The organism is Flavobacterium hauense (genome assembly GCF_054457175.1).
Map to the genome: position 1 here is coordinate 1 of NZ_JBTKVX010000003.1, position 57,671 is coordinate 57,671.

General features: G+C 38.9%; 43 protein-coding genes and 1 pseudogene (1 of these 44 running past the window's edge). 8 read left to right on the forward strand and 36 right to left on the reverse strand.

Features of this window, described 5'->3' with window-relative positions; genetic code table 11:
* The 9 genes and pseudogenes from ACX0HA_RS02280 to ACX0HA_RS02320 form a co-directional block, all read right to left on the reverse strand.
* A pseudogene (locus tag ACX0HA_RS02280) lies at window positions 1-2,219 on the reverse strand (hypothetical protein); the annotation flags it as partial.
* Between the two features lie 745 nt (window positions 2,220-2,964).
* Complete coding sequence (locus ACX0HA_RS02285; protein WP_458843653.1) at window positions 2,965-4,131, reverse strand: tetratricopeptide repeat protein; 1,167 nt, start codon at window positions 4,129-4,131, stop codon at window positions 2,965-2,967.
* 1 nt (window position 4,132) lies between these two features.
* Window positions 4,133-5,713, reverse strand: a complete 1,581-nt coding sequence (locus ACX0HA_RS02290; RefSeq protein ID WP_458843654.1) for a helix-turn-helix domain-containing protein — start codon at window positions 5,711-5,713, stop codon at window positions 4,133-4,135.
* Between the two features lie 238 nt (window positions 5,714-5,951).
* Entirely contained in the window at window positions 5,952-7,967 is a 2,016-nt protein-coding gene (locus ACX0HA_RS02295; RefSeq protein WP_458843655.1) for a glycoside hydrolase family 97 protein, read from the reverse strand.
* A 22-nt stretch (window positions 7,968-7,989) separates the two neighbouring features.
* Window positions 7,990-9,228 carry a glycoside hydrolase family 71/99-like protein gene (locus ACX0HA_RS02300; protein WP_458843656.1) on the reverse strand — a complete coding sequence of 413 codons (1,239 nt, stop codon included), beginning with the start codon at window positions 9,226-9,228 and terminating at the stop codon, window positions 7,990-7,992.
* Between the two features lie 106 nt (window positions 9,229-9,334).
* A complete protein-coding gene (locus ACX0HA_RS02305) occupies window positions 9,335-10,843 on the reverse strand; it encodes a RagB/SusD family nutrient uptake outer membrane protein (protein WP_458843657.1) in 1,509 nt (502 codons plus the stop codon).
* Window positions 10,844-10,871: 28 nt separating this feature from the next.
* Window positions 10,872-13,802 carry a SusC/RagA family TonB-linked outer membrane protein gene (locus tag ACX0HA_RS02310; protein WP_458843658.1) on the reverse strand — a complete coding sequence of 977 codons (2,931 nt, stop codon included), beginning with the start codon at window positions 13,800-13,802 and terminating at the stop codon, window positions 10,872-10,874.
* 25 nt (window positions 13,803-13,827) lie between these two features.
* Window positions 13,828-14,904 carry a hypothetical protein gene (locus ACX0HA_RS02315; protein ID WP_458843659.1) on the reverse strand — a complete coding sequence of 359 codons (1,077 nt, stop codon included), beginning with the start codon at window positions 14,902-14,904 and terminating at the stop codon, window positions 13,828-13,830.
* A gap of 9 nt (window positions 14,905-14,913) precedes the next feature.
* Window positions 14,914-15,432: a DUF5004 domain-containing protein gene (locus tag ACX0HA_RS02320; protein ID WP_458843660.1), complete on the reverse strand. Its 519-nt coding sequence runs from the start codon at window positions 15,430-15,432 to the stop codon at window positions 14,914-14,916.
* Between the two features lie 459 nt (window positions 15,433-15,891).
* On the opposite strand from ACX0HA_RS02320, the gene ACX0HA_RS02325 reads away from it, so the two are divergent.
* Window positions 15,892-17,493, forward strand: a complete 1,602-nt coding sequence (locus ACX0HA_RS02325) for a DUF6377 domain-containing protein (protein ID WP_458843661.1) — start codon at window positions 15,892-15,894, stop codon at window positions 17,491-17,493.
* Here ACX0HA_RS02325 and ACX0HA_RS02330 read toward each other — a convergent pair.
* From ACX0HA_RS02330 to ACX0HA_RS02410, 17 genes are read right to left on the reverse strand one after another with little or no spacing between them, the layout of a single operon-like run.
* On the reverse strand, window positions 17,490-18,797 hold the full coding sequence (locus ACX0HA_RS02330; RefSeq protein WP_458843662.1) for an ATP-binding protein: 1,308 nt from the start codon (window positions 18,795-18,797) through the stop codon (window positions 17,490-17,492). The genes ACX0HA_RS02325 and ACX0HA_RS02330 overlap by 4 nt on opposite strands.
* A gap of 14 nt (window positions 18,798-18,811) precedes the next feature.
* The gene (locus ACX0HA_RS02335; protein ID WP_458843663.1) at window positions 18,812-20,032 is read right to left on the reverse strand and encodes an eCIS core domain-containing protein; all 1,221 of its coding nucleotides are present in this window, start codon (window positions 20,030-20,032) and stop codon (window positions 18,812-18,814) included.
* 18 nt (window positions 20,033-20,050) lie between these two features.
* On the reverse strand, window positions 20,051-21,340 hold the full coding sequence (locus ACX0HA_RS02340) for an eCIS core domain-containing protein (protein ID WP_458843664.1): 1,290 nt from the start codon (window positions 21,338-21,340) through the stop codon (window positions 20,051-20,053).
* 10 nt (window positions 21,341-21,350) lie between these two features.
* The gene (locus ACX0HA_RS02345; RefSeq protein WP_458843665.1) at window positions 21,351-24,272 is read right to left on the reverse strand and encodes a contractile injection system tape measure protein; all 2,922 of its coding nucleotides are present in this window, start codon (window positions 24,270-24,272) and stop codon (window positions 21,351-21,353) included.
* Complete coding sequence (locus ACX0HA_RS02350; RefSeq protein ID WP_458843666.1) at window positions 24,272-26,179, reverse strand: hypothetical protein; 1,908 nt, start codon at window positions 26,177-26,179, stop codon at window positions 24,272-24,274. Before ACX0HA_RS02350 ends, ACX0HA_RS02345 begins: the two co-directional genes overlap by 1 nt.
* A gap of 12 nt (window positions 26,180-26,191) precedes the next feature.
* The gene (locus tag ACX0HA_RS02355) at window positions 26,192-26,908 is read right to left on the reverse strand and encodes a hypothetical protein (protein WP_458843667.1); all 717 of its coding nucleotides are present in this window, start codon (window positions 26,906-26,908) and stop codon (window positions 26,192-26,194) included.
* A gap of 7 nt (window positions 26,909-26,915) precedes the next feature.
* Complete coding sequence (locus ACX0HA_RS02360) at window positions 26,916-30,014, reverse strand: baseplate J/gp47 family protein (protein WP_458843668.1); 3,099 nt, start codon at window positions 30,012-30,014, stop codon at window positions 26,916-26,918.
* Window positions 30,015-30,026: 12 nt separating this feature from the next.
* A complete protein-coding gene (locus tag ACX0HA_RS02365) occupies window positions 30,027-30,458 on the reverse strand; it encodes a GPW/gp25 family protein (protein ID WP_458843669.1) in 432 nt (143 codons plus the stop codon).
* 3 nt (window positions 30,459-30,461) lie between these two features.
* The gene (locus tag ACX0HA_RS02370) at window positions 30,462-30,761 is read right to left on the reverse strand and encodes a PAAR domain-containing protein (RefSeq protein WP_458843670.1); all 300 of its coding nucleotides are present in this window, start codon (window positions 30,759-30,761) and stop codon (window positions 30,462-30,464) included.
* A 17-nt stretch (window positions 30,762-30,778) separates the two neighbouring features.
* Window positions 30,779-32,566, reverse strand: a complete 1,788-nt coding sequence (gene vgrG, locus ACX0HA_RS02375; RefSeq protein ID WP_458843671.1) for a type VI secretion system tip protein VgrG — start codon at window positions 32,564-32,566, stop codon at window positions 30,779-30,781.
* Window positions 32,563-33,216: a CIS tube protein gene (locus ACX0HA_RS02380; protein WP_458843672.1), complete on the reverse strand. Its 654-nt coding sequence runs from the start codon at window positions 33,214-33,216 to the stop codon at window positions 32,563-32,565. The genes vgrG and ACX0HA_RS02380 overlap by 4 nt, the downstream gene beginning before the upstream one ends.
* The gene (locus ACX0HA_RS02385) at window positions 33,216-33,377 is read right to left on the reverse strand and encodes a DUF5908 family protein (protein ID WP_458843673.1); all 162 of its coding nucleotides are present in this window, start codon (window positions 33,375-33,377) and stop codon (window positions 33,216-33,218) included. Before ACX0HA_RS02385 ends, ACX0HA_RS02380 begins: the two co-directional genes overlap by 1 nt.
* 10 nt (window positions 33,378-33,387) lie before the next feature.
* Window positions 33,388-33,831 (reverse strand): phage tail protein, encoded by a 444-nt coding sequence (locus ACX0HA_RS02390; RefSeq protein WP_458843674.1) that lies wholly within the window; start codon window positions 33,829-33,831, stop codon window positions 33,388-33,390.
* Between the two features lie 11 nt (window positions 33,832-33,842).
* Complete coding sequence (locus ACX0HA_RS02395) at window positions 33,843-34,292, reverse strand: phage tail protein (RefSeq protein ID WP_458843675.1); 450 nt, start codon at window positions 34,290-34,292, stop codon at window positions 33,843-33,845.
* A gap of 38 nt (window positions 34,293-34,330) precedes the next feature.
* Complete coding sequence (locus ACX0HA_RS02400; protein ID WP_458843676.1) at window positions 34,331-36,211, reverse strand: phage tail sheath family protein; 1,881 nt, start codon at window positions 36,209-36,211, stop codon at window positions 34,331-34,333.
* An 18-nt stretch (window positions 36,212-36,229) separates the two neighbouring features.
* Window positions 36,230-36,949 carry a hypothetical protein gene (locus tag ACX0HA_RS02405; protein WP_458843677.1) on the reverse strand — a complete coding sequence of 240 codons (720 nt, stop codon included), beginning with the start codon at window positions 36,947-36,949 and terminating at the stop codon, window positions 36,230-36,232.
* 1 nt (window position 36,950) lies between these two features.
* Window positions 36,951-37,514 carry a DUF4255 domain-containing protein gene (locus ACX0HA_RS02410; RefSeq protein ID WP_458843678.1) on the reverse strand — a complete coding sequence of 188 codons (564 nt, stop codon included), beginning with the start codon at window positions 37,512-37,514 and terminating at the stop codon, window positions 36,951-36,953.
* Window positions 37,515-37,994: 480 nt separating this feature from the next.
* Between ACX0HA_RS02410 and ACX0HA_RS02415 the strand changes: the two genes are divergently transcribed.
* Window positions 37,995-38,525 (forward strand): YceI family protein, encoded by a 531-nt coding sequence (locus tag ACX0HA_RS02415; protein WP_458843679.1) that lies wholly within the window; start codon window positions 37,995-37,997, stop codon window positions 38,523-38,525.
* 198 nt (window positions 38,526-38,723) lie between these two features.
* Here the strand turns inward: ACX0HA_RS02415 and ACX0HA_RS02420 are convergent, their stop codons facing one another.
* Both ACX0HA_RS02420 and ACX0HA_RS02425 read right to left on the reverse strand, forming a co-directional pair.
* Window positions 38,724-40,190 (reverse strand): magnesium chelatase, encoded by a 1,467-nt coding sequence (locus ACX0HA_RS02420; RefSeq protein ID WP_458843830.1) that lies wholly within the window; start codon window positions 40,188-40,190, stop codon window positions 38,724-38,726.
* Between the two features lie 19 nt (window positions 40,191-40,209).
* Complete coding sequence (locus ACX0HA_RS02425; RefSeq protein ID WP_458843680.1) at window positions 40,210-41,328, reverse strand: vWA domain-containing protein; 1,119 nt, start codon at window positions 41,326-41,328, stop codon at window positions 40,210-40,212.
* 157 nt (window positions 41,329-41,485) lie between these two features.
* On the opposite strand from ACX0HA_RS02425, the gene ACX0HA_RS02430 reads away from it, so the two are divergent.
* Window positions 41,486-41,917, forward strand: a complete 432-nt coding sequence (locus ACX0HA_RS02430; protein ID WP_458843681.1) for a DoxX family membrane protein — start codon at window positions 41,486-41,488, stop codon at window positions 41,915-41,917.
* Between the two features lie 3 nt (window positions 41,918-41,920).
* Here ACX0HA_RS02430 and ACX0HA_RS02435 read toward each other — a convergent pair whose 3' ends face one another.
* From ACX0HA_RS02435 to ACX0HA_RS02445, 3 genes are read right to left on the reverse strand one after another with little or no spacing between them, the layout of a single operon-like run.
* The gene (locus ACX0HA_RS02435; protein ID WP_458843682.1) at window positions 41,921-43,522 is read right to left on the reverse strand and encodes a Na+/H+ antiporter; all 1,602 of its coding nucleotides are present in this window, start codon (window positions 43,520-43,522) and stop codon (window positions 41,921-41,923) included.
* Window positions 43,523-43,556: 34 nt separating this feature from the next.
* The gene (locus ACX0HA_RS02440) at window positions 43,557-44,453 is read right to left on the reverse strand and encodes an aldo/keto reductase (RefSeq protein WP_458843683.1); all 897 of its coding nucleotides are present in this window, start codon (window positions 44,451-44,453) and stop codon (window positions 43,557-43,559) included.
* A 10-nt stretch (window positions 44,454-44,463) separates the two neighbouring features.
* Window positions 44,464-45,648 carry a glycoside hydrolase family 88 protein gene (locus tag ACX0HA_RS02445; RefSeq protein ID WP_458843684.1) on the reverse strand — a complete coding sequence of 395 codons (1,185 nt, stop codon included), beginning with the start codon at window positions 45,646-45,648 and terminating at the stop codon, window positions 44,464-44,466.
* A gap of 149 nt (window positions 45,649-45,797) precedes the next feature.
* Here ACX0HA_RS02445 and trhA point away from each other — a divergent pair, with 149 nt between their 5' ends.
* Both trhA and ACX0HA_RS02455 read left to right on the forward strand, forming a co-directional pair.
* Complete coding sequence (gene trhA / locus ACX0HA_RS02450; RefSeq protein ID WP_458843685.1) at window positions 45,798-46,433, forward strand: PAQR family membrane homeostasis protein TrhA; 636 nt, start codon at window positions 45,798-45,800, stop codon at window positions 46,431-46,433.
* Between the two features lie 31 nt (window positions 46,434-46,464).
* Window positions 46,465-50,127, forward strand: coding sequence for a PAS domain S-box protein (locus tag ACX0HA_RS02455; RefSeq protein WP_458843686.1), 3,663 nt, complete (start codon window positions 46,465-46,467; stop codon window positions 50,125-50,127).
* Here the strand turns inward: ACX0HA_RS02455 and ACX0HA_RS02460 are convergent.
* The 3 genes from ACX0HA_RS02460 to ACX0HA_RS02470 all read right to left on the reverse strand — a co-directional run bounded on the left by ACX0HA_RS02460 (window position 50,124) and on the right by ACX0HA_RS02470 (window position 53,060).
* Window positions 50,124-50,789, reverse strand: a complete 666-nt coding sequence (locus ACX0HA_RS02460; RefSeq protein ID WP_458843687.1) for a response regulator transcription factor — start codon at window positions 50,787-50,789, stop codon at window positions 50,124-50,126. The genes ACX0HA_RS02455 and ACX0HA_RS02460 overlap by 4 nt on opposite strands.
* A 5-nt stretch (window positions 50,790-50,794) precedes the next feature.
* Window positions 50,795-51,565 carry a sensor histidine kinase gene (locus ACX0HA_RS02465; protein ID WP_458843688.1) on the reverse strand — a complete coding sequence of 257 codons (771 nt, stop codon included), beginning with the start codon at window positions 51,563-51,565 and terminating at the stop codon, window positions 50,795-50,797.
* Between the two features lie 706 nt (window positions 51,566-52,271).
* Window positions 52,272-53,060: a hypothetical protein gene (locus tag ACX0HA_RS02470; RefSeq protein ID WP_458843689.1), complete on the reverse strand. Its 789-nt coding sequence runs from the start codon at window positions 53,058-53,060 to the stop codon at window positions 52,272-52,274.
* Between the two features lie 285 nt (window positions 53,061-53,345).
* On the opposite strand from ACX0HA_RS02470, the gene ACX0HA_RS02475 reads away from it, so the two are divergent.
* Window positions 53,346-54,221 carry a carbon-nitrogen hydrolase gene (locus tag ACX0HA_RS02475; protein ID WP_458843690.1) on the forward strand — a complete coding sequence of 292 codons (876 nt, stop codon included), beginning with the start codon at window positions 53,346-53,348 and terminating at the stop codon, window positions 54,219-54,221.
* A gap of 55 nt (window positions 54,222-54,276) precedes the next feature.
* Window positions 54,277-55,341: an agmatine deiminase family protein gene (locus tag ACX0HA_RS02480; RefSeq protein ID WP_458843691.1), complete on the forward strand. Its 1,065-nt coding sequence runs from the start codon at window positions 54,277-54,279 to the stop codon at window positions 55,339-55,341.
* A 79-nt stretch (window positions 55,342-55,420) separates the two neighbouring features.
* Here ACX0HA_RS02480 and trxA read toward each other — a convergent pair whose 3' ends face one another.
* Both trxA and ACX0HA_RS02490 read right to left on the reverse strand, forming a co-directional pair.
* Complete coding sequence (gene trxA / locus ACX0HA_RS02485) at window positions 55,421-55,720, reverse strand: thioredoxin (RefSeq protein WP_458843692.1); 300 nt, start codon at window positions 55,718-55,720, stop codon at window positions 55,421-55,423.
* An 86-nt stretch (window positions 55,721-55,806) separates the two neighbouring features.
* Window positions 55,807-57,219, reverse strand: coding sequence for an MBL fold metallo-hydrolase (locus ACX0HA_RS02490; protein WP_458843693.1), 1,413 nt, complete (start codon window positions 57,217-57,219; stop codon window positions 55,807-55,809).
* A gap of 191 nt (window positions 57,220-57,410) precedes the next feature.
* Here ACX0HA_RS02490 and ACX0HA_RS02495 point away from each other — a divergent pair, with 191 nt between their 5' ends.
* A protein-coding gene (locus tag ACX0HA_RS02495; protein ID WP_458843694.1) for a L,D-transpeptidase family protein crosses the window boundary here: on the forward strand, window positions 57,411-57,671 show its start. 1,317 nt of this gene lie beyond the right edge of the window; the window shows 261 of its 1,578 coding nt (coding positions 1-261); it begins with the start codon at window positions 57,411-57,413; the stop codon falls past the right edge of the window.

Sequence of the window (57,671 nt, forward strand, 5' to 3'; positions counted from 1 at the left end):
ATAAGGGTAAAGGGCGCTACGCTGCGGCAGCCAAAACCTGTCGCTATCCTTACCCAAACCTGCTGCGTATTGGCAGTAGCATTAGGGTAGGCTGTGGCATTGGTGATCGGGCTGGTACCCCCCAATGCGTCAGGCTGGTTCGTATAATAAGTTACCGTAAGGCTCGTATCGCCTCCGGTAGCCTCAAGGTCTTTTGTCGTAAGGTCAAAGATCTGGATACCGTCGGTATTGTCATCACATAAGGTATAAGGGGTCATTACAGGTACCGCAGGCCTTGGGTGAACGATTAGCTGGATCGGCTCCACAGCGCGGCAGTTGGTTGTCGTACCTGTCTGTACAACACTCGCATAAACTGTGCCTACAAGGGTGTAGTAGTTCGTTGGCGTTGTGATGGCGTTGGCTCCAATTGCTGCAGCGGCAGCTGTGTTGTGGTAGGTCACCGTTAAGCCAGCCTGGCCGTTAACTATCTCCGCTCCTGCTATCGTAAGGTCAAAATAAGCGCGGCCGTCAAAGTTGTCCGCGCAAGCTTCCAAAGGGGTAGCTGGGTTGACTACCGGGGCTTGAATAGTTATAAGGTCAAGAATAGTGTAGTTTGCACATGCAGCATTAAAAGAAGATTCAACTCTTACATACACCGTTTGATTACTTGCTATACTTTGGTAAGGAGATGTAAGGTGAGCAACATCATTTTGTGCATCCAGCGCATTTAAATGATAAGTCACCACATAATTTGCATTTCCTCCTGATATTGTGGCATTGTTACTATCCAGATTAAATATGCCAAATCCCGGTGCACATTGCTCCATTGGTTGTGGTGCAATTACTTGTGGTGCGGGGTTAACAATAATGGTATCCTGATAATTTACAGTAACAGTACAAAATGGAGCTACTGCATCAGTTACACTTATAATTGTAAAATCTGTATCCGTGGTAAGTGCCGGCAAAGTTATGATAGCTTGTCCGCTTGCATCAAGAACAATAGTCTGAACAGCAGTATTTCCTTCGATAGTATAATCAACAGATGCATTAGCCGGACCGTTTAAGTCAATAGCACCATTTTCGCCTGCACAAACAGGAGAATTTGTTGCAGCTGTAACGCTACCAGGATTACTCACAGTTACAGTAACTGAGTCACTAATAGTCTGAGTACATACCACGACACCGCTTGAGTTTATTATACTTGCTGAAAGTAATGCAAAAGTAGTATCGGCTGATAAAACCGGATTAATTAAAAATGTTCCTGTACCGTCTAAAAGCCCTGTCTGAGGGCTTCCTCCATTAACAGTATAATCAAAGCTGGCATTTGGCGTACCTGTAAACGTTATACTAACATTTTGTCCAGGACATATCAGGGATTGTGAAGCCGTTACATCTACATCAGGAACAGGATAAACCCTCAAAGTAAAATCGGTGATCGTAAAACAACCTGTCAAATTATCAACTACTCTTGCAAAAATCTGCTGAGGGTTTGACATATTGGAAATAATATTCCCTAATGGGTTCACACCATCGACAGCATTTGCTAACGTTGCATAAAAATTAATTGTATTATTTACCTGATCAGCATTAATTTGGGGTTTGAGAGCGCCCAAATCAAAAACACCAACATTCGGTGTTGTACTGCATGTTTTTACTTCACCAAGACTATTGGCTGTTGGCGGATTCGGAAAAGCGCCACTTCCTGCCATTGCAGTTCCTGTCCAGTTTATCTGGAAGCCACCGTCTCCGGAAGGCCTGTCAATTGCTATATAATAGCTTTGACCGGGAGTTACTGTAAGCCAGCGTACATAACCATTACCATTAGCTCCGGGCCCGGATTGTGTAACAAGCATTGAACCATTCATACCTGTGTGATTACTTGTAAGGCCAGCAGCATTTGGATTTGTTGTACAGCAACGTACAGGACTTCCTAATGAACCACATACAGCATTAGCCGGAAACACCCAAAAATCATAATCTGCCGTAAGAGCAGTGTCATTAGGTATCAGGTCAAAACCTAACGTTCCTCCCTGAACAATATTAACTTTTAACCAAATTGAATTATGTTCAGAACCACCACAAGAATTAACTTCCTGAGTTGTTCCAACACCTGTAGCATTGGATGAAAAACTTCCATTTCCACAAATTGTGATTGCATCGACACAATCATTTGGTTCGTTTTGTCCCATCGCATTAAAGCAGCACATTAAAAACAAACCGAAAGCAAAAATCTTATTCATTAGCATTTTAATTAAAGCAGCAAAAATAGGTTGTCTACTCAGACTACCTATTCTTTCTGCACTTTATTTTAAGTATTAACAATTGCCTGCCCGTTAAACAGGCAGGCGAATTGAGTTATCAAGCTACCTAATTTTACTTGTTTATGTATACCCCTAACTATTACCGTTAGCGAAATTATCAATTGCATTAAGTATTGCCCATGTTGCCGGGATACCACCGCCAAAATTCCAGCTAGACAACTACGCAAATCCTGCCGTAGAGATCAAGCTTAAAGTGCTATCAGGTATAGCTTCCCAATAATGTTTTCCGGCTCAAAAAACGACAAGAACTGAGTAGTGATCAGGAGATATTTTGGATAGTTTTTGATTCATAGTTTAAAAAAGTTTTTGTTAGTTTAGCTTGTTCCAGCTTAAGCAAAGCTTAACATAAAACTCCTGTTATCCTAATAGTACCCTTTAATAATTCGGTAATTTAAAAACACAAAAATCAATAAAAACAAACTGATTATAAGCAATTTAAAATTCAATTAAATTTCAAATTAAGAAAGCATCTACAGAAGAGTAATTAATTTAAAATTAACACTGAAACAGTATTTAAAATCTTAATAAAAGAACTTAGAAGGCAAAAATTAGAAATCCCTAAATTGACTTTTAAAAAACCATCAGTTGTTTTCTTTTAGAAACAAAAAAAGCAGCCGAAGCTACTTTTTTTATACATTCTTTTATAGTAATTGGTAGGAAAATCTTACTCATGAATTTCTTTTTTAAACCCGTCTTTTATTCTTTTAATTTCAAAGTTTAAGCCCACAATAGATTTATGGCTTCGTTTCTGATATGATACAAGCATGTAGATAAAGATGGCAGAAAGCAATATTTCCAATGCTATTACAACATAATATCCGATTTGCATTTTACTCAGCTTTTCATCGTTTATGACCGTTAACTCATCTATTGAATCACCTATGGATTGTCTTTCAGATTCTTTTATTATAGTCTGGTTCTTTAAAAACAGCTGGTTGTATTTTTGATATTCAGCCCAATTATCTATCGCCTTGTAATTACCTGCCAAATTAATATAAAGTCCACGATTAAGCACCAGATCACCTACATTCTTCGATATTTTTAAAGCCTCATGCAAAACTTCAATAGCTTTCTGATAATTGCCCTGTGCATTATACACTTCGGAAAGTCCTTTTAATGCGAATGCTTTAAGGCTGTTGGCATCTACTACATCAGCACTTATTATTGCCTGATTAAAACTTTTTTCTGCTTTTTCATAATCAGAAATCAAGACATAACAATTACCCATATTGTAATAAACAATACTCTCATTAGTGTTTATTACAGACGATGCTATTGTTTTATAAATCTGAATACCTTTATTAAAATAATTAATTGCAATATCACAGTTAAGCTGGTCTTTATAAATTAGCCCACGTACAACGTAATTATTCCCTTTGGTATACCGATAATCCTTTTTACTTTCATTTATAGCGATAAGCTTATCACACTCGTCAAGATACTGTATGGCTTTATCATATACCTTCATCTGCTGGTATCGTACTGCGGTGCGGCTCAACACAAGTATTTGAAGATCAGGATTATTTTCCTTTTTGGTAAGCTCGTTAGCAATATGAAAATATTTAAGTGATTTTTTATAATCCCTTTTAGATGAATATGCATCTGAAATCAGCATAAGGGCATCTACTTTGGTTTCTGGCGAGCTTTTGGGGCTGTTATATAGGGAATCTCCAAGTTTAATAACACTTTCTGGCTTTTCATAAATGTCAAACTTTGCCTGTTTTAACAAAGCATCAATTTTAGGGTCTCTTTGTGCAAATGAAGAAAAAGCATTTGTAAAAACAAATACCGCCATTGCTATCTTTACTATGTGACCTATTGATTTTAACATGCTATGCTTTTTTCAAAGTTACTTCCTTACCTATCAGATCTATGAAAATAGTAGGTGCAATTCCCGTAATCGATTTAAATACAGTGGCAAAACTGCTGTGAGAAGAAAAACCGCATTCTTCTGCAAGATAGCTTATCTTGTAATTAAGATATTCCGGTTCGTTTTTAAGTTTCTCAATAATGTAATTTATCCTTAGTTTATTGATATACGTATTGAAATTATCATGATAGTGCTTGTTGATTATTTCAGATAAGTATTTGGTATTCACATCAAGTTGTGCCGCCAAAGTTGCCAAAGACATGTCGTTACTAGTATATTTTGTAGAAGCTTCAAATTTCTTGAGCTTCGCAAGTATGACATGTTCCGTTTCTGTAGAGATCGTGATTTTTTTGTTCGGTTCCTTTTTATCAGAGTCGGACTTTACCAATAGCTTATTGGTCACTTCAAGATAACCGATAATTTCTTTAAGCTGCCTTCTTTTGGCTTTATTTATTCTGTATAATAGTAAACCTGAAGCTACTATCAGTACCATACAAGCCAGAATTATGTAGGCAAAAAACAAAAGTGTTGACTTATCCTGAGCATAATTTAATTCCTGCTCTTCACTAATCAGGTTATACATAGAGTTTACCGTTTCGGTCTCCATGTTGAGATTGTCATCATTCAACTTTAAAAAAACACTGAAATATTTCTGATGTTCAGCTTTGTTACCCTTTGCAAAATAATTTTCTGAAAGCTGGTAATTTATAGCTTCTTTAAGTGGTGAATTATTAAGCTTTTCAGCCTTTTGTAATGATAATAAAAGCGTACTTATGGCTTTATCATAATTCTTTTCATCATAATATAACTGCCCCAATCCTAATAATACCTTAGCTTCCAACAAAGTACTGGGGATATTTTGTTTTTCATAATCTGCAAAAACACTGTTAAAGCTTTCCCGGCTCAGAGCTGTTTTATGCAATCCTTTATATACTACTGCTTTTAGATATTCTATATCAAGCCTGTTATTATAAGGCCCTGAAAGAGTTTTATCATTCCTCTCAACTATGTTAAGTGCTTTAAGAGCCTTTTCATATTGCTTACGTTCAACATCGGCATAAATTCTTTCAATATCAATCTTATTTCCAACAGCAAGGGCATAATTATGCTCTAACTCTGAAATTGACAATTTCACTTCGTTAAGGTAAGCTTCCATTTGTGAATACAAATGAAGTTTTCGTGACAGGTCAGCCTTTATAAATGCTATTTCAACAGCCAGGGAATCACTGATTTCTCCTGACTTAGATGATGCGTCAAATATATAAGAGACAGCCTTTTGGTAATCGCCCTTCACTTTATAACTGTTTGAAAGCAATATATCGATCTCTACAGCATTCTTTTCTGATGTATCTTTTCTCTGTAAATGGTTAGCTATCTTAATTGTTTCATCCGGATTGGAATAAACAAGCTCGCCGGCCTTTAAAAGCAACAGTTTTTCTTCGGCGTTTTCCTGAGAAAACACAGAAGTACCTACGAATAGTGCTGCAAAAATGTAGCAGGCAACAGTTCGTTTAAAAAAAGGTTGCAAAGTAAGTTTCATCATACAAATATTAGGCGGCAATAAAAACACAGAAGCATAAAAACTTACATATTTCATAAAAACAAAGATAACTACAAATCAATCTCAATGGTCAAAAATAAACTAACATTCTAATAATAACTTTGTGACAAGTGGGGCCTAAAGCTTACTGATTTGCAAAGCTTATAACTATATAACAAATAACGGGGCAAAAAGCCCCGTTAACATCAAACAATTTTAAAAGAAAGTCAGTACCCAAATTTTACTTTGCCACAGGAGTGAATTTTATTGCAGTTCCTCCTCCAGATGCCAAATTAAGCTCTAATGTATTTTTACTATTTACTTCTTTAGCGGTTATAACCACCGGATAAGGATTTGATTTATAATCTGCTCCTACTCCATCTGCATATATCTCAGCTTTGTAAGTTTTACCGGTTTCCAGAAAATCCAGTTTAAGATTTATTTTGCGTGCTTCTTTATTGGTAATAGCTCCCACATACCAATCACTGCTTTTCCAGTCCTTACGGGCTATTACAACGTGTTCGCCAATTTTAGCATCCGGAACTTTAGTTTCAGACCATATGCACGGAACCTCTTTAACAAATTCAAACTCCGGCTTGCCTTCATAATTTTCAGGCAGGTCAGATGCCATTTGTAACGGGCTGAACATAATTACATACAAAGCAAGTTGTTTTGCCAGGGTAGTTTGCACCTTGGCACCCTGTGGGGTTTTATAACTAAAGTCAAAAGTACCCGGTGTAAAATCAAACGGACCTGCCAGCATTCTGGTAAAAGGCATTATTGTTGTATGTTCGGGTGTGTTCCCACCATCAGCCGACCATGCATCATATTCTTGCCCCCTTCCTCCTTCCTGAGCCATCAGGTTAGGATAGGTACGCTGAAGCCCCGTTCCTTTTACAGGCTCATGATTGTCAATCATGATATTATATTTAGCGGCAGTTTCAATAACTTTTCTATAATGGCGAACACCATACTGGCTATCATGCCATTCTTTTTTGTCAAGGTATTTATTTACATATCCTGTTTTTACGGTGTTCACACCAAGGCTGTTATACAACTTAAAAGCTTCATCAAGCTGGCTTTCATAGTTCTTAGTTGCTCCCGCAGTCTCATGGTGCCCTATAAGGCGGACATTTTTTGACTTTGCATATTTAGTAATTTCAACAATATCAAAATCCGGATATGGCTTTACAAAACTAAATGCCGATCCATCGGCTGTCCAGTCGCCATCCCAGCCTATATTCCATCCCTCTACAAGTACACCATTAAGATGATTCTTTGCTGCAAAATCAATATAATCTTTAGTGATCTTTGTCGTGGCACCATGCTTAGGCCCCTGCCCCCAAGTATACTTTTCAAGGTGCATGCCCCACCATATACCTATGTATTTAGAGGGTTCAATCCATGAAATATCTTTGATTTTAGAAGGCTCATTGAGGTTTAGCGTAAGTGTAGATGTCACCAGGTCACCAGGTTTAGTAGCCACTATAACAGTTCTCCATGGCGTATTGAATGGAGTTTCGGCATATACTTTTACACCATCAGCCCATGGCACCAAATCGCTCTTGTATTGATTGCCTTTTGTTTTTAACAAAGTCATAGAAGCAAAATCAGTAAGGCTAGCCTCATGCACCGCTACATACAGTTTGTTTTTCATTTCGAAAGTAGCAGGTGTATTTATAGTATCGGTCTGGCTCATTGCCGTTTTCCTGTAAAAACTCTCATAATAACTGTTTTCACGGTGTACAGGTGTCCACCAAACATCATTATCATCGGCAAAAGTGAACTGAGTAACCTCATTAGATATTTTCACTTTTCCAAGATTAGACTGTTTAGGAAAGTAATACCTGAAACCAAGTCCATCGTCAAAAACCCTGAAAATAATATCCACAAGCCTCTGTTCCCCTTTTTCTTCTTTAAGATGTATGATCAGTTCGTTATGATTATCTTTTACTTTTTTGAATTCTCCCCATGGCTGCTCCCAGGTATCATTTGCAGTATGTTGCTCTGTAGAAACAACTTTGAATCCGTCTGTCATTTTTTTCAAATCAACAAATTCAAAACCCATCAGCGAAGGTTCAATTACCGACTTCCCATTAGATGAAAAACGGTATTGAGGCTGTCCGGTCTTAGTCAGGTCAAAAACAAGTTCATTGTTTTTTCCCGGAGATTTTATTTTATATGCTTTTTGGGCATTACACGACAACGAGACGAACACTAATGCCGCCAGGCAATGCTTATAAATGGTATTTTTCATTCTTTATTTTCGTTAATTACAACTAGTTTATTTCGTTTAATAATTGTACCGCTTTTTCCGGCTGCATCGAAACAAAATAATCAAAGGCCTTATTAAGTTTGGCCTGTATTCCCGAGTTGCCTTTATATTGTTTTCTTAAATTATAGAGTTTGCTTATTTCACTAAACCATACACCGGTATTTTGTACTCCGGAAAAGGCTTTTACCTTTTCTACATAAGTATAGCCAAATTCAGCAGTTGGCTCGATCATGGTGCCTTCACCAAAATCGTTCCATGTGATTAGCTGCAGGTATTTCAAATTAGCGTTTTTAGCCATTGTCAATGTCTCATCTAATGTTGCACCGTTATTATGTTCAATGGTCCAGCCTATAGCAGCTCCTCCGCCTCCCTGCTGGTAATAATCTTTAAATCCGGGATAGGCACTGCCTATAGCAACATCAAGGCCAGAAAGCTTATTAGCATAAAAATTACTGATATGGCTATTGTCCTGATATACCCAAGAGTACTCTCCTGAAGCATTTACCCCTGCATCTGCCGATTCATACCATAGTGTCAAAAATGTAGGCTTTGGATTCAGACCGCTGAATGCGCTTGTCCAGTCCGATGGCTGTGTTAGGGTAATAGGGCCAAAATTCAACAACAAAGGTTTATCATTGACTTTTATATAATTGGCATCGTTAAAATAGTTGTTCTGCAAATAGCTGAAATCTGTTTTAGCGGCACTGATTATAGTGGGCGCGAGCCCTGCATCAACAATATTTGTTAAAAAACGGTCTTCGTATACAATGGCATATTCTAACCCAACCTCGTCAAGCATTTCGATAAGCTGCTCTGCGTTTTCTTTGTTTATTCTGTAATCGTTAAGATTGTAGGTTCCATACCAATCAATCAATACGCCATCTATACCGGCATATTTCATCATGAGTAAATGATTTTCAATAACTTCCTTATCACCCGAATGGTAAGGCCCGATCAAAGGATAATAATGAGATGCTATTTCTCTCTTTCCATTAGCATCGGTGATGTCCGGGTTTTTGTTACCCATTTTCCAGTGATAACCCCATTGACCGTCAGGACTGCTTTCTTTAGTTTCAAACCAGGGCATATAATGCATATAGATCTTGGTGCTGTTCGTTTTTGTAACAGCAACCGGATCTAAAACCTCTGGCTGAGTTGTTTCTCCCGGCTTATCATCTTTACTGCAGCTTGTGGCAGCAAAGCTCATAAAACCAACAAGAAAAAGTGTTGCGAATTTCTTCATTAATAGATGTTTTTTTAATATTATAAAATGCCGGCACTTCTACGACTAACCCAAAAAACATAGAAGACCGGCATTTAGAACAACATAGTAACCGGATTAATTCAGGTTACATTGGGTAACCCGGATTTTGATTCAGTTTAGAATTTGTGTCCAATACTGTTTTAGGTATAGGGAATAAGGCCCTGTAAGCAGGGGTTGCCCCTTTTTCCCACCATGGCTGGAAGAAAGTTCCAAACCTGATGTTATCTGTTCTTCTTCTTCCTTCAAAAACAAATTCGCGAAGAAGCTCTTTGTCAATAAAGTCAAGATCAATTATTGCAGGCATTTCGGTATCTGCACGATCAGTGATCTGCTGAATTAATGGCGCTGCAAGACCGCTTTGTCCAAGGCGTACATAACATTCTGCCTGCATCATAAGGATTTCAGCATAGCGAATTACAACCAGATCGTGATCACGTTCCCACTGTTCACCAGCTTTCATTTCATATTTAGCTAATCTTACACCTTCATTTTGTTTTGCATTGGTAAAATTCCCAATTGCTTCGGTATAGATAAGAGGCTCACCACTATCCATTATGATAACAGATCCTGTTGCCATATTAATCTGTTCACCTTCAAGCATTGCTTTTTTCCTTTTATCAACATCCTCAAACGTTGAATATAAGCCCGGCTGTCCGCACATACCATTACCGCTCCAAGGATAATCTCCTGTTGGAGATATGGTAAACCTATGCAGGTAATGACAGCTCATTGAATTCATGTAGTTACCTACCGTTCCGGCTTTTTGGTCATAAGGAATTGCAAATATGATCTCAGGCGATGTTTGGTTATTCGTTAAAAAGTTTGCGAAATAATCAGGAGCAAGTGTGTAACCTGAAACATTCTGGCACATATCTAAACAATCCTGCCAACGTGGAGTACCCACAAAAGCTTCTGAGTTAAGATATAACCTTGCCAGTAAAGAATAAGCAACGTTTTTAGTGAACTTAGAGTACACTACATTCGGGTTTAGATACGGAAGGGCATCTTTTAATTCTGTTTCCACAAAATTGTATACCTCTAATCGGGTTGAATTTGATGGCAGCCCTGTATCTTCAAAGTTCGTTACGATTGGCACATTACCAAACATATCTAACAGCATGTAATAGTAGTATGCCCTGATCGATTTCAATTCAGCATAGATCGGCTTCTTAGCCTCATCAGATAATCCTGCTTTATCAACCTGATATATAATGGCATTTACTTTGGCAATACCCGAATAGCAATACCTCCATGCCGATAATATTGTACCATTTTCATAATTCCATTCATGCCTCTGTAAATCCTGGTAACGTCCTCCGTCATACCAGTCCGTACCCCTTGTGGGTATTGTAGCTTCGTCAGAAGCTACTTCGTTCAAGAAAAACACATATTCACTTCCTGGAAATGAATTTGAAATTGCATCGCTAAACCCTCTCAAAGAAGAATAAGCTCCACCCACAAGGGCTTCAATTTCAGTTGGTGTCTGCCCAAATTCATCGTCGGGTACTTTGTCATACAACTCTTCATCAAGATTGGTACATGATAAAGTAAAAAGCGTGCTAAAAAATACCGCAGCTATTATTTTGACTTTCATTTGATATATTTTATAGTTATCTATTCGCTTAGTTTGCCAGTGTGAAATTCATTCCGAAAGAAACTGTTCTTGGCCTTGGGTAATTATTAAACCTGTCAATTCCCGGATTGTCCAGTCCACTAAAGTTAACTTCAGGATCTACACCTTTATAATCAGTAAATACCGCAAGGTTTTGACCTATTACATATAACCTTAGTTTAGATGCCGACTTCATTGGTATTGTATATCCTAAAGTAACCGTTTGCAGTCTTAGGAATGATCCGTCTTCTATCCAGTAGCTCGAATATTGAGGTGACGATTTTATTCCGCTTGTAAGGAAGTCATCGGTTACGTTATAAGACGGAAGCCTGTTAGGATCATTCAACATCATATCAGTTGCATTAAGTACATCCTGACCAAACATTCCATAGGCAGTAAAGCCAAAATCAAGGTTTTTATAGGTAAAGTTCATACCAAAACCAAGGCTGAAATCAGGCTGTGCAGTACCAATCTCTTCATCTTCTGTACCAACGATTATATTACCATCGGCATCAAGGCCCTGGCTTTTAGGACCCCAAAAAGTTCCTACAGGATATCCTTCTTTTATAACCTGAGAGAACTGGTTAGACATCCCCGCAAGTCCGTGTAGTGAACCGCTGTAAATAACATCCGTTTTGTAAGTCTGATTCGAAAGGCTTTCTATCTTCTGCTTGTTTTTAGCAAAAGTAAAATTAGCATCCCATGTGAATTTATCATTCTGAATTATGTTAGCATTCAGGGTAAGCTCTATACCTTTATTAGACAGATCCCCAACGTTTGCAAGCATTGTACCTACTAAATAAGGAGGCTGTGGCACCTGGTATGTATACAACAAATCTTCTGTCTGTTTGTTATACCATTCAAATGAACCTGTAATCCTGTTAAATAAAGTAAAATCAACACCTATATTCGTTTGTTTTGTAGACTCCCATTTAAGATCAGGGTTAGGGTTCTGAACAGGAGAATATGCCAGGCTCCATGTACCTGTAGCCGGGTTATAATAACTGTCGCGACCTACACCAAGGATAGATAATGATTTATATTCACCAATACCATCCTGGTTACCGGTTACACCATAACCTCCCCTAATTTTTAAGTTAGAAAGCCAGTTAGATGTTGACTGCATAAATTCTTCTCCCGTAATTCTCCATGCTGCAGAAACCGACGGGAAAGTACCCCACTTGTTATTTGCACCAAAACGGCTTGAACCATCTCTTCTTACAGTACCTGTAATCATGTACTTACTATCAAAAGAGTAGTTAGCCCTTCCGTAGAAAGAAACAAGGTCTGATTTACCTTTGTATGAGTATACATCACCTAAACGGTAATTGTAACCTGCGCCTAAGTTGTTATAGCTGAAAAGGTCTGTTACAAATCCGCTGCGCTGAGCACCGAAACCTTTATAAACATTGTCATAATAAGAATAACCACCTGTTGCAGTAACACTGTGTTTACCAAAAACTTTAGCATATGTCAAATAAGCTTCTAATTGTGCATTAGTATATTCTTCATACGTTTTTTGTGCATAACCACGCTCAGTTCTTCCTTCCATAACAGCATAAGTAGGCTTGTAGGTGTTACCCTGCATCGCATTGTGCTCTAACGAAAGGTTTAATGTAGCCGTAAAGTCATTAAGGAATTTAGCTTCAGTCTTAAAGTAGCCTAAAACCCTGTGTCTTTCATTGTCAGTTGTCCTGTTATCCTGTATCTCTACAGGGTTTTCATTAAGTGTACCACCTACTTCGGTATAATTGCCTTCGGCATCTCTTACAGGAATAGTTGGATTAAGATTGAATGATCTTTCAAATATCCTGTAATCAAGCGGGTGCCATTTGTCAATGTTAGCAAAGACACCTGTATCAAATTTAAGGGCTTTATTAGCCGAATACTGATAGCCTGAAACGTTTGCACTTAAACGTTCAAGTCCGGTAGTCTTAATTACACCTTCATTATTCAGGTATAATAACGATGAACGTAAACCACTCATTTCACTACCTGATGATATGCTGATATTATGTGACTGCGTAAAGGCCGTTTGTTGCAATTCTTTTTGCCAGTTAGTATTTCCACCATAGTCAACAGCATCTGTAAGATTGTTTTCTCTCACGTAAGCTCTCCACTGATCTGCAGATAAAAGATCCAGATTGTTAGATGCTTCACTAATACCCGTAAACCCATTATAAACAAAGCTGGTAGCGCCTGTTGTACCTCTCTTAGTTGTAATAATTATTACACCATTTGCACCTCTGGAACCATAGATAGCAGTCGCTGAGGCATCTTTAAGTACATCTACCGACTTAATATCTGCCGGCTGAACTATATTAATGTCAACTCCGGCAATACCATCTACAACTATAAGCGGATTATTACTCGCCGTTAATGATGTACCCCCTCTTAATCTCATTGTTGCACCACTGCTTGGGTCACCTGTACTCTGAGATACGGTAAGACCGGCAACTTTTCCTTGTAATGCCTGTTCTGTCGAAGTAATTACCCCTTTTACAAGATCATCTCCTTTTACAGTTGATATTGCACCTGTTAGGTCAGATTTTCTCATGGTACCATAACCCACGGCTACAAGTTCAACCCCCTGTAGCATGATCGAATCTTCTGCCAGATGAATGTCAAGGTTTGAAGTTGAAGCATCAACAACAACATTTTGCGTTGCAAATCCTACAGAGGAAATCACTATCGTCCCTCCTGTACTTACTTCTATTACAAATTTACCGGCTGCATCAGTAGCTACTGCATTTGTAGTACCGGCTTCGAGAACATTAACTCCCGGTAGTGCAACATTTGTATTATCATAAACGATACCCGTTACAAGCTTTTTTCCTTGTGCAAACGCACCGGCTGAAAGAAAAAGCATAAAGATCAGAAGTACCAATGATTTATTAGCCCAGCGTTGATGCTGGACAGTTTTTGTATTTGTACTATTCATTAGAATTGGTTTTTTGTTTAGCTTATTAGTCCAGCGTTTTAAGAGTTATGTCTGAATCAGAAATCACCTTGCCCTTGTTGTCTTTAACAAGAACATGTATCACAGAAACATTTACATTCTGAAGTTCTGACACCAGATTTACAAAACCTTTAATTTCGCTTACACCACCTGAAAACTCTCCCGTAATTACATGATCTCCGGCAGTAATGGTATAAATAAGCTTGTTAACATCGGTTTCATTATTAGTTCTAATCATACCTAAAAAGTCTCTCTTACTTATCTGAGTAGGGAAAAACATAAATTTTGGTGGCGGCGGCGGTATGTATTCTGCAGCATTTATCACTTGGTCAGGAGTATTTCCTGCCCATCCATCTTTTACAAATAAGAAATTCATGTTTTGCATGATATATCCTTCGGGAGCATTAAAATATACTGATGGAATAAGATCCATTTTATATATACCTCCTCCAAGATTCTTCAATTTTGTTTTTTCAGCAACTTCAGGATTTTCGGCCTGATATTGTTGCTGTAGATCCCAGTTGTTAAGACCACTGTGCATGTGCACACTTGTAGCATCTTCAAAGCCGGGCTGAAGGTTTGCATTAAAAAGTATGCTCAATCCTCCTGTCAATGTTGGAGCCGGAGGATATGCCCTAAATAATTCATTTGCAGTTGCAAAATCAGCAAAAGGAGTATAAGGCACATTGGCAACATCAGATTGTATGTTTCCTGTTTTACTTTTTAGCCTAAACCAGAATCCTGCACTTGCAGCAATTTCATCAGGTGTTTTTGTAAAATAAACTGTTGGAGTCAGTTTAAAGCTCCATACTTTGTTACCAACATAGGTTAGCTTGGCAAAATCAGAAGAATTTTCCCAGTTTCCTGCATCGGGTTCTGATGGCGACCATATCCAAAGATAAATGTCTTCCGTTTCTGCAAATGTTGTAGACGATAGATCAAAATACCAGGTAACTTCTTCATCATAATTATATATGACAGGATACGACCATATCTTAGTTGGTGCACCTGCATTTTCCTGCCCTTGCATAAGGTTTGGTAACATTATAAAGGCAAGCAATAGTATATGTATAAGTTTTTTCATGTGTCCTTATTAATTAATTGCGTTTAATTTGAATTTATAGGATACAAATGGCAAGCCTCCTGAAGTCCTTACCAGATTTATCTCCATTTGTTCATTACTGCCTGGAACAGAAGTAAGCCTTAATTCATCCGTCTTTAAGGTTTTTTGTGCATCGCTGTACAAATAAATCCTTACAGCCTCGCCATTGGTTTGCTGAAAATCAGAACTAAGAGCCCAGTAACCGTTTAATGCAAATAAAGGTGGAACATCGCCTGTCACTTCATAAGTTGTAGGCATGTTCTTTTCATCTACATTAAATGTAATCCTGAAATTGTCGTAATTAAATAAAGTACTGATGTCCTGTTCAGATGGTTCAGCTTTTGCTGCTTTTGCAATTTCATCGACCATCTTAAGGTTCATTAAACCCCACTCTCCCTTAATCTTTTCATTAAGGGTAATAGGATCCACATGGTGGCCATCATCAGCTTCGTTGCAGCCAACGGCCAGCAAACTGATCAGGGCAAACAAATAGATAATTTTACATCTCATAAATTTTGTTGTTTTTTGTTAGTTAAATTTGTCCTTTAAAAGAATTAAACGAAGCTACTCGTTAAATACTTCCTAAAAAAAACATTCAGGTAAAATCAAGATACTATATCGTTATAATTAAGTATATTTAACTAATAATCAAACATTTAAAAATCAACTTGTTTTAAAAAAATCAAGATATAATTTAGATTAAAAAAGCAATTTTAAAGATTAAATAACTGATGATATGTAAAATTTATCGCGTTATTTTTTTACAATCTATACATATATTACTATTTTTTTAAAGAATTGCAATATTTTGAAGTATATTTAACAGCTTTTATTTTTCTGTTAAAAAAAAGACCTTGATTTAGGGTAATTGGATGATAATTAAGAATGTTTTAAATTTGAACCCTCCTAAATAAGTTGATATTCTGCCTTCTTAAATACACTTTCATCCCATAAAACAACCATTCATAAATGCATAAAAGGTTTTATATTTTATTCTTCTTTTTTTTAATTCTTTCTGCCAACGCAAAAAGTATTGACCCCATACTTGATAGCCTTGACCATACATTGCTAAAAAAAGACATTTACATCAAACAGAAATATTCCAGAATAAGACAATTAAAAAGAGATATACATAAAAATACCCTCAGTAAAGATGATAAGAATCTTTACTATGATTATATGAAATTGTTTGAGGAATATAAATCATTTAAATATGATTCAGCCTATTATTACCTTGAATCAGCAAAATCAAGAGCACATGTACTTAAGGATAGAAACCTTCTTTCCAAAACCAAGATAAAAGAGGGTTTTGTACTCCTTTCATCCGGACTTTTCAAAGAAGCCATCGATACTCTAAACAGTGTTGAGCTATCTGTTCTGGATATTAAAACCCAGTATGATTATTATTCTGTAAAAGCCCGTGCTTACTACGATCTTGCCGATTATACCAAAGATCAGCGCTACAACATTAATTATATTCAAAAAGGTAACCTGTTGCTTGAGGAGGCAATTTCTCTTGTAAAACCAAACACAAATGAATATTGGGCTGCCGAAAGCCTTAAAAGATTAAAACAGCTGGATTGGGCTGGTGCAGAGAAAGCCTTCAGCTATTGGGTGAACAACTATAAATTACCTACTGAGTACTATGGTATCGCTACATCTAGCCTTGGTTATATTTACTCAGAGAAAGGCGATACTGACAGAGCCATCCACTATCTGGCCTTAGCTGCAATTGCAGATGTTAAGAATGCTACTAAAGAAACCGTTGCGCTTCGTAACCTTGCAAATGAACTTTTTAAAAAGGGGTATCTTGAAAAGGCAAATCATTACATCAATCTCGCAATGGATGATGCTACTTTTTATGATGCCAGGCACAGGAAAATCGAGATTTCGACTATACTTCCTATCATTGAGAAAGCACAGCTCAACAAAGTAAATGACAAAAATGACCTTTTAGAGAAGATTGTCATACTATTGACAGTGCTTGCATTAATAATTATTCTTTTCCTTATCATCATATTCAAGCAACTCAAGGAGCGCAATGCATCCAGAAAAGCTATGGCTGAGTCGTTTGAAAAACTACAGAAAATGAATAAAAGCCTGAGCGAAGCCAATACTATTAAAGAAGAGTATATCGCCTATTTCATAAAAGCAACATCTGAGTTTATTAATAAGATAGACCACATGCAAAAAAGTACCATTCAAAAAATAATCTCTAAAAAAACAGATGAAGTGCTTACCAGCCTAAAAGGCTATAATATTAAAAAAGAGAGAGAAAATCTATTCCATCAATTCGATGAGATCTTTCTTAGGCTATTCCCTTCTTTTATCAGTGATTTTAATGCCTTGTTTCCTCCTGACCACAGGACAATAGTAAAAAAAGGCGAATTATTAAATACAGAGTTGCGCATCTATGCACTCTACCGCCTGGGGATTCAGGATAGCAATCAGGTTGCCGAATTCCTTGAGCTTTCGGTATCTACCATTTACACCTATAAAACAAGGATAAAAAGTAAGTCGGACCATAAGGAAGTGTTCGAAGAAAAAATAATGGCCATAGAAACAATTTAATGCTTTACGATCCTGCCTTCTTTAGTTAATTCTCTGTGTATGGCCTGTCTCAAAATATCATGGGTCAATACCGGCTTTTTCATACTGTGAAGCAACAGTGAGCAGCGCTGTATCACGTTGACCATACTACCTCCTGAGAGTTTTGCTACAGATGCCTCATATAGGAAGTCCGATTTCATTTCAATGAGCCATTCTTCCGGTATCATTTTTTCCCATAGTCGCTGGCGTAATTGCTGATCGGGCATTGGGAAATTCAATATCGACTGGAATCTCCTGAAAAATGCTTCGTCAAGGTTATCCTTAAGATTGGTTGCAAGTATGATCATCCCCGGAAAATCTTCAATTCGCTGTAATAAATAAGCAACTTCCTGATTGGCATGGCGGTCGTTAGAACTATTAGAATCTGTACGTTTACCAAAAAGGGCATCTGCTTCATCAAAGAACAATATCCAGTTCTGATGCTGGGCACGGTCAAAAATCTTAGCAAGATTTTTTTCGGTCTCCCCTATATATTTTGATACGATCATTGAAAGATCTATACGATAGACATCTTTACCATGTTTTTTACCAAGCAGGCAGGCGGCCATTGTTTTACCAGTACCCGGAGGTCCATAAAGCAAACATCTGTATCCGGGCTTAATAAGCCTGTTCAGGTTCCATCGTTCACGAATATCATCTTCATGCTCCAGCCATTTAGAAATATCGTTAAGATCTTCCCATAGGTGATAAGGTACAACAAGATCATCCCAGTCGAGAGGTGTCTGCATACGTTTTGCCGGAAAGTCGCTACTGTAATCCGGACGATATGTACCTTTATGATTAATTTTTGCCAGAAACTCTTCGGATATGCAGAGCTTTCCACTCAAAAAAGGTTCCCCCTGTCCCACTCCTTCCAATCGCAATATATTACTTTTATGAAACCAGTGTTCCTGCGAAAATATCCTTATTGCGTCTTGTCTTTTATTCTCATGGCCTATAGACAATAAAAAAGCTGCAGTTTCACCGGTTGGTAAAAAACCATTATGTAAAGCACCCTTCCACCCTCCAAACTCCGTATAAGGCCTGTCAAGATTCTTATTTTGAATAAAGAACAAGTCCAAAGATTCAGGGCTTATATGCGGCATCAGTCCTAATAACAATACAATCCTTTCTTCCCACGAAAGTTCCTGCCCTGCCAAAGGTGTCAATTCATCATCTGCCGGCAACGGGATTTCATTTAATGAAGCATATTGATTTTCCTGCTTGAAATAGAGGCTGAAGGCCGTTTGAAGCAGTGTTTGGAAATAGTGTACTGATTGGCTCATCTGGCAAATATAAATTAATTATTTCCATCATTATCTTCCTCCATATGATCCTCTGAATCATAACTATCAGAATGATAACTTTCACTTTCTTCATCTTCTTCCGGTACAAAGTCTTTATTATCTTCCTTATAGGTTAATGAAGGTGCAAAGCGCTCTTTAACATTACTCCATTTGTCTTTTCCATCAATAATGTCCTGCAAGTATCTGCGTAAATCTCCAAAAACGGAAAAACTATATCCCCTACCTACTTCAGCAATACATACTATTACTGCCAGTTTTTCAAGCTCACCATCCAAACTGTCTAAATCAATTTCATCATTAAGGAATTGCAAAAATATTTTAGCATGATTCTTATCTAGTTTTTTTACAAGATTAACATAAGACCCACCTCCTCTGATAAATGGATCGTACTTTTGAAACACTGTCCCCATCTTAAAACCTGTTTCTTTTTCAACCTGTGCAAAAATGAGCTGCTTTTCTTGAGGATTACTATCCTTATCCATCCACACTTTTGCAAACCATTTAAAACCTATTTGCGCAAGGCCACTTGCTTTAATAAGCTGGACAGTTGGCTCACTTACTGATTTCATTTGTGTTATCGATCCCTTCTCAGTTGTATTCAGGGCCTTCGCACCCATTGTATCCGCTTCATTTTCCAATCCTGCATCATCATTTACGTTTACTTTGCCTTTCATCTGCATCGTAGGCTTAACCCTGCCCTGTTTTTGTTGCACTACATGCCACGCCTCATGAGGTAAATGCTGTTCCTGTCCCGGAGCAACATGAATATCAGTTCCCTGGGCGTAAGCATGCGCCTGAAGTTCGGCTGGTTGTGACGAATTATAATGCACATTAACATCATCCATGGAGTAGCCTGAAAGGTTCTCAACCCCCGACTTTAAATTGTCGGGCAATCCGGTATTGTTTTCCTTTTTTTGCAAAGGCTCTTCATCCTCCACATTTTTTAACTGTGCTGTGTCAAACTTACCCTGAAGCAATTCTTCATCATTGCCTTTCAGTTGAGTGGTATCAAACTTTCCCTGAAGCAGTTCACCTTCTTCATTGCCTTTCAATTGGGCTGTATCAAACTTTCCCTGTAACAGTTCATCTTCTTCTGCAGCTTTTAGCTGAATACTGCTTTTATAGTCATTTATTATAGCATTGGCAGCTGCCTGCTTAGCCGCTTTTGGCTGTACAGTCTCAGCCTTTTTCGAAGGTTGTTTATAATTTTTCATAAACTAAACATATTAGGGTTAATGTCGTACTGTCGAATCTACGTGAACATTCACATCCAGATTGTCCCATGTTGATTTAAAATCTGCCTGTCTTCCACGGTTAGGGTCAGGATTAACTGCTCTTGTAGATTTATCTTCTATAAAATTTGCTCCTCCAGGAACATGGATATCAGTAATAGAAAGATCATCTGCCGCACCAACTAAAGAATCTATAGTTTTATTCACTGCCCGCCACGCTGTAACGGCTACTCCAATATTACCATCGGTATGAGCAATCGGAAGAGTTACATTTTTAGGCGATGTGGAGTTAACAACAGACCATGTGCAATCCCATATGTCTTTAACCAGACCTGCCGTAAAAATTGCATCTCCTGCTGTTTTTGCATTTACAAATTTAGCCACCCGAGCATCTCTTACTTCTCTTTCTGCTCTTGGTGTAATAATTGTGTCATAGACTGTTTTTATTGAATTTGGCCAATTAGTAGTTGCCTCATGAGTCGCTATTATTTCATCCTTATCGGTATCAGTAAATTTGTCAAAACTAGCTTTATAGGGTGATGTTTTAATTTTTTTATTAACCTCTTTATAAGGATCAGCTTCTATTACTTTAGGAACAGACCCATCATTCATGTAGACATTTTTCCACCAAACAGCGAAATCCATTTCTAAAGCTGCTCTAACAGCCGTCTCATCAGTGTCTTCTAAAAACCAATTTATAACCTCTTCTGTTTTACCTTTAGCCCAACCTTTTACCTCTTTTAAAAGTTTGCCTTTTATAGCTACAAGCTGATAGGTATTAACTGAACTTGTTCCTATCGACGAGGGCATTTCAGATTCATTTTTATGCGTCTTCTGCAAAGACTTAGCTCCCATTACATCTGCCTCAGTTTCTAAGCCTGCATCGTCATTTACATTTACTTTGCCTTTCATTTGCATAGTAGGCTTTACCCTGCCCTGCTTTTGCTGTACAACATGCCAGGCTTCATGAGGCAGGTGCTGTTCCTGTCCGGGCGCAATATGAATATCACTTCCCTGAGCATAGGCGTGGGCCTGCATTTCTGCCGGTTGTGACGAATTATAGTGCACATTAACATCATCCATGGAGTAGCCTGAAAGGTTCTCAACCCCTGATTTTAAATTGTCGGGCAATCCGGTATTGTTTTCTTTCTTTTGCAAAGGTTCTTCTTCCGCCGTTTTTCGCTGTAGCGGACTATTATAACCTGCCAAAATAGTTTCTACCGAAGCCTGCTTTTCTGCTTTTGGCTGAACCGTTTCCGCTGCTTTAGGCTGTTGAACTTGTGTTTTCATAATTTCAGAATTATCTCCATTTCACGTTGATACCCTTCTCCATCCAGCTAAATTTTACCGTACTTATGCTCCATGGTAATGAGCCCAAGAGTATATCATAAGCCCTTTCTTCAACTATTAGCTGGTAAAAATCCTCGTGTTCCTCCAGTTTTCCATTACGAATCAGGAAATTGCCACGTAGTCCGTCTATTGATGTATTACTCAGTTTGCTCCAGTTCTGTATCACAGCATTAAGCAAACCATTTATAATATCTTTTTCATTATCGGTAAGCTCTATCGATAACGGTATGGCTGTATCAGCTTCAAGACTTGTAAGCAACTTATTCAGTTCAAGCTCATGCTCGGCAAATTCAGTCATTCCAAATACAGCATATTGCATCACAAAAATTGCTCTTATGCGTGCCTCATTGTCTATAAACTTATTATCAGCGGTAAGCGACAACATATCAAAAAGCCTTGGCAAGTAAGGCCACAGCAGTACCAACCCGGCATTAGAGACAAAAGTCGACAACTTCTCTTCTTTGGGTAGCTCTTCTTTCTTTGATTTTAATTCCTCTTTGTCCATAGTACTCTCATTTTTATTTATGCCGTCATTTATAATTTCAGAAAATTCAGCAATAGTGCTAAGTGTTTCCTTTATCAGCTTATTCGTTTTGGCAATCTCCTGCACCCTACTTTCAAAAAGCGGACGTTTACCATTTTTACTTATTAATGCAAACCAATACACCATTACCTGTTCCATGATGGTTATACGGTTTACAGCAAGATACTCTCCCGAAAACCTCATCAGTAACTGAAGCAGCCGCTTGTTATCTGGTTCAATACCTAATTCAGCCGCAACCTGACGCCTTAAAATCATTTCAGCTTTCAGTATCTCTTCAATAAATGCTACATATTCATGCTCTTTAGCCAGAGCTTTGATAAAAAAGAAGAGTGCCGAGTCAGTTCCAAAATAATACAACAATCGTTTCTTAGCTATTTCTTCCGGTAAGGATTGTGTCTTAGTTTTTACAGCCGATATTCCTTGCTGTATTGTTTTTTTTAACTGTTCATCATAAAGTTCCTTTAATACCTTTATAAGTTCAAAAGGAAAAATATTTCCCGGTTTTATAACTTCTTTGTAAAAGAACACGATCAGTTCTTCCACTTTCAGGTTGTAGTGCGCAGCTATCCTTAAAAGGACACGGTTTACAAAGTATTTTTTATTAAATACCTGTTGTTGCGGCTCAAAAAGTACAGCATGGATAAATTTCCATTTCAACTGCATGAATTTTCCGCCCGTTCTGCCCTCTAAAGCTTTTTTCTTTTGGTATATATCCAGACTTTTAGAATAGGAAACGATTACATTGCTATGCTGAGGGAAAAGCATAATTATAAAATTATTGTGCTCTGCTTCAGATGTAAGCTCACTAAGAATCTTCTCCCTGAATTCTGTATTCCTTAGCAATACCTTCCATTGAGCTAATTCATTTTCAGAAAGTTCTTTCTTAGTACGGATGTATTGTACTATCCCTTTAGGATCATTTGTGAAACCTTCATTTTTCTCCTGAAATGATTTCAATTGTAATTCAGAGAACAATTCTCCAAACAACAGAATTAGGTTCGCATCAAGAGTAAGCCTTTCTTTTTCTGTCGAAAGGAAATAAGCTAGGATCTCATGAATTTCAAGATTATAATGGGAAGCTACTTTTTTCAACGTTCTCAAAACAAAATATTTGCGGTTAAACCCTGAGCTGCTTTCCAATAGTATAGGAAATATAATCTGCCATTTGAGCAACCTGAACTCTCCGCCTGCTTTTCCCTGCAATACACCCTTCTCCTTTTGCCTGTCTAACGACTTGGCGTATGTGGTAATAAAAACATAATCGTTAGGGACAACAATCTTTACCAATTGGATAATTTCGTTTTCATCCAGGTATTGCAAAAACCTTCGGCAGCTGTCTTCTTTTTTCAAGATGCCAACAAGTACATCCTTATTGTCTTTCCATTGCTTTTGGTTGCGCTGCTGTGTCACTGCCAAAACACGGTATAACTTCGCAATATCACTCACAGTGCCTTCCAGTATCTGTTTTGGTATTTCCCGCTTTAGCTGATTTAAGATAGAATATAGTTCAGAGGTTACCTTAACGTTACTATACCTGTTTTCCAGTTCTGTAGCTATAATTTTAAGTAACTGATCATAGGAAGTATTGTGTCTGGCAGAAAGACTCCTTACAGTATACTTTATAAAACTCTTTTTATTAAAAAATGAACTCTGATTATTAAGCAGATAAGCGTACACAACTTCCCACACTACATTCCTGTGAACCGATTCTTTTATTACTGGGCGTTCCATCTGTTTGTATTTCGATTGTAAAAACTGTACATACGAAATAATAAAACTACTTTCTCCCGGCGCAATAAGTCTTATACCTTCCTCTAACGATGCATCCTCAAGCTGAAATACCAGGCGCTGCTGAAGGCTGGTATAATGACCATAGGTAAGCAGGAACTGTTTAAGCACAGCTCCCTCTTCCTTTATAACCCGCAGAAAAAGATAATTGATGTCCTTATATTTATCTTCTACATTCCAGGGTAGCGAACCGTACAGCAAGAAATGGCACAATATCTCTGACAGCATCTTGCTTTTAGAAATCCTTTCAATCTTAGTTCCCGAAGTCTCATAAAGATGCTCCTGTATGGCTTCCGCCAACTTTTCTTTATACAATTCGGCAAATCTTTCTGCAAAATGCGCTTCACTTATGTGTCCGAGATCTAGCTCAAGAGAGTCCAGTTTTATTTCAAGTTCATCATCGTCAAAGTGTTTCAGTACCTCATCGGTAGATCTTTCAATATTTTTTGTATAAAAACTCTCCCAGTTACCATATAACGCACGGAAAAAGGCTTCATTCTCGCCTTTAAAGTTTAGCCCTATTTTTCCGATGCTGTTCATTATATATGTTTTGAATTATGAACGTTCCTGCTTAAAAATGCTCTTACGGCTATTGATGAATAGTTGATATCATCCCTGTCATGCGAAGCCAAAGCCTTTCGCCATGTGGTATAGATATGGCCAAAATTATGCATCTGATCCCTGCTCACATAAACCACCACAACCTCAAGATGCACAGGCAATCTCTCAAAAAGTATGTTTTCTATGTTGTGCCTGTTCTTTTCTTTTATCTGATCATCAGACATAACTATTGAGAGCTTATCTTTTTCTTCCTCGGTACCATGAGCCAAAATAAGATGCTCAACAAAATAAATTCCGCTGTAAACCTCATTATGCTTAATCTTCCTTATAAACTGCCAAAAGAGGTTGGCCATTTCTATAAGCTTTTCCTTAGAGGTAAAGAAAAGTCCCATGTTGATCCATTCACTCTTTTCAGGATGTTTGAATACCAGCAGGTACTCTTCATCCAGCAGGCAAAGTATCTTATAGTGTTTGCTTATGTCGCCATACTTCAGGAAACTCTGGAACAATACATTGTACCAAAGCAGGTTTATATTCATTCGTAGCCTGTGAAAAGTCCTTTCTTCATATACAACATCTGTCTCTTCAACATCCAGCAATGGCGCATTTTCATTAATATCAATACTAAAGGCCATATTCTGAAGAAATTTATATTTTTCAAAAAACTCCTCGTCACTAATTACTCGAAGGCCATATTTGCTGAAAGTATCAACCTCTTCTGTTTCATCATGAAAACTTGTGATCGATTCCATCATCTGCTGTATAGACGGAGTGCTGTTAGCATCATTTATATTGAAAGATAAAAAACGGCTGGCATTAAGCTGTGGAAAGCTCCTGATAAGCTTAGCCCGTTTTTCATTTATATCAGTATTTGGTACTGAATTTTTTAAACCAAAAATAGCCTGCGTATCTTCTCCATAAAAAGTGTCAAGGACATTAAAATAGGCTGCTTTTTGTTGATTATAATATATGTCTCCTCTTAAGCGGCTGTGATGTTTTAAGTCGGCATCAACAATGCGGCTCACTTCAGGAATAATTACTTCTGGCAGGGTGTTTTCAGGTATAAGTTCAGAAAAATCCAGTAAATCAGTTACATTTCCGGACTGTTGCAGGATATCGGCAATAAGAAAATCAAAAATAAGAAGATATGCCTTAAGCTGAAGAATTTTTGCCTCACCGATATAATCTGTTTTTGCAGGTAGTCCACGTTCACCAATGCCATAATTTTCAGGAAAATCAAACTGGATTGAGTGATAGTTATCACTATAAGGCCTTATATCTTCCTGTTCAGTAAGTGTCGCATCAAATTCCGGAAATTCAAACAGGTTTTTCCTATGCGGTTTCTCTTTCTGGTAAAGCGCGGAATCTTTAAGCTTGTCAAATCCTATTATAATCTCACCCATGTTTTCACACAGGTTCCTATTTTTATGATAGGTCTTTTTAATTTCGCTGACAAGTTGTGCAGATGCCTCTTCGGAGTTTTTTACATCTTTATTTGTCACAATAAAAATGTCATAAAGCCTGGTTTTTATGTTGAGCCTAACAATGCATTTTAAAATTACGGAAAAGTGCTTCATAAACAACTTTTCATAATCACGTTCTGTAACAATACTTTCGGCAAATAACTCCTCTTTTGGCAACAAACCTTTATAGCCATAGAGTACCTCTTTCCTGCTGCCTTCAATCAGATACGATTGAAAAGGAAGATCCAGGCGATACTTAAGTTCAAAAAGAGCATAGTTAAAATAATCGGCAATAGTAATTCCCGGATCATGAATATTATAATCAGTCCAGACTTTACCGCATAACTGCTCCAGCCTCTCAAGTGTCCTTTCCTGAAGGTCTTTATAAAAATTATCTTCTCTTTCCCTTTTTTCTAAAAACATCCTTTACTGTTTTTAATCCGGCATTTGTGAATTACTCCATAATTGCGTTACAGAACATTGTATGCTGCTGTTTTTACCACAATTATACCTTGTCCTTATCTGCAATGTACATTTGGTCTTATGCCCGTTGGTATCTTTTACCCTTACCCATCTTATTCGTATCTTATTAGTCCAGAAAAAGAATGTCCTGGGTCTTATTCTCCTGATTTTTCTTCTTTTTCCAAAACAATGTGTTGCCCATGCGATAAGCGTACTATGTTTTCCTGAAGCGGCACTGTAAGCAGCTGTAACCTCAAACATGTTTATGCCAGTGAGGTTTTCTTTTATATTGTGCCATTTTCCGTCTGCAGGTACAATTTCCAGGGCTTCACCCCTTCGGCCTCCACTTATCCAGGTATTCCTGCCGTTTATCTCAATATCACCATCATCTTTAAAAGTGATAGACGATTTAAATTGGTCCTCATTCTGTCGCCTGCTTATTACTAGGTCACCATTATTTTCTACACAAATGGTCCAGTCCGGCGATGGTTCACCCGATTGCCTGTAAAAAGAGATAACTTCCCTTTCGTTACCGTCGCCTGCAACCTTAATAGCTGCATCGGGTTTTTCAGAAAAGTCATCGTCAAGTATGTTAACCGTAGATTCTATGAGGTTTTTAAAAGCCTCCCCTGTAGGACGTTGCCCTGAACTGAAATAGTTCACCAGAGTTTCCCTGTTTAATTTTGCCATAATGTTTTTATTCAATGATAAATGTATCCCCCAGCTTCATCTCGTCAATACCAAACTGATGCTTAAAATCACCATCAACTCCCTCAATATGAATTATATGTTCTGTTTCGGGTATAAATATGATATTTGGTTTTTTAGGAGTAATTGTCAAATTCGGATCAGTATATTCGTATAGCTTATACTCATCTCCATTCCTTTCTATCCTGATAACAGCAAAATCAACAACCGTTATCTCTGATTTAATCTCACTGCATAAAGCATTATATATATCCCTCAGTTTTATGGAATAGCCAAATTCAGGCAATAGTGCTTCATTTCCCTGCCATGGCGCAATAAGACTGTTTATTTTTTGCAATATCTGCTTTCTGCGGGCTTCCGATAGGTATTCCCCATTATATTTCAGTACAGCCCTCACCAGTATTTCCTCATACACGGGATTGGTCACTTTTATATTAGCTACATAAGCTGTTGTAAGTTTTCTGAGAAAACGTTCAATCTTAACCATGGCATAATTTGAAGCCAATGGACGATTAAAATTACCCGAAGGTATGATCGCCATGTATACATTGCTGCTTTTACGGTCATCAGGATCCCGGTAACATTTTGCCTTTGCGATGTCAGGAAATGCCTGTAAAGTTATCCTTTCATAATCCCTCGGGGTAACCGCCTTGCCCTGATGGGTAATATGTTCCGAAATTCTTATGAACATATCATGATCTGTCTCATATTCACGGCCATCATAAAAGGACGTTATCTGTTTAAAATCGTTTATTCCCGGTATGTTCTTTTCGGGTTCAAGTTTAGCCGTTATTTCCTTAAACGGAACTTTATCATTTTCGTTAAAATCAAGCTCAAGTTCAAGAGACACGGCATTAAGATAAACAGCCTGAAGCTTAGGTATTACAACCGTCTGGTTCTTTATAGATATACCTCCCCTTATCCACAATTGGCCGTCAGCGTCAAATAATGATGCATCAATACTATCCGGCATAATAAACATCATTCGTCCGTCTACCGACAATCTTCTCGTTTCGTCCTTTTGTATAAAACCCGGTGGCATAGGCTGCCATTTACGCATATTGCCTATATACCATTTTATGTTAGGTATATCCTGCTCGCCTATCTCTTCAAGTGAAGGAACAAAATCAAAAAACAAGCTGAACAATTTACCCGGAACAACATTCTTTAATGCCAGTAACAAATTGCTTTCTTCTATATCTACAGCAAAAGGAATTGCTTTTTTGGTACTTTTTGGAAAAGTAGAAAGCGAGTCTATGGGCAGGATAGAATCAACTGCACTATCACTATTACTGGTATTTTCATGAAGATTAATAATATCCTCAGCCCTGTAACTAAGCGTAATCCTTTCGACCAACGGATTGATCGGAGGGTTTATCGTTGGGTATTTCTGGTCTTTACGGGCACTCTTCATGATTTGTTCGGTAAAGAGCTTTCTGTATACCGTTTCACCAAATCCCATATCGGGAGTTTCAAAGATAAAGTCTACAAACCCCGAGCGTGATTTCAGGTTAAATTCATATTCTTCTTCCTCAATTTTTACAACCGGCATTTTTTCAACATCAATGTTTTCAAAACGGGTCTCATTTATAAGCGGTGCATTATAAATTGGCTGTCCTTCTTTTCTGCCTGCAGTAGAAAAAAGATAAAATTTAGACTTGTTTGGAGTTTCTTTCCATACATAATCTGTTAAAAATCTCGACTGAAGCGTAAATGAAGCATTGTTAATATTACTATCATATTGGCTGTAATAGCCATACAGCCCGGTCTTGTCCAGTGGCAGCTGCCGCCACTGTATATCAACATCAATGCTTTTTGTGTTCTTTATTGCCATCTCATAATTACCCACGGCAAACCAGGAACCTTTTTCGTTATTGATCCCAAAAGGAGTAAAAGGCTTTGAACTGTCTACTTTTCCCAATTCGTTGTAAATATGTAAATTACTTATGTCGCTGACTTCTGTCTCTATCTTTACCTTGTGAAGCATAAATTCCTTCATCCACGAATAAGGATACATCCATGCATCAAAATTCAGATGCACATTAAGTTTTGGGTATTTAGACACAAACTTATGTTTCTCAAACGTACAGCCTGATGTAGCCGGGAAACTTTCGTCGAGGGTAAATTTAAGCACGAGGCTGTTTTCTTCTTTTCCGCGGGTTACAGTATATTCCGGTATATTTTTCCAGCCCTCAGTAGTGCTTACAGACAGGTAAAAAATATTACTGAAAAATTTGGCTAAGGCAAATTCAGCAAATTCTTCATCAGGCATTGAAGTACCTTTATGACTGAAATACTCCATGAATCCGGCAACATTCTTCAATAAAAACTGTGTCCAGTTATTTTCATCATAAAAAGTAATGGTAACTGACCGTTCACCCTCACGTAAAAGCAATGCGGGCGAGGTTATTTTTAACCCCACTGTTTTTAGATGTTTAGATGTATCCGTTTCATTTCCCTGTAACTTCAGCTGCTTAACCTTTACGGCAGTTACAAAATCCAGGTATTTTTCAGGAACCCGTTTATTGTCTTTTTCAAAATTGAGGATATACCCTTCCGTCACCTGTGTATCAAGAAGTTCTATACTCTCCGAAATTTTGTAATACAACGGCCTTCCAGCTTTGTTAGTTGTAACAAAACGCGTACCCTCCTTAACTGTTACTGTTTCAAAAGGTTTCTTTTCCAGAGATATCCATGTTTTATTGGGCAGTAAGGGCAGTGATTTCACTTTAAGCACATCCTTCAGGTACCATAAAGGATATTTCCTCCAGCGCTCATTAAAATCCTGTGTGGTCTTATGTAAGTTTTCAAGAAATATAAGCAGCAAAGCCTGGGATGGTTCCACCATTCCATTGGCAACTTCGGGACGGGTATTCCCAAAAAAATCAGGATCCCGACTGCTCTCAAGTAAAGCATCAAAATAACCGTCGGCCTCTTTGTTTAAATTATAATAGCGAAGAAAGCGGGCAACTTCCAGGGATTGCTCCAATAGCGATTCCTGTCCATTATCCAGAGCCGAAAAGGGGCTGACCGAAGTTATTCGCTTCAGCCTGTCCTTCCTGCTTAAACCATCTTTGCTGTTATCCATAATTTGTAACCTTTATGTCCTGTCGGGAATACCATGTAAATCAGTACCTTCTTTAAAATAGAAAGGATACACCATATTACTGCGGCTGTTAGTTTCTTTTACTATATAGTATAATTGTATCTCAAGAATACCTTCATTAGCATCTTTAATATGCACATCAACAGATTCTAATATTACGCGCGGTTCTCCTATTAATATAGCCTGCTCGATCACATCGGTAATCAGTGTTTTTTCCGAAAGGTTCATTTTAGAAAATACCCATTGGCGTATATCACAACCATAATCAAACCTGAAAATGCGCTCACCGGGCAATGTAGATAGCAATATTCTCAGGCTCTCACGAATATCCTGTTCGCCACTTACCAAAACGGCTCCTTTATGGCTTCCATTCATAAAATGCGGTGGAAATGACCATCCCGTTCCTAAATACAGTCTGTCTTCCATAATTTATCCTCCTATTAGTACTGTTGGACAACCTATCACTATCGAACCACCGTGAGCACAGGTATCGCCCATCCTTGCCGCCGGCTTGCCTCCTATCATTACTGTAGCCGATCCCATAACTATACTATCAGGCGGACCTACGCAGGTGCACATATCTCCTATAACTGCCGCAGGCAATTTACCTATCAATACAGTAGGAACCCCCGGGCCGCTAACCGGCCCCCCGACGTGTGGTATAGGCGGTACACCGGGAGTTACCATTGGGCATACATGCATATCTGTTAATCGTGCTGCTGGTGGCATAATCGTGTGTTTTTTAGTTAATTGATCATTACAATAGCTCCTTTTACAGTAACCTGTCCCGAAGCCGAAAGTTCGGCCTGGGCATTGCCTTTGGCCGTAAATGCCATATCGGCAGAAGCCTCAACATTAACCCCTTTGAGGTTTACATTGGCACCCGCTTTAATGCTCACATTGCTTCCTGCACTTATCTCAACATCAGTCTTTGCCTTTAGCGTAAGGCTTTGGGCAGATTCAATCGTAATGCCACTATCTGACATTACTATTTTATTACTGTTCTGATCCGTAAGTTTTATCGATTTCTGGTCATCATTTATTTCGATGATATTCTTACCAGGAGTTTCAAAAGTTATAACCTTCTTGTCTTCGTCAAACTTCATTGTGAGTTTGGATTTGGTAACAATGCTTCTTGTAAAATTTTCTTTTGTAATTGCGGAAGATGGTGCTATGGTACTGCTGTAAAGACTTCCTAATACTACTGCATTGCAGGGGTTATCATTAAAAAAACCAAGAACAACTTCATCTCCAACATCGGGAATAAAAAAGGCACCATAGGTACTGCTAGCCCAAAAACTAGCCAGCCTTGCCCATACATTGTTCTTCTCTCCATGCAATAATGGTATCTCTACCTGTATTTTATTCTCTTTATCAGGATCTTCATCTATCTTGACCACCTTACCTATCTGTAGTCCCTGAATTCCCGGTAATAGTCCCGAAGCCGGTGCTGCAGAAACATCAGGATTATCAGTCATATTCAGGTGCGAAAGCCCCATGCCAACAGTTGTAGTCCAGTTTCCATCTTCAATTTCATGCAAAACGCTACCTACAAAGGCATCGCCGTTAAAACGTTTACCCAGTCCTGCGAGATCTATTATAGAGCCTACAACCGCAAGAGCGCTTCCCTGAAACTTTACCTCTCCTCTAATACGGCTCATTCCCGTTTTTAGCATTTGGGCATCAGCCCATGCTTGCAGGGTGGCTTTATCCGGAACAATAGTCGATTGCAGCGTCATTTTTTTATTTTCAATAGCCGATGCAAGCTGGGCAGGTGTCGTGTCTCCCTGCGAATTTAATGTTGGGATTGCCCCGTCAGAGGTTATTATTGCCTGTTTATTAACATCCCAGGCCACAGCAGTTGCCCCGGAAGGCTGATAAGCAGCGTTAAGTTCACCGTTAAAAGCCATCATATCATTGCCGTAGGTCACTTTAAGCACCGCCGATGCAGTCACTTTCGGCTTAATTATCTTCATTTCCTTGCCTTCTGTTATTACTATCAGTCCGTTGGCATCTGCTTTAGAAAGTATAAAGTCCCAGTCGGTACTGTAGTATTGTACAATAGTATTATATTTAGCCGCAGTGCTGTCTATAGTGGTGCTGAGTTTGCCATATTCACCGGTAATGGTATCTATGGCTTCACTATCGGTACTTTCTTCAAATACCCTGTTATTCCTGAATCGCGTCATCTGAAAAGCATAATCGCGGCAATCAACCCTGAGTGTTGCACCTTCGGCATTGATCTCGATATTATGCCCTGTAACCATGCCTTCAAAAATCACGGTATTCGTGTTGGCATAACCTGCCTCAATACTAATGACTTTACCCGGAGCAAACGTTTCGTCGTCACTTTCCGGTATGTCCTGGGCAGGCATATCTCCTGCTGATATTACAAGCTCTGTCCAGCCAATCCTGTTGGCTTCTTTTCTTACTTTTATTGAAACTAATCCGAATGAATCTTTTATTGGTGAACCTTCACTTGAAATAGTAAAGGTTACAAGACCATCGGCACCTATATCCGGAGACTGACTCATTTTCTTACTAATGGTGGAAACATAACTTTAGTTCCCGGTTTTACATTTCTAAAACTTTCCAGATTATTATATCTTGCAATATCATAGCTATATGAAGCATCGCCATAGATCTCATTGCAAAAAAGAGGAATAGTATCTCCCGCCTTAAATAATATAACCCTGGATATGTCCGGAGAATTCTTAATAGAACTGTCCTTGTTGTAATGCTCTACAAACGAGAGCGATATTTTTACCCTCAGCGGCAAACCATTGGGTGCGAACAGCGTGTAATCGTAGCTGAGGGAGTTTACCCTGCCATGAAAAAGCAGGCTTCCCCACGCAACTTTGGCATACCCCGGCTCGTGGCTTTCGGCATTTATCCTGTAAAGCGTTTTCTCAAGCTGCTGGATAAGATCTTGTATCTTTTTCTTTTGTCCCGGTATTACACCTGTATCATCAAGAATAATTTCAAAAGACAATCCCGACGGCTCATGATTCTTATACTTAGCCGGTTTCTTTTCTTTACCCAGCGTGTATACAGAATCGTATTTTATGTTTTTCTTTATTTTTATGGTCGACGGATTTATCTGTACTGCAAACTGCCTCCCACTCTCCTCTGTAGTATAGGTAGAGTCGGTATATCCAATGATCTGCAATTTTTCCAGTTCCATTATCTTTCGTTTTTCAGAATTTTTTCTTTACGCATGGTTTCTTTCAATTCTTTTATGATCTCGCGCTTCATTTGCAACAAAGTTTCTTCATCGGCACCATTCCTGCTCGAATCACTTTCTACAGTTACCTTTACGTGTATTTCTTTAATAGTAATAGCCATTTATCTGAGTTTATAATCTTTTCAGCGTGGTATATGCAAATTCCAGCGATTCGATAAGAATATTACTCTTTTCAGAATCAAGCTTTTCAACTTCCCACTTTACCGGATATGCATTTTGGCAGGTCCAGGTATATATTGTACTTCCTTCGTTGTTAAGCAACTGTATTGATATGGTCCTGGTGCTTATCATCAACGAAAAATCACCTTCAAGTATGCGCTGTATCCATTTTACTTCACTCCCTTTTAAAGGCATCAATGCACGTTTCAGTACAAGATTATTGTGTTTTAGTTGTTTAGGAAGGAGGTGCGTGAAACTATTCACGCCCCCTTCACTAATTTTTTCTGTCTCCATTTCTGCTGAGAGACCGGATACTTCCTTAAAAGCAAATTCATCATTGCCTATCTTTACCCTGAAGTAAAACGATACGGGTAAATCCCATCCTGTATTTGCCAATCTATCAGGTTTTATCCGTTAGCAATTGTAAGACCTTCGTGAGCTACCTCTATGGTTTCTACAGCAATCTCATTACCGTCAGACTTCATATCAGTACCCGTAATTTTGGTTGGCCATGCATTGATTAATGTCCATACCATTGTAGGTGCACCTGCCTCGTCAAGAAGATTAATAACAATTGTCTGCCTTTCGATTGTGTTCATCTTAATTTTATTGAACCAGTCCCAAAAACCGTTATCCTTAACAAAAATTCCTTTTTTAAGGGTAACATTACCTGTTTTCTTGATACCCGGCATTTTTATAGTAGAGAATTCTTTACTGTTGCCGTGGCGGTATTCTATTATCTGTGCTTCGATGTCAAGCCCCGAAACTTCCTGAAAAGGAATTTCCTTATCGCCTATTTTTACCTGAAAATAAAACTTTGGCAACGGCCATACATTATCTTGTTTATCTCCTGCCATGATTGTAATTTTTAATGATTATATATTTTTTTGATTAATTAGCTTTTTTGCATTTGCTGCATGAAGGTTATTTCGATGAATTCTGCCGGACGTGAAATCGCTACCAGTACAGTAATCCTCATGATACCTTCCAGTACGTCATCCGGTGTCATAGTATCACCAAGACCTATGTGAACACTAAAGGCATCTTCAGGTACAGCACCTGCAAGGCCGCCACGTTTCCATATTCCGTTAAGGAAATTGCTTATCGTACTGCGTACAATCACCCATGTATTAGCTACATTAGGATCGAATACAAATGCTTTGGCTGCATTTTTAATAGACTCCTCAAGCATGATCATAGTACGGCGTACATTGATATACCTCCAGTCCAGCGAATTTCCGTCAAGGGTTCTTGCTCCCCAAACTTTAATACCTTCTCCTGTAAAGAAGCGAATAGCATTTATTGCTTTACCATCCTGAGGTACGTTAAGGTCTTCCTGGTCTGCATAAGAAATATTCACCGCTGTACTGATAACATTTGAGATACCTGTATTAGCCGGAGCTTTCCAAACTTCTTTAGTATGGTCAGTAAGCGTATAAATACCTGCCATAGCTGCCGAAGGCGGTAAAAGATTTATCTGCTCCTGCATACCTTTTACAATAGTTGCATATAATGCACTCTGTTTGTAAAGCACTTTATGCGCATTGTCCTGCAAAGTCTGGTCATCGCTTGACATATCATCGATAAATTTTCCAAGATTTGGTGCCGATGATTTTAAAGCATTTTTAAAGCTGCCCAGGTTATCCGGAGCAATGTTTCTGAATGTAATTTCATTTTCAGAAACAACGGAAGTATGTAACCATGGATAGTAAGCCGAAGCATAATCAAGGAATTCAGTACCTATTGCCATCCTGAAGTTAGTTACAACATCACCTGCGATCGGGTCGGTCCTTTCTTTATCGCCATCATATACGTCCAATATAGCTACCCTGTTCATGCCAAGGCCACAGTGTTTTAATACTGCTGTCTGGATATCGTAACAATCCTGAGAGTTATCCAGTTTTACTGCTTCCGGTACAATAACCATTGTAGGCTCCTGCTCTTTTAAAAGAGGGTCGATACCACTTAACAATGTATCCCTTTCAAAATCGTCGCCATAGTTACCTACAGAAACTACGTAACAAGGACCTCCTCCGTTTGCAAAGAAGAACCTCATATTATAATAAAGGTTATACTTGTCACTTCTTGATGCATTATAATATTTTACCTTTGCTGTAGTGATATCCAATGCAGTAACAGCGGCAATCACAGCTTTACTCGCTGTATCAAGGTCAGATGTTTTCTTTGCAGGAGCATCGGTTAAAAAATCTGTAGTAATAACCGTAACGGCTTTAACTGCATCTGAAACCGGCTTAGTTACCTCTGCTTCAACTCCTGCTTCTGTTAGGACACCTACAAGGTCTGTGGCTGATCCTGAATAGTCAGATGCTACTGCTGCCAGTTTTTTAAGAGCAGCTTTTGTTGCATTTGCGGCAGCTGTTTTTTGCTCGTCAGTACTATCTTCATCTGCAGTAACATCGGCTTCAGCTTTTACTGCTGCATCAGCAACACCCTTGGCATTTGCAAAAGCTATTTCATAAGTTGCCTTACTGTTTTTTAAGCCATTAGAAATTCCTGTTGCATTTAATGAGATAAAAGACTTGTTATCATCAGTTTCAGTAAAACCAAACACTGCATCCGGCTTATCACCAAAATACTGTACAAATTCTGCCAGGGAGCTTATTCTCCAGGGCGTTTTGTGTAAAGATTTTGTTCCATTCAGGGCAAACCTGGTATAACCTATAAAGGCCGGTACCGCTGTTGCCACCTCTACTACGGAGTTAGGGAACGCGTTCTTCTCAACGACATATACTCCGGGTGTTTTCATTGCACTCATAATTATTATAGTTTAAAATTAAAAATAGAAATAGCTTGAAATGGTGTTTTGTGAATTGATCATTGATGCGGCAGTAGTTTTAGGAAAAGGAATATTATTGCTTAAAAGGCTCTCCCCGCTTTCTTTTATTTCCCACAGCTGTATGCTATAATTGTATACTTCTTTCAATGCAACCGGTTTGTCTGTTACGAACCTGTATACCGGCTGTGGCTCGCCCGGAAAATCTACATCCGAATGTTTGAAAACCAGTTTGCCGTTATCTTCCCTCATCGTTAATGGCGGCCGGTTTCCCGATTTTGCTATTATCAAAAACTCCATGAACTTCTTCGGACTGCTGATCACAATATTTACTGTTGTTTCTTTTTGCTGCAGCAGTGTCCTGTCAATATTAACCGTAAGTGTTTTCCAAATTCCGTTCTTGCCTACAGCAGCCAGTTCCCAGACAGGTTTTCCTTCTGCTACATTATTATCCGTGTAATAGTAAAACCCGGCATCCGTATTCATCAGGCAAAAATCCATTGCTCCTATAAGGTCTTCTTCTATTATCTCATTTAAACTTTCTTCTTTTAAGAGCAACCATGTGCAGCTATCCGTTTGTTTAATTATGATTCCTGCTCTTGTCAGTGCTTTATGAGTCTCCCGCGTAGGAACTATGGTAATGCAGTTCCTATCCTTTATAAAATAATCGTGTGTTATCTTTATTGTTATCCAGGCAGTATAGGTAGCAATAGTATCCATCTTACTGATCGTTGCTTTTATTACCTGTACTAAGCTCCCTGGTTTTCATTATTGCCGAAAGATCAAGTATCTCACCTTCATCTACAGTCAACACCCTCAGCCTGCACATCATCGACGGAAAATAACTGTCGCCGCATATCCCCCATAAATTAGACAGTTCCTGAATAGAAAGGTTAACAGGATCCATTGCAAAAGAAACCGACTGATCCTGAGACGTTATCATGTTATTCTTTTGGATAAAAGACAGTATGGCCGATAGTATCTGTAATGATTCCTCATACTGCTTATCCTGAAAAATTACCGAGATCAGTATATTAACATTCATCTGCCATGCCGGTGCCGTTTTCTTTACGGCAGTATCTGATATGGCAGTCCTCTGAAAACTGATGCCTCCCGATGTTTCCCTTTCCAGCCCTACCAGTGTTATACTCACACGGTTGGACGGATACACCTTATCTTCGTCTTTTATAGGCGAAAGGAATGCAATATCTTCACGTAACTTAAAAGACAATTTTAAGTATCCGTTCAGTTGCCCGGTCACTACCTGTAATGCTTTATATATCATAATTCTGATTTTCCCCTGTAAGAATTTGCGGAAAGTTATTTTCCTTACAATTTCGGCTTAAGTTCTGACCCTTAATTTTTTGCTAAAATTGGAATAGCCAAATTACAGATAACCTATTAGCCTAAACCACGTATAAATACCCGTTTTTAACTACAGTACATTCACCCGCATTTTTAAGTTTTCCCCTACGTTAAAAAAACATATAGTTCTGAATTTAAAACATTTACAAAAAATTAAATTTACAACCCTATTTCGTTGAAGCCTTACGTTTATTTGCGGAATATCGTTGAAGCGTACATTTATATTATTCCATAAATACTTAAATACAAACAACTTAACAACAAAACCATTGTTTGGCCAAAAATTTGAATGTTATATCCGTGTTATTTTTCTTGTCCCAGTTCAATGCACAGGGATTAGCAAAGTGCCAACTTTGTCTCAACAAATAATTAATATATCAACCTTTTAAAAAACAATAATATGTCTACAGTTAAATGGGTAATAGACCCAACACATTCAGAAATAGGATTTAAAGTAAAACACATGATGTTTACTAATGTTTCAGGTCAGTTCCAAAACTTCAGCGCTACTATAGAGACTGATGGCGACAATTTTGAAGATGCGAAAATCGAGTTTACAGGAGATATTAACTCTTTAACGACAGGCAGTGCAGACCGTGATGGCCACCTGCTTAGTGCCGACTTTTTTGATGCTGATCAATTCCCAAAAATTACTTTCGAAGCTACAGCATTCAAAAAAATATCTGAAGGAGATTATAAGCTTACAGGAAACCTTACGCTACATGGTGTAACGAAAGAAATTACCCTTGAAGCTGAATTCGGAGGAACACAGAAAGACCCGTGGGGAAATACAAAAGCAGGTTTAGTACTTAACGGAAAAATAAACCGCAAAGACTGGAACCTTAACTGGAATGCAGCGCTTGAAACCGGTGGAGTACTGGTTGGTGAAGAAGTAAAACTGGCTATTGAGCTACAGTTTATCAAACAATAATTTTCGTGGCTTGCCACCCCTAATAAATGTTTGGTTGATGGAAAGGCTGTGTATAAATCTTGTATTATTTTGCACGCCCTTTTTCTAAAAACGGCAATCGCTCATCGAGATAACTACAAACAAACAACACAGCTGTTTCTGGCATTATGCCAAATAAGAGAGCCCCGCTATAGCGGGGCTCTCAATTTTTATTTATTATTATAAGTTCTTACTTATGTAACTGCCATACAAGTCCTTAAACTGATAACCTTCGGTATAGCGGTCTTTACTAAGCTTCTTGAACTCCGAAAGCCCCCAAAGAATAAACTCCTTAAGAAAATACTGGTCTTCTTTGGCTGCATTCGGCTGATATTTCAATACCAGCTGTTTCAACGGAATAATAGAATCCAGCATTTTTTTGTATTCCTTATCGGTAGCATCATCCGGCAACTCAAAGCCGCTCTCATTAAAGAACCAGTCAATCACTTCCTGATATGGCCCTTTTTCAGGATTTTTTTCAAGCTTTTCGATCTTAGGGAAGAAATCAGGGAACAATGTTTTTACAGCTTCACTAATAAGATGTTCCGCAACTACGGCTGCACCTTCCTGTTCTCCTTCATATACCAACTCTACCTTACCGGTTATTGCCGGGATAACCCCCATAAAGTCAGAAAGCCTTACTGTTGTCTTATCATCACCCGAACGCAATGCCCTTCTTTCGGCAGTACTAAGCAGGTTTTCAAAAGCCGTGATACTCATCCTGGCGCTTACTCCGCTTTTATAATCGATAAATTCGCTTTCGCGGGCTTCAAAACTAATTTGCTCTAACAAGTCTTTTGCCAGTGAAGGCACATGAATAAACTCACTCTGGCGTCCGTCAAGGTTGGCTTCCTGTTCCGTTATAGTCCTTGCTATCTTAACCGTTTCGGGATAATGCGTTAATATCTGTGATCCGATACGATCTTTCAGCGGGGTAACTATGCTTCCCCTGTTCGTATAATCTTCAGGATTCGCGGTAAAAATAAACTGAAGATCCAGGTTCATGCGGACTTTAAATCCACGTATCTGGATATCGCCTTCCTGTAATATATTGAACAATGCCACTTGTATCCTCGCTTGAAGATCGGGTAATTCGTTTATAACAAATATGCAGCGGTTGGCACGTGGTATCATCCCGAAGTGAATAACCCTATCATCGGCATACGATAGTTTCAGGTTAGCTGCTTTAATAGGATCAATATCTCCTATAATATCAGCGACGGTAACATCGGGTGTTGCCAGTTTTTCATAGAATCGCTCACTGCGGTGCAGCCAGCTTATCGGGGTATCGTCACCTTTTTCTTCAATAAGCGATTTTGCAAAACGCGAGATTGGATTTAACGGATCATCGTTAATTTCAGAACCTTCCACAAACGGAATGTATTCATCCAAAAGATTAACCATAAGCCTTGCCAGCCTTGTCTTTGCCTGTCCTCTCAATCCTAACAGGTTAATGTTGTGGCGCGATAAGATGGCACGTTCCAGTTCAGGTATTACCGTGTTCTCAAAACCCCATACACCTTCAAAAACGGTTTCGCCTTTGCTTATTTTGGTTCTCAGGTTATTTCTTAATTCGTCTTTAATGCTAATGCTTTTGTATCCGGCTTTCTTTAATTCGCCAAGCGTTTTTATCTTTTCTATATTCATCGTTCCTTTTCTGTAATTCTTATTTGATTCTTTTTTTCCTGTTGGTCTCATAATCCTCAAAGATCATCTCTCCGAGGCCTTTCAGTCCTGTATAAAAAGCCTTACCCTGATTTGCCTCTGTAAAATGGTTTACAAACCGCTGCAGGTAAGGATCGTTTGCGATCATAAATGTGGTTATAGGTATGTGCAGTTTCCTTGCCTGACCTGCCATATTGTAGCATTGGTCAACTATATATTCGTCAAGGCCGTTACTGTTCATGTAATAGCTGCCGTCTTTCTCTTTAACACAGCTCGGCTTGCCATCGGTAATCATAAAGATCTGCTTGTTGGTATTACGCTTACGGCGCAACATATCCATAGCCAATTGTAATCCCGCTACCGTATTAGTGTGGAATGGGCCTACCTGTAAATATGGCAGATCTTTAATGGCAATAGGCCATGCATCGTTACCAAACACCAGTATATCCAGCGTGTCTTTAGGATAGCGTGTCGTGATGAGTTCCGCCAAAGCCATTGCAACCTTTTTAGCAGGAGTAATACGGTCTTCGCCATACAATATCATACTGTGGCTGATGTCTATCATCAGTACCGTACTCATCTGGGCTTTGTGATGTGAGTCCTCAACAATGAGGTCGTTTTCGGTAAGCATAAAGCTATCAACACCATTGTTCACCTGTGCATTCTTAAGGCTTTCGGTCAGGGCAATTTTGTCGAGCCCATCGCCAAAATGATATTCCCTGAATTCTCCGGTATGTTCGTCGCCAGTGCCGGAATGTTTTGTTTTATGATTGCCTGCCCCGCTCCTGTTTAGATTTCCAAAAATCTGGTTAAGTGTCTGCTGCCTGATCGACCTCTCTGTCTTTGCCGTAATTTTCATTCCGCCCGAGCCATCGTCCTTTTTTTCGTCTTTTATGTACCCCTTCTTTTTAAGGTCTTCAATAAAATCGTCTACGGTATAGTTTTCGTCGGTAAGCTTATATTCTTTATCCAGCTGTCGCAGCCAGTCCAGCGCTTCGTCAAGATCGCCGGAGGTATATGTTATAAGTTCGGTAAAAATCTCGAAGAGTTTGTCAAACGGAGACACATAGGGAGCCTCATATTGCCTGAATATGAAGCCTTTTTTATTATTTGTTTCCATAGCCTATAAAATTATTACATAATTGAATTGCCTCGGCAAAAATAGCGGACAAATTTTAGTTAAAAATGACCAATTGCCTACATCATTTCTTAATCTACATTAAGTTTTTTGACATAACTTAACCTCAATTTTGTAGAATAACAAACACTTATCACGCATGAAAAACACATTTCAGCTTTATCTGCGCATGGCGTTGGGTATTGGTTTTATACTTCCGGTTATGGATCGTTTAGGGATGCTAGGACTTCCCGGTTCACCTAATGTTGGTTGGGGCAACTGGAGTAATTTTGTAGATTACACTAATTCACTGATGCCCTATCTGAGCAATAGCATAGCGAATGTACTGGGTGGCATAGCTTCTATAGCAGAAGTGCTCTTTGGGATTATGCTCATTATTGGCTACAAAACAAAATATGCAGCTATAGGCAGTGGCGTTCTGACACTTACCTTTGCACTAAGCATGCTGTTCTTTGCCGGATACAGGTCGCCATTCAATTACTCGGTATTTACCTGTAGCGCTGCGGCCTTTTTGCTTTCGGCTATAGAGAATTATAAGTGGAGTGTGGATGAAAAACTGAAGGCAAACTAAAAACTACCCCTCATACATATCCATATTCAGCCTGGTTTCTTCAAGGTCGAGTTCACGTTCTATTTTGCGTAATATCTCTTCGCTGGCTTTGCCCTGGCGGTGCAGCTCATCTATCTTTCTGCGTTCTACATTAAGCAGGTCTATCTGCAATTGGGTATATTCGTTAAAAATATTAGTGGCCAGCACTTCGCCTTTTCCAAAGAAATGTGCCGGAAGTTCCGTTTTTTGCAGTCGGTTGAACTTCACCTCATACTTGCTTTTAATATTATTGAGCAATTCGTCCTGCAGCAGCGAATAGTTATCTTCTATGTGCGTAATAGCAAAAGATACAATGTTGTTGCGTACTACATATTCTTCAGCATAGATAGAATACGGCTCGATCTTCAGTTTCTTGATGACCCACGGCAGCGTAAGTCCCAATAATACAAGGGTAGAAACGATAACACAGAAAACAAGGTAAATGATAAGACTGCGATGAGGGAAAGCTTCCCCGCTTTTTAATGTTAATGGTATTGCCAGTGCAGCAGCCATAGATACCACTCCACGCATCCCTGCCCATCCGAACACCACCATGTTCCGTGGATCGAAATCCTCATTTTTACGAATCTTTTTGCTAAAGAAACGTGGAAGCATAGTTGCAGGAACTACCCATAAAAACCGCACTACAATTACCACAAGACTTATTATGCCTCCCCATAAAAGTAACGACGCTGTAGAATAATCGCCTATACCGTCCATTATATTGCGCATTTGCAGACCAATCAGGATAAATATAAGCCCGTTAAGTATATAGGCAACTACATCCCATACGGTTACTGCCATGACACGGCTTTGGTGGGAAAATATCTCCCCTGCCCTGTATGACAGGTATAAACCAGTCGTTACCACGGCAAGCACACCCGAAAAATGGAAATGCTCAGCAATAAGATAAGACGCAAATGGTGTAAGGAAAGTAAACGTGACTTCTATAATCGGGTCACAAACAAACTTTTTATGAACAAGGTACATCGCATATCCCAATGCCAATCCAATTAATATGCCGGCTCCTGCAACAATCAAAAAATTAAGCCCGGCTTCCCAAAATACAAAATTGCCCGCGGCAACAGCAGCAAGAGCATATTTATAGGCTACAAGGCCGCTGGCATCGTTTACAAGGCTCTCACCATCAAGAATTGTAAGTAGTCTTGGATTGAGCCCCAATCCTTTGGTTATCGACGTTGCCGCAACCGCATCGGGAGGAGAAACGATAGCACCTATCAAAAAGGCAAGTGCCCAACTAATATCATTTATAAGTTCATGGGCAACTACAGCCACAGCCAGTGTAGTAAACAGTACCAGTCCGATAGCTGCAAGGCTTATGGGGCGTATGGCGCCTTTAAAGTCGTGCCAGCTGGTATGCCACGAAGCATGGTACAGCAAAGGCGGCAGGAATATTACAAATACAATATCAGGGCTCAGGGCTATTACCGGAAGCCCCGGAATAATACTGATCACGATTCCGCATAGTACCAGTACTATCGGGAAAGGAAAATTGTACCTGTTGCTCAGCAACCCTAAAAAAGCGATGCCAAACAGCATCATGATTATAATCGTAACGTTTTCCATATTGGGAAGCTGTCTATCTTGTTTTGTTTGTTATTTATCGGTGTTCCTGGTACGCGTTACCATGCCATAATACCTGCAATTGCTTACGTTCCTGTATCGTCAAAGGTAATGTTTTACCTGCTATTATCATATCTTCGAGCTGCTGTAGCGTACGGATACCCGCAACTGCTGTAGTTATGGCAGGATTATCAGCAACATAACGCACTACTGTTTCCTGCAAAGTCCTGCCTTCCGGCAAATGATGCTTCAGTTCTTGTAGTATGGTTTCTATTTCGGCTGCCTTGAGATTAAGGTAATCGGTTACTGGCTTACCAATAAGCAACCCTGATGCTATACTGCCACGGGCTAAAATACCTATTTTATACTGAAGCAGTAACTCAAGCGTTGCCTCTTCGGGCCTGCGGTCCAAATAGCTGTACTGCGTCATTACTGCTGCAATATTGGAGCGGCTTACAAACTCCCTTATTACATTCGGACGTATTGATGAAAGTCCGTAACTTCTTATCTTACCCATATCGACCAGGCGCTCAAAAGCTTCAATACTTTCATCCATCGGGTCATCCATAGTACCTCCATGTAAGAGGTACATATCGATATAATCGGTTTGCAGCCTTTTCAGGCTTTCATCAACCGCTTTGAGTATATATTCCTTTCGCGGACACCAGTCCCATCCGCTGCCGTCTTCTCTCCAGCGATTGCCTACTTTCGTAGAGATAAAAATATCTTTACGCTTGCCTTTAAGGGCATGGCCTAAAAGCTTTTCATTTTCACCTTTTTCATAAAGGTCGGCCGTATCAAAAAGATTAATGCCGCTGTCTATTGCTTTGCTTATTATAGTATCATTATCCTTACCATCGCTTTTAAGCGACATACAGCCAAAGCTTATCTCACTGACCTTAAAACCTGTCTTTTCAATTGTATTGTACCTCATCATCTATTTTCTAAAAGAAACGTTTTACCCACATTAACTTCTCAAGCCTCGCAAGGCATTCCATATAGTAGTAATCTGTATAGATAACAGAACTGTTGATCTCTTCTCCGGCACGTTTATTTCCTGTGGAATGAAGCAGTAAAGCATCATTATCATACCTGCTTTGGTATTTATTGGTAAGTTCTGTTATCATTTTCATAGCCTTTTCTTCATACTCGCGCTTAAGCTTGCTGTCTTTGGTAAAAGTAGCCAGTTCGAGTAATGCCGAAGCTGTTATGGCCGCTGCCGATGCATCTTTTGTTGCCTGCGGATCGGTATCGTTAAAATCCCAGTAGGGTATCAGGTCTGACGGAAGCCTGTCAAGGTAAGCTCTGGTAATCTTGTGTGCAAAATCAAGAAATTTACGGTTTCCGGTTTCTCTATATACCATTGTAAAGCCATAAATGGCACATGCCTGTCCCCTTGCCCACATACTTTCATCGGCATAGCCCTGAGCAGTGAACCCTTTTATCTTTTGTCCGGTTTCAGGATCATAGGCTACAAGTTGATAAGAAGTAAAATCAGGCCTGAAATGATTTTGCATTGTAGTTTCGGCATGCTTTACTGCGATTTTAGAGAGTTCCTTACCGCCTCCATGCTTGGCAGCCCAAAATAAAAGTTCAAGGCTCACCATATTATCTATGGTCGTATTATGAGATCCCGATTGCAGTGTACCTATTTTAGGATTGAATAGCGTTGCCAGCGTATCAGCAGCGCGAAGCACAGCTTCTTTGTACTCTTTTTTACCGGTCAGTTCATAGCCATTCTTAAAACTGCTGAATATCTGAAAGCCCAGATTATGATCCGTTGCTTTTGAATTTGTCAGGGGTAACAGGTATTGCGTATATTTTTCGGCGGCAGCCAGTACTTTTTTATTGTTTGAAGTTTCATAAACAAGCCATAGCTGTCCCGGCCAGAAACCGCTCGTCCAGTCTTTATAATCTACATACTTCCAGTCTTTACTACCCAAGGGAATACCTCTGGGCAATGACTTGCCATCATCAGGGATAGCCGCCATAGTTTTTAGGGTGTGCGCCTCACAATATTTCAGCTGCATCTTAAGGTCAAGCCTCACTATATCTTTTTTTAATGTCTGGGCATATCCCGAAATAAACACCGACAGCAGCAATGCCGAAAATTGTAATCGTAGCTTCATGTATGCATATTGGTTAATTAGGAATTCCAAATGTAAAAAATAGTAACCGCTGTAACTATAGTTTTACGGATTAGATTGTAACAAAATATTGCAAATTCTATACAATCAAAAAAAGACTATCGCTTACCTTTGTTATAAGAATGATGGTCATGACTAAGAGAAACAGGAAACAGGAAGAATTTTGGAATGTAATTACCCATGGTACAGGAGCTTTGCTTTCTGTAGCCGCGCTTATAGTTCTGGTTGCTTTCGCCGCTTTTAAAGGTACTGCACTCGATCTTACCGCAGCAATTATCTTCGGTACAAGCCTTGTCCTGCTTTACTCCGCTTCTACAATATACCATGCTGCCTACAGGCTTAAATGGAAACGTATTTTCAGGAAAATAGACCATTTGTGCATTTACATACTCATTGCAGGAACTTATACTCCGGTGGCCTTACTTGGGTTGAAGGGCATTTGGGGATGGAGCATCTTTGGGTTCATCTGGGCATTTGCCATCGCCGGATTCATATTCAAATTTTCGCCTCTTCAAAAATCTGAAAAGCTCTCACTGGCACTCTATGCGCTCATGGGATGGCTTATCATCATTGCTATAAAACCCCTTGTAGAAAACGTTGCTTCCGGTGCGTTATATTACCTGCTTGGTGGTGGGCTGTGCTATACCTTTGGCATTTATTTTTATGCAAAAGAAAAGATTCCATACGGACATACTATCTGGCACTTGTTTGTTTTGGGCGGAAGCACACTGCATTTTTTTGGCATTTTCATATATCTTATACCATAAAACAATATAAACCTTACCCCCCTTTAAACTATTGGAAAACAATACCACACAACATTATTTTCGCGGCGGCGGAGAAATGGGAGAACTGACCCGCAATTACGATTGGGGTTCTTCTTCATTAGGCCCTGTTGAGCAATGGCCTTTAAGCCTGCGCAATACTGTTGCCATGATATTGTCTTCTAAATTTCCAATGTTTTTATGGTGGGGGCCTGACCATATACAATTCTATAATGATGCCTACCGTCCCAGCCTGGGGATTGAAGGAAAACACCCACTGGCTCTAGGTCAAAATGGTATTGAATGCTGGCCCGAGATATGGGATACCATCTATCCGCTAATGCTTCAGGTACTTAATGGTGAAGAAGGCGTTTGGTTTGAAGACCTCTATCTTCCTATTTACCGTAATGGAAAAATTGAAGATGTGTACTGGACATTCAGCTATAGTGCAGTTATAGGCGATACTGGCCATATTGAAGGGGTACTGGTAATATGTACTGAAACTACTGAAAAGGTAAATAACATCAAAACACTTCAGGACAGCCGCAACGAACTTGAATTTGCTATAGATGCTGCCGAACTCGGCGTATGGGATTTTGATCCTGCCACCGGTACTTTTACCGGTAACGCAAGGCTTAAGGAATGGTTTGGCCTTAAACCCGATGAATATATACCGCTTGGGCATGCAACATCCATGATAGCGGCAAAAGACCGTCAAAAAGTGACTGATGCCATAGCAAATGCACTACGCTATGAATCGGGTGGAAATTATGATATTGAATATAGTATAATTGAGCCTGTTCTTAAAAAAGAAAGGATCGTTAAAGCAAGAGGAAGAGCCTGGTTTAATGATGATAAAGTGGCTTATCGCTTTAATGGCACTTTACAGGATATCACAAATAAAAGAAAAGCCCAGCAGGAAATTGTAAAAGCAAATCAGCTTAATGATTTAATATTAAAAAGTGCCGGAATAGGACTTTTCAGGATAGACCTGCTTACTGGCAGTATTGAATATAATTCGGCTTTTGCGCTCATAGTAACAGGTAATCCGGATAAAAAAGAGATTTCCCGAAAGGGGTTCATCAACTATGTGCACCCGGACGATTTGAAGGAAAGAGAAGCTGCACTTAATGAAGGTTTAAAAACCAATGAATTCTATTATTCCCCACGTATGATATGGGATGACGGGTCTGTGCATCGTATTCATGTAATGGGCACCAATACCCTTGATGAAAATGGCAAACCAATAGCATTTTCAGGTACCGTTCGCGATATAACCATCCTTGAAGATCAGCGTCTTGCTTTGGAAAAGTCGGAAGAATTAAGACACGAAAGTGAAGGCCGCTTTCGTTCGATTATTGAAGAAGCTCCTGTAGCAACTGCCCTTTATACAGGGAAAGAACTAATTGTAGAAGTAGCCAATAACATGATGCTGGATATATGGGGCGTAGATAATTCTGTAATTGGTAAACCTCTTAGCCTTGTTGTACCTGAACTTGAAGAACAGCCTTTTTTAGCAATACTGGATGAAGTATACAGAACAGGAAAAACATATGAAGTAAAGGCCGGAGCCGCAAAGCTTAGGACAGGCGGAATATTAGGCACTTACTATTTTGATTATACCTACAAACCTCTTTTCAACCCCGATGGTAAGGTGTATGGTATTATAAACATGGCTACCAATGTAACCCAACAGGTGTTATCAGCACAACGTATAAAAGAAAGTCAGAAACAGATACTTGACTCATTTGAAGAAGCTCCTGTCGGAATTGCAGTTATTGACCGTGAAGATCTCACTTTTACTATGGCCAACCGATTTTATGGACAACTTGTAGGCAGGGATTCTCATACAATTATTGGTAAATCATTATTTGAAGCTTTGCCTGAGCTTGAAGGGCAGGGATTTGATATGCTGCTAAACCAGGTTATAAATACGGGAGTGGCTTATATAGCAAATGAAGTTTCTGTAAATCTTTCGCGAAAAAATGGACTGGAAACCATTTATGTGAATCTTACTTATCAACCAAGATTTAATGATGATAAAACTGTTTCGGGCGTATTGGTCGTTGCTACAGATGTTACTGAGCAGGTACACTCAAGAATTAAGGTAGAAATGAGTGAGGCTAAACTACGCTCAATTATTGCAACTGCACCGGCAGGTATTGGCCTTTTTGTAGGCAGGGAACTTATTGTCGAGATGCCAAATCAAACGTTTATAAATATAGTTGGCAAAGGTTGGGATATAGTTGGCAAACCGCTTCGTGAGGCCATGCCGGAACTTATTACACATGGACAGCCTTTCCTTAAAATTCTGGATGATGTATTTACAACCGGTAAAATGTACCAAAGTTATGGAGATCAGGTTATAATTGTTCAAGATGGTGTAACTACATATAATTATTATAATATAACCTATACCCCTCTTTTTGATGAAAACAATGAGGTATATGCCATTTTAGATATAGCTATCGATGTTACAGAAGCTATAACTGCACGACAAAAAACAGAGGAAACCGGCCAGGCACTGCGGGGTGCCATAGAACTTGCCGGGCTCGCTACCTGGAAGTTTAACATTAAAGAAAATACATTCAGCTATTCGCAACGCTTTATGGACTGGCTGGGCTTCTCTGAAGACACAAAAACTATCGACGAAGCCTATAATCCTTTACCCGCAGATTATGTTGAAATGGTAGACGATGCCATTAAAACCGCCATAGCACCCGGATCTACAGGAAAATATGAAAATGAACACCCTATCATAAACCGTTTAACGGGTCAGATACGCATTATACACGCACAGGCTCAGGTAACTTATGATGCTGCGGGAAATGCTGAATTTTTGAGCGGAACTGCACAGGATGTTACCAAAGAACGTAAACTGCAGCAGGAACTTGAATTCCTTGTTAAACAACGTACTGAAGAGCTGGAAGAAGCCAACACAGACCTTGCCGATGCTATTAACCTGTTACAGCAGAACAATAAGGAACTGCAGCAGTTTGCCTATATAGCCTCCCACGATTTACAGGAGCCTACACGAAAAATAAGCATATTCGCAAAAATGCTTAAAGAAAATTTAGGACAAATTGACGATAAAGCAACTACCTACCTAAACAAGATACACGGATCTGCCGACCGGATGAGTGATCTTATCAGTGATATCCTGGCTTATTCACAATTAGCTAAAGATCAAAACCTGGTTACAGATGTAGACCTGAATAATGTGATAAACGAGACGATAAGCGATTTCGAACTTATTATTGAGCAATCTGGTGCAGAAATAAACTATAGCGGCTTACCGGTTATTGAGGCCATTCCAAGACAGATGTCTCAACTTTTCGTCAACCTGATTTCTAATTCGCTCAAATACAGTCGTGCTGATGTAGCTCCTGTTATAAATATTACAACAACAAGAATATCAGCAGAAAAAACAGGAATGAACACTGAGGTTGATATGGAATATTATAAAATAGAATTTTCCGACAACGGCATTGGTTTTAGCCAGGAGTATGCAGGAAAGATATTCAACATCTTCCAGAGGCTGCATGGCAAATCAGAGTATTCAGGTACCGGTATAGGGCTGTCTATCTGTAAAAAGATTGTACAAAATCACCATGGCAGTATCGAAGCAAAGGCCGATAAAGGACAGGGAGCAACCTTTATTGTAACCCTGCCTTCTAAACAGATTGAGACAGATTAGTCCTCAATAAAAGGCTCGGTGAGTTTATGCTTATAGGAGAAAAGCACCAGTCCTACTTTTGATTTTATATTGTATTTCTCAAAAAGTGCGGTACGGTAGGACTCGATAGATTTAACCGAAACATTCATGATATCGGCCATCTGATCGTAGGTATATTCTTTTTCGTTGCAAACCAGCTTTAAGAAATGATGCTCTCTTTCAGTCAGTTTAATGTCGCTTTTAGGCCCTGAACCGGCTGTAGGATCGTATTTTCTTACCCGCTTCAGTATTTCAACCACGTTGTTATAACCTATGGAAGCTATATTGTCTATGGCGAATTTTAGGTCCTGGGCAGTACAATTTTTGTGCAAAAAGCCTCTGGCTCCATGATGATAGGCCGCATCAATGATCTGCTCATCAAAATGCTGGGTTAGCAGCAATACTTTATACTCTTCATCTTTTTCTTCCAGCTGTTTGAGCACTTCTACCCCATTGAGTCCGGGCATGGAATAGTCTATAATAAAGAGGTTAGGCTTCTCTTTGAGTGGCAGTGCATTCAGGAAATCATTACCGTTCTCAAATTCAGCAATTACCTTATAATTACTTATTTTTTCAAGGAGTTCTTTTAGTCCCTGCCTTACAATCTTATGATCATCAACTATACCTATCGTAATTTTGTCCATATATGTTACTTTTCAGAAATGATTACTGTTGTTCCTGCGTTAGGTGCAGAATCAATTTTCACTTTAAAGTTAATGATTTCGGCACGTTTCACAATATTTCTCAGTCCTAAACCCAATTTACTCTCCGCTTTATTATCAAACCTAAAACCTTTACCGTTATCAGTAACCTTTAGCTCAAAATAAGGTTCTGTTATAAGAGTAATGTTAATTACAGATGCCTCCGAATGTTTCAGCGCATTGTTAATGACTTCCTGAAAAATACGGTATACAACTATTTTCTCATCATTCCCAAAAGCTTTTTTACGGCTGCCGCTAAGTACAAGATCTACCTGCAGTTTCGTATTGCTTTTAAGGCGTTCAGCTTCGGCCTCAATAGCCTTAACAAGGCTATCCTGCATTAAAAGCTGACTGTTCAGGGAATGGCTTATACTGCGGATAGAATTGGATAGTGTCCCGATTGACTGGCTTAAAGGCTTGAGTGCTTCATTAAGCTCGGGGTTATCATATTTTAGGTTCTCAACCACGAAGTTAATGTAGGTAAGCTGTTGTCCGGCATCGTCGTGCAGGTCCTGAGAAATGTTGTTAAGTACCTGCTCCTGGGTTTCCATTATGGTCGCATTGAGAGTTTTCTGGAAATCGAGGTCTTTCTCGTAAATGAGTTTGGTATAGCTCTTTATTTTGTGGATATACAGCTTGATGATAAGCACGCAAAAAAGCACGATCAAACTAATGAACAGTACACTTATAACGATACCAAAAGCAATATTATCAAGCATGTTTTAATTTCCTTTCTCTGTAAATATATATGTTTATAAGGGTGTAGTAAATGAAATTAATTAGATAACCAATTACCTCATATAAATTTAATCTTCCTATCAATATCCTGTCTGCTAATTCTCCATTTTGAAAGCTGAGAATAAAACTAAAGCCGGAAAAAAATAAAATGGGTGCACATAATAAAATTATGTTATTACTAAGAAAAATAGTAAAATCTTCTTTCTTAAGACTTTTAATAATCCAACTAACAAAAATGAATAAGTATAAAAATGCACCGATTAAAAATATTTGCATATTCACAACCTTATAGTCATTAAGAACCAATATAAAACTGGCGACAGCACATAAAAAATATAATAAAAACAGTGTTTTATAGGTTGTATTAAATCCTAAATTATAATACAATAACCACAGCCATAACATAGTATGAATAGTATTGCATACATTAAATACCAAAGCATAATCTATTGAGTTAATAATTAATAAAGTTGTTAAAACTTCATTTATAAGAGATATCAATACGATATACAAAAGTATAAGATGAGAGCGCTTGTGTTTATTGCAATTAAACAACACGATTATTGCTGTCGCTAAAACAAAAAATTGAATGGGTTGAAAGTTTGCTAAAAATTTCATTAACATAATTCAGGCTGCTATATAATGACAGCCTGAATTTACAAAAAAAATTAACATTTCTGCCTTAAACTATAAAAAGCTGTATGTAGTCTTTGGTATAAGTTTTGTTGGTGGCCTGTGTGTAAAATCACAGTAGCTTATTATTATCTTATTATTAATATCTGTAACATCTGTAACTCTGAATATAATTGTTTCCATGCCTCTCAATTTTGCATTAGTAAATGCTATTTCTACATCCTTATTCTTGAGATCATGATTATAAATAATACTATTAAATAAGGCAACACTGTATATAACTTTATTATAGTCAAATTCGGTGCTTGTTATATTATCAAGATTGTATAAAGTTGAGTTTGCATCACCAAAATTAAGATAGGTATCATAATGATTATTAGTTGGCATGGATAAACCTTCCATCTTTGTCTTTAAATCACTCCATTTGATTTTTACATATTTATCTTCATGTATATCATCTATTATATCAAGATCTTTTTTATCCCTTAAATTATGTGAAACTTCGATAAAAGGAGCGCTTAAAGGAAAATCAATAAATTTATCATTCTCTTTCAACCAGTCAGAAATCCCCTCTTCGGTTGTAGCAATTGACAAAAGATCAACATAATAGTAATCCGGTAAATCGAGAGCTATTGCATTTTGATTTTTCAGAGTAGTTATTGTGGTATCAGGAATGCCGCTTGTTTTTTTTATTATTACAAATGATTGCGGTTCCGGCTTATTTGTATCTATTCCCAGATTTACTCCGTCTTCATTCACTTTATTTTCTAAAGTTTTAGTTTTTTTTTCCTCACATCCGGTTAAGAGAGCACCAAGCATTAAAATAAATAAAATTCGTTTCATATAATAAAGTTTTAATTGGTTACAAAGTTGGTTTTCTTACGTGTTTTATGGATAGGTAAAACCCTATTTATCGAATATTTTACCCTATAGAGAACATTAGCTAAAATATCATTTTTTTCTTAATAAAATTTACAAAAATCAATAAGAAGGTTAAGAAATAATCAAATATCGATAAAATACATCTAGTAATTGTGTTGTCTTTGACTTTAACCAAACCCTAACAGCCCAGTCTATAAAAAACCAAACTTTTTGCGTAAATTTGCACCTCAATTTTTATGTAATACCATGAGTAAAGTAAAAGTAGGACTAGTACAGATGAGCTGCGTTAAAGACAGGCAGCCTAACATAGATAAAGCTATAACGGAAATTCGTAAAGCTGCTGCCGACGGCGCACAGATCGTTTGCCTTCAGGAGCTGTTTACCTCACTGTATTTTTGTGATGTTGAGGATTACGACAACTTCAAGCTTGCCGAAGCCATTCCCGGCCCAAGCACTGAGGCTTTAAGCCCTATTGCCAAAGAACTTAATGTAGTGATCATCGCTTCATTGTTCGAAAAACGTGCCGAAGGCCTTTACCATAATACTACTGCCGTTATTGATGCTGATGGTACTTACCTTGGTAAATACCGAAAAATGCACATTCCGGACGATCCGGCTTTCTATGAAAAATTCTACTTTACCCCGGGCGACCTGGGTTATAAAGTATTCCAGACAAAATATGCCAAGATAGGTATCCTTATCTGTTGGGATCAGTGGTATCCGGAAGCAAGCCGTATCACGGCGCTTATGGGCGCAGAGATCATGTTCTACCCTACCGCTATCGGTTGGGCTACAGATCAGGATGAGGAAACCAACAAAGAACAATATGACGCTTGGCAAATCATTCAGCGTTCACATGCCGTTGCTAATGGTGTTCACGTGGTGAGCGTAAACCGTGTGGGCTTTGAGCAGGACGGTGCCATGAAATTCTGGGGCGGAAGCTTTGTGGCTAACCCACAGGGTAAGCTGATGTACCTTGGCTCTCATGAGAACGAAGAAACTACCGTAGTAGAGCTTGATACTCAAAAAACTGACCATTACCGCACACACTGGCCTTTCCTTCGTGACAGAAGAATTGACAGCTACCAACCTATTACGAAACGTTACATTGACGGAGAGTAATTTTTTGTCCGAGGTTTAAAGTTTAAGGTTGCCACACATATCCATATAGATCAAAATGACATTCAATACACCGACCCCAAAACAACTGGGTTTTTCATTCCCGGCAGAATTTGCAGAACAGCGTGCGCTATGGCTTTCATGGCCTCATAAAGAGGCTTCATGGCCGGGTAAACTACATACTATCTATAAGCCATACTGCGAGTTCATACTTCAGGTATCTCGTCATCAGAAAGTATGTATCAACGTTAGCGATGCTGCCATGCAGCAATTTGCACTGACTGAAATCGAGAAATTTGCACCTACAGTTCCGGGAGCAAGGCTTAATGTAATAAGCTTTTACCTGCACCCAACTAACGATGCATGGTGCCGCGATCATGGTCCTGCATTTGTTATAAACAAACAGACTGGCGAAAAAGCTATTGTTGACTGGGGTTATAATGCATGGGGCGATAAATATCCTCCATACGACCTTGATGATGTTATACCAACACGTATAGGTGAGGCATTAGGGCTGAAAGTTTTCCATCCGGGTATCGTGATGGAAGGCGGAAGCGTTGAGTTTAATGGCAAAGGTACGCTGATGACTACCACTGCCTGCCTGCTTAACGAGAACCGTAACCCACACCTGAACCAAAAACAGATTGAAGAATACCTTTCTGAATACTATGGGGTTGACCATATCCTTTGGTTAGGCGATGGTATTGTTGGTGACGATACCGATGGCCATATTGATGATATTACCCGTTTTGTAAATGAGGATACCGTAGTTACCGTAGTTGAAGAAAATAAGAATGACGATAACTACGAACTGCTTCAGGAGAACCTGAAAAGCCTTCATACCATGCGCCTTCAGGACGGTAAACAGCTTAATGTTATTGAGCTGCCAATGCCTAAAGCCGTTATTTATGATGACCAGCGACTACCGGCATCGTATGCCAATTTTTACATTGCAAACAAAAGCATTATTGTTCCTACCTTCCAGGATAGTCTAAACGATACTAAAGCTTTAGACATTATACAATCGTGCTTTAAAGACCGTGAGGTTATCGGCATCGATTCTACAGATCTTATCTGGGGATTAGGCAGTTTTCATTGCCTTAGCCAGCAGGAACCATTGTAGTAAAGAGTGGTCAGTGTTCAGTAGTCAGTTTACCTAAGTCTTATTTTGAGTGAAGCTACTGCCAACTGAACACTGATCACTAAAAACTATTGATAGTCCTGATCAACTCTTCCTTCGGTACTACCCCACTCTGTCTCCACAGCATTTTGCCATTCTTAAACAGCATCAGTGTTGGAACGCCTTTTACCTGAAATTGTGGGTTTGACATCAGCGCCTGATTTTTGTCAACGTCTACTTTTATAATCTTGATTTTGTCCCCAAGGGTATCCTTAACTTCCTTTAGTATTGGCGCCAGCATCTGGCAGGGTCCGCACCAGGTAGCAAAAAAATCGACAAGAACCGGTTCGGGGCTGTTTATGAGTTTATTGAAGCTTTCCATATCTGTTTAATATCTGTTACTTCAAAAGTACAAAAAAAGCCCCGCTCATCCTAAGACTGCAGGGCCGGCACTACGTTAATAATTGGTTATAATAGTGTGGTTGGACATATATATTCTGTAATCGGTACGTGGGTTTTACATAGTTCGGTGAAACCCCCTTCGACATCAAACAAATTTTTATAGCCTAGTCCGTCAAGTATAGAAGAAGCAATCATACTGCGATACCCTCCGGCACAATAGATAACAAAAGGCATATAAAACGATATTTTTGCAAGATGCTGATACAGCGTATTTAGAGGTATATTTATTGCTCCTACAATATGCTGGGTATCAAACTCACTTTTTTTCCTTACATCAATCACATAGGGCGATCCGGCATAATACTTATCAAAATCTGCTGCAGTAATCCTGTTTATCGTACGTACTTTTTTGCCCGATTGCTTCCATGCTTCCATCCCCCCTTCCAGATAGCCTATGGTAGCATCATACCCTACCCTCGATAACCTGATCAGGGTTTCTTCTTCTTTACCTTCATCGGTAACAAGAAGTATCTTTTGATTAATATCCGGAATAATCTCGCCAACCCATGTTGCAAAACTACCCTGTAACCCAATATTTATACTAAAGGGTATAAAGCCTTTTGCGAATGCAGCGGCATCTCTGGTGTCGAGTATCAAAGCTCCTGTACTATTTGCCATTGCTTCAAACTCCTCAGCTGTGAGCGCTTGTTTTGCCTTTTGTAAAACAGCATCGAGATTTTCAGCACCTTTAATATTGAGCAATACATTCTTAGGAAAATATGCCGGAGGAATGGCAAGGCCGTTAAGCACTTCTTTTACAAACTCGTCTTCGGTCATGTCGCTGCGCAGGGCATAATTGGTCTTTTTCTGGTTTCCAAGGCTATCGGTAGTTTCTTTGCTCATCATCTTTCCGCAGGCACTGCCTGCACCATGATTGGGATATACGATCAGCGCATCAGATAGCGGCATGATCTTATTCCTGAGCGAGTGATATAAATGCCTCGCTAATTTATCCTGAGTCAGATCAGCAATCAGGTGTTGTGCTAAGTCAGGGCGCCCTACATCGCCGATAAATAATGTATCACCGGTTATAATACCGTGCTCAATGCCATTTTCATCAATGATGAGGTAGGTTGTGCTTTCCATGGTATGACCGGGAGTATGCAATGCTTTGATACTACATTTGCCAAGTGTAAATTCCTGACCGTCTTTTGCAATAAGTGCTTCATAATCGGGTTGGGCATTGGGGCCGAAAACGATCTGAGCTCCGGTCTTTGCTTTAAGGTCAAGATGTCCGCTCACGAAATCGGCATGGAAATGCGTTTCGAAAACATATTTAATAACAGCATTATCTTTAATAGCCCTGTCAAGATAAGGCTGCACTTCACGCAACGGATCAAAAACTGCTGCTTCGCCATTACTTTCAATATAGTAAGCAGCGTGAGAAAGGCATCCTGTATATATCTGTTCTACTTTCATGTTTTATCTGGATTTATACTGTAAAAATACTTTCGCGAAAAGTCCTGCACCATGATAATTGTCAGTTTCCAAAAATCATTTGTAATCCCTTAAGGGATAATCATAATTGTTCGTTAAACCCAGTAATCCCGACACAAAAGCTTATTTTTATAACAAAATATTTCTTACTTTTAAATCAAACTAAAAACGCCATGATAAAAACAAATCTAATCTTAGCCGGCATTCTTGCATTTACGCTAGCCACTTCCTGTAATAAAAAAAAGGATGGTGAAAACGTTACTGACAATACCGAAGTGCACGACCACGAAGACCCGACAATTCCTTTAGACACGACAAAGTTTGAAGCTTTCTTTCAAAAGCATCCTGACTTTAAACAATTTGAAAAAGAGGTAAGACAATTATATTCCAAACACCATCATTATGTATGGCAGGACAAGGGCGGGCTTATTGAG

Excerpts from the sequence above, each read along its gene's own strand:
- ACX0HA_RS02300 (WP_458843656.1), bottom strand. The coding sequence starts at position 9,228 with ATGAAGAAATTCGCAACACTTTTTCTTGTTGGTTTTATGAGCTTTGCT.
- ACX0HA_RS02305 (WP_458843657.1), bottom strand. The coding sequence starts at position 10,843 with ATGAAAGTCAAAATAATAGCTGCGGTATTTTTTAGCACGCTTTTTACT.
- ACX0HA_RS02470 (WP_458843689.1), bottom strand. The coding sequence starts at position 53,060 with ATGAAACGAATTTTATTTATTTTAATGCTTGGTGCTCTCTTAACCGGA.
- ACX0HA_RS02480 (WP_458843691.1), top strand. The coding sequence starts at position 54,277 with ATGACATTCAATACACCGACCCCAAAACAACTGGGTTTTTCATTCCCG.
- ACX0HA_RS02310 (WP_458843658.1), bottom strand. The coding sequence starts at position 13,802 with ATGAATAGTACAAATACAAAAACTGTCCAGCATCAACGCTGGGCTAAT.
- ACX0HA_RS02400 (WP_458843676.1), bottom strand. The coding sequence starts at position 36,211 with ATGAGTGCAATGAAAACACCCGGAGTATATGTCGTTGAGAAGAACGCG.
- ACX0HA_RS02285 (WP_458843653.1), bottom strand. The coding sequence starts at position 4,131 with ATGTTAAAATCAATAGGTCACATAGTAAAGATAGCAATGGCGGTATTT.
- ACX0HA_RS02295 (WP_458843655.1), bottom strand. The coding sequence starts at position 7,967 with ATGAAAAATACCATTTATAAGCATTGCCTGGCGGCATTAGTGTTCGTC.
- ACX0HA_RS02355 (WP_458843667.1), bottom strand. The coding sequence starts at position 26,908 with ATGGCAAAATTAAACAGGGAAACTCTGGTGAACTATTTCAGTTCAGGG.
- ACX0HA_RS02380 (WP_458843672.1), bottom strand. The coding sequence starts at position 33,216 with ATGGAACTGGAAAAATTGCAGATCATTGGATATACCGACTCTACCTAT.
- ACX0HA_RS02340 (WP_458843664.1), bottom strand. The coding sequence starts at position 21,340 with ATGAAAACACAAGTTCAACAGCCTAAAGCAGCGGAAACGGTTCAGCCA.
- ACX0HA_RS02430 (WP_458843681.1), top strand. The coding sequence starts at position 41,486 with ATGAAAAACACATTTCAGCTTTATCTGCGCATGGCGTTGGGTATTGGT.
- ACX0HA_RS02395 (WP_458843675.1), bottom strand. The coding sequence starts at position 34,292 with ATGGCAGGAGATAAACAAGATAATGTATGGCCGTTGCCAAAGTTTTAT.
- ACX0HA_RS02460 (WP_458843687.1), bottom strand. The coding sequence starts at position 50,789 with ATGGACAAAATTACGATAGGTATAGTTGATGATCATAAGATTGTAAGG.
- ACX0HA_RS02320 (WP_458843660.1), bottom strand. The coding sequence starts at position 15,432 with ATGAGATGTAAAATTATCTATTTGTTTGCCCTGATCAGTTTGCTGGCC.
- ACX0HA_RS02350 (WP_458843666.1), bottom strand. The coding sequence starts at position 26,179 with ATGTTTTTAGAAAAAAGGGAAAGAGAAGATAATTTTTATAAAGACCTT.
- ACX0HA_RS02315 (WP_458843659.1), bottom strand. The coding sequence starts at position 14,904 with ATGAAAAAACTTATACATATACTATTGCTTGCCTTTATAATGTTACCA.
- ACX0HA_RS02385 (WP_458843673.1), bottom strand. The coding sequence starts at position 33,377 with ATGGCTATTACTATTAAAGAAATACACGTAAAGGTAACTGTAGAAAGT.
- ACX0HA_RS02290 (WP_458843654.1), bottom strand. The coding sequence starts at position 5,713 with ATGATGAAACTTACTTTGCAACCTTTTTTTAAACGAACTGTTGCCTGC.
- ACX0HA_RS02325 (WP_458843661.1), top strand. The coding sequence starts at position 15,892 with ATGCATAAAAGGTTTTATATTTTATTCTTCTTTTTTTTAATTCTTTCT.
- ACX0HA_RS02370 (WP_458843670.1), bottom strand. The coding sequence starts at position 30,761 with ATGCCACCAGCAGCACGATTAACAGATATGCATGTATGCCCAATGGTA.
- ACX0HA_RS02335 (WP_458843663.1), bottom strand. The coding sequence starts at position 20,032 with ATGAAAAATTATAAACAACCTTCGAAAAAGGCTGAGACTGTACAGCCA.
- ACX0HA_RS02425 (WP_458843680.1), bottom strand. The coding sequence starts at position 41,328 with ATGGAAACAAATAATAAAAAAGGCTTCATATTCAGGCAATATGAGGCT.
- trhA (WP_458843685.1), top strand. The coding sequence starts at position 45,798 with ATGACTAAGAGAAACAGGAAACAGGAAGAATTTTGGAATGTAATTACC.
- ACX0HA_RS02365 (WP_458843669.1), bottom strand. The coding sequence starts at position 30,458 with ATGGAAGACAGACTGTATTTAGGAACGGGATGGTCATTTCCACCGCAT.
- ACX0HA_RS02435 (WP_458843682.1), bottom strand. The coding sequence starts at position 43,522 with ATGGAAAACGTTACGATTATAATCATGATGCTGTTTGGCATCGCTTTT.
- ACX0HA_RS02475 (WP_458843690.1), top strand. The coding sequence starts at position 53,346 with ATGAGTAAAGTAAAAGTAGGACTAGTACAGATGAGCTGCGTTAAAGAC.
- ACX0HA_RS02405 (WP_458843677.1), bottom strand. The coding sequence starts at position 36,949 with ATGGATACTATTGCTACCTATACTGCCTGGATAACAATAAAGATAACA.
- ACX0HA_RS02420 (WP_458843830.1), bottom strand. The coding sequence starts at position 40,190 with ATGAATATAGAAAAGATAAAAACGCTTGGCGAATTAAAGAAAGCCGGA.
- ACX0HA_RS02415 (WP_458843679.1), top strand. The coding sequence starts at position 37,995 with ATGTCTACAGTTAAATGGGTAATAGACCCAACACATTCAGAAATAGGA.
- ACX0HA_RS02490 (WP_458843693.1), bottom strand. The coding sequence starts at position 57,219 with ATGAAAGTAGAACAGATATATACAGGATGCCTTTCTCACGCTGCTTAC.
- trxA (WP_458843692.1), bottom strand. The coding sequence starts at position 55,720 with ATGGAAAGCTTCAATAAACTCATAAACAGCCCCGAACCGGTTCTTGTC.
- ACX0HA_RS02360 (WP_458843668.1), bottom strand. The coding sequence starts at position 30,014 with ATGGATAACAGCAAAGATGGTTTAAGCAGGAAGGACAGGCTGAAGCGA.
- ACX0HA_RS02440 (WP_458843683.1), bottom strand. The coding sequence starts at position 44,453 with ATGAGGTACAATACAATTGAAAAGACAGGTTTTAAGGTCAGTGAGATA.
- vgrG (WP_458843671.1), bottom strand. The coding sequence starts at position 32,566 with ATGAGTCAGTCTCCGGATATAGGTGCCGATGGTCTTGTAACCTTTACT.
- ACX0HA_RS02465 (WP_458843688.1), bottom strand. The coding sequence starts at position 51,565 with ATGCTTGATAATATTGCTTTTGGTATCGTTATAAGTGTACTGTTCATT.
- ACX0HA_RS02445 (WP_458843684.1), bottom strand. The coding sequence starts at position 45,648 with ATGAAGCTACGATTACAATTTTCGGCATTGCTGCTGTCGGTGTTTATT.
- ACX0HA_RS02410 (WP_458843678.1), bottom strand. The coding sequence starts at position 37,514 with ATGATATATAAAGCATTACAGGTAGTGACCGGGCAACTGAACGGATAC.
- ACX0HA_RS02345 (WP_458843665.1), bottom strand. The coding sequence starts at position 24,272 with ATGAACAGCATCGGAAAAATAGGGCTAAACTTTAAAGGCGAGAATGAA.
- ACX0HA_RS02330 (WP_458843662.1), bottom strand. The coding sequence starts at position 18,797 with ATGAGCCAATCAGTACACTATTTCCAAACACTGCTTCAAACGGCCTTC.